The sequence below is a fragment of the Defluviimonas aquaemixtae genome (assembly GCF_900302475.1).
GTDB classification, from domain to species: Bacteria; Pseudomonadota; Alphaproteobacteria; order Rhodobacterales; family Rhodobacteraceae; genus Albidovulum; species Albidovulum aquaemixtae.
Map to the genome: position 1 here is coordinate 54991 of NZ_OMOQ01000005.1, position 52849 is coordinate 107839.

General features: G+C 64.9%; 52 protein-coding genes and 1 pseudogene (1 of these 53 cut by a window edge). 21 read left to right on the forward strand and 32 right to left on the reverse strand.

Going from position 1 to position 52849, the window contains the following annotated elements; translation table 11 throughout:
- The 3 genes in view from DEA8626_RS19215 to clpS are tightly spaced (at most 56 nt apart) and all read right to left on the reverse strand, a layout consistent with a single transcriptional unit that may run on beyond the window.
- Window positions 1–394, reverse strand: partial view of an SDR family NAD(P)-dependent oxidoreductase gene (locus tag DEA8626_RS19215; protein ID WP_108854866.1) — the beginning only. It extends 416 nt beyond the left edge of the window; only the first 394 of its 810 coding nucleotides appear in the window; the start codon lies at window positions 392–394; the stop codon falls past the left edge of the window.
- Between the two features lie 56 nt (window positions 395–450).
- A complete protein-coding gene (locus DEA8626_RS19220; protein ID WP_108854867.1) occupies window positions 451–1470 on the reverse strand; it encodes a class I SAM-dependent methyltransferase in 1020 nt (339 codons plus the stop codon).
- Between the two features lie 20 nt (window positions 1471–1490).
- Window positions 1491–1811, reverse strand: coding sequence for an ATP-dependent Clp protease adapter ClpS (clpS, locus tag DEA8626_RS19225; RefSeq protein WP_181366536.1), 321 nt, complete (start codon window positions 1809–1811; stop codon window positions 1491–1493).
- A gap of 171 nt (window positions 1812–1982) precedes the next feature.
- On the opposite strand from clpS, the gene DEA8626_RS19230 reads away from it, so the two are divergent.
- Both DEA8626_RS19230 and DEA8626_RS19235 read left to right on the forward strand, forming a co-directional pair.
- Complete coding sequence (locus DEA8626_RS19230; protein WP_108854868.1) at window positions 1983–2681, forward strand: HAD family hydrolase; 699 nt, start codon at window positions 1983–1985, stop codon at window positions 2679–2681.
- 198 nt (window positions 2682–2879) lie between these two features.
- Window positions 2880–4712: a D-alanyl-D-alanine carboxypeptidase family protein gene (locus tag DEA8626_RS19235; RefSeq protein ID WP_108854869.1), complete on the forward strand. Its 1833-nt coding sequence runs from the start codon at window positions 2880–2882 to the stop codon at window positions 4710–4712.
- Window positions 4713–4715: 3 nt separating this feature from the next.
- Here DEA8626_RS19235 and ccoS read toward each other — a convergent pair whose 3' ends face one another.
- The 4 genes from ccoS to ccoG are packed head-to-tail and all read right to left on the reverse strand — an operon-like array spanning window position 4716 to window position 8954.
- Entirely contained in the window at window positions 4716–4874 is a 159-nt protein-coding gene (ccoS, locus tag DEA8626_RS19240; protein WP_108854870.1) for a cbb3-type cytochrome oxidase assembly protein CcoS, read from the reverse strand.
- A gap of 9 nt (window positions 4875–4883) precedes the next feature.
- Window positions 4884–7070 (reverse strand): heavy metal translocating P-type ATPase, encoded by a 2187-nt coding sequence (locus DEA8626_RS19245; RefSeq protein ID WP_108854871.1) that lies wholly within the window; start codon window positions 7068–7070, stop codon window positions 4884–4886.
- Complete coding sequence (locus DEA8626_RS19250) at window positions 7070–7525, reverse strand: FixH family protein (RefSeq protein ID WP_108854872.1); 456 nt, start codon at window positions 7523–7525, stop codon at window positions 7070–7072. The genes DEA8626_RS19245 and DEA8626_RS19250 overlap by 1 nt, the downstream gene beginning before the upstream one ends.
- A 1-nt stretch (window position 7526) precedes the next feature.
- Window positions 7527–8954: a cytochrome c oxidase accessory protein CcoG gene (gene ccoG / locus DEA8626_RS19255; protein ID WP_108854873.1), complete on the reverse strand. Its 1428-nt coding sequence runs from the start codon at window positions 8952–8954 to the stop codon at window positions 7527–7529.
- Window positions 8955–9207: 253 nt separating this feature from the next.
- On the opposite strand from ccoG, the gene DEA8626_RS19260 reads away from it, so the two are divergent.
- Together DEA8626_RS19260 and DEA8626_RS19265 are read left to right on the forward strand one after the other, a co-directional pair.
- Window positions 9208–10500 carry an arylsulfotransferase family protein gene (locus DEA8626_RS19260; RefSeq protein ID WP_108854874.1) on the forward strand — a complete coding sequence of 431 codons (1293 nt, stop codon included), beginning with the start codon at window positions 9208–9210 and terminating at the stop codon, window positions 10498–10500.
- A 122-nt stretch (window positions 10501–10622) separates the two neighbouring features.
- Complete coding sequence (locus tag DEA8626_RS19265) at window positions 10623–11306, forward strand: DUF2270 domain-containing protein (RefSeq protein WP_108854875.1); 684 nt, start codon at window positions 10623–10625, stop codon at window positions 11304–11306.
- 93 nt (window positions 11307–11399) lie between these two features.
- Here the strand turns inward: DEA8626_RS19265 and ccoP are convergent, their stop codons facing one another.
- The 4 genes from ccoP to ccoN are packed head-to-tail and all read right to left on the reverse strand — an operon-like array spanning window position 11400 to window position 14821.
- Complete coding sequence (gene ccoP, locus DEA8626_RS19270; RefSeq protein WP_108854876.1) at window positions 11400–12272, reverse strand: cytochrome-c oxidase, cbb3-type subunit III; 873 nt, start codon at window positions 12270–12272, stop codon at window positions 11400–11402.
- Window positions 12269–12466, reverse strand: a complete 198-nt coding sequence (locus tag DEA8626_RS19275; protein ID WP_108854877.1) for a cbb3-type cytochrome oxidase subunit 3 — start codon at window positions 12464–12466, stop codon at window positions 12269–12271. Before DEA8626_RS19275 ends, ccoP begins: the two co-directional genes overlap by 4 nt.
- A gap of 12 nt (window positions 12467–12478) precedes the next feature.
- Window positions 12479–13204, reverse strand: a complete 726-nt coding sequence (gene ccoO / locus DEA8626_RS19280) for a cytochrome-c oxidase, cbb3-type subunit II (RefSeq protein WP_108854878.1) — start codon at window positions 13202–13204, stop codon at window positions 12479–12481.
- Between the two features lie 15 nt (window positions 13205–13219).
- Window positions 13220–14821: a cytochrome-c oxidase, cbb3-type subunit I gene (gene ccoN, locus DEA8626_RS19285; RefSeq protein WP_108854879.1), complete on the reverse strand. Its 1602-nt coding sequence runs from the start codon at window positions 14819–14821 to the stop codon at window positions 13220–13222.
- A 235-nt stretch (window positions 14822–15056) separates the two neighbouring features.
- Here ccoN and DEA8626_RS19290 point away from each other — a divergent pair, with 235 nt between their 5' ends.
- The 3 genes from DEA8626_RS19290 (at window position 15057) to DEA8626_RS19300 (ending at window position 18196) form a co-directional block, all read left to right on the forward strand.
- Window positions 15057–15896, forward strand: coding sequence for a universal stress protein (locus DEA8626_RS19290; RefSeq protein WP_108854880.1), 840 nt, complete (start codon window positions 15057–15059; stop codon window positions 15894–15896).
- A 79-nt stretch (window positions 15897–15975) separates the two neighbouring features.
- A complete protein-coding gene (locus tag DEA8626_RS19295; RefSeq protein ID WP_108854881.1) occupies window positions 15976–17400 on the forward strand; it encodes an FAD-binding oxidoreductase in 1425 nt (474 codons plus the stop codon).
- 70 nt (window positions 17401–17470) lie between these two features.
- The gene (locus tag DEA8626_RS19300) at window positions 17471–18196 is read left to right on the forward strand and encodes a sterol desaturase family protein (protein ID WP_108854882.1); all 726 of its coding nucleotides are present in this window, start codon (window positions 17471–17473) and stop codon (window positions 18194–18196) included.
- 71 nt (window positions 18197–18267) lie between these two features.
- Here DEA8626_RS19300 and hemC read toward each other — a convergent pair whose 3' ends face one another.
- A complete protein-coding gene (hemC, locus tag DEA8626_RS19305) occupies window positions 18268–19200 on the reverse strand; it encodes a hydroxymethylbilane synthase (protein WP_108854917.1) in 933 nt (310 codons plus the stop codon).
- 111 nt (window positions 19201–19311) lie between these two features.
- Between hemC and hemE the strand changes: the two genes are divergently transcribed.
- The 11 genes from hemE (at window position 19312) to DEA8626_RS19360 (ending at window position 32130) form a co-directional block, all read left to right on the forward strand.
- The gene (gene hemE / locus DEA8626_RS19310; RefSeq protein ID WP_108854883.1) at window positions 19312–20337 is read left to right on the forward strand and encodes a uroporphyrinogen decarboxylase; all 1026 of its coding nucleotides are present in this window, start codon (window positions 19312–19314) and stop codon (window positions 20335–20337) included.
- A gap of 110 nt (window positions 20338–20447) precedes the next feature.
- Window positions 20448–22487, forward strand: coding sequence for an NADH:flavin oxidoreductase (locus DEA8626_RS19315; protein ID WP_108854884.1), 2040 nt, complete (start codon window positions 20448–20450; stop codon window positions 22485–22487).
- A gap of 114 nt (window positions 22488–22601) precedes the next feature.
- A complete protein-coding gene (locus DEA8626_RS19320; RefSeq protein ID WP_108854885.1) occupies window positions 22602–23465 on the forward strand; it encodes an FAD binding domain-containing protein in 864 nt (287 codons plus the stop codon).
- A complete protein-coding gene (locus tag DEA8626_RS19325; RefSeq protein ID WP_108854886.1) occupies window positions 23462–23938 on the forward strand; it encodes a (2Fe-2S)-binding protein in 477 nt (158 codons plus the stop codon). The genes DEA8626_RS19320 and DEA8626_RS19325 overlap by 4 nt, the downstream gene beginning before the upstream one ends.
- A gap of 1 nt (window position 23939) precedes the next feature.
- The gene (locus tag DEA8626_RS19330; protein ID WP_108854887.1) at window positions 23940–26183 is read left to right on the forward strand and encodes a xanthine dehydrogenase family protein molybdopterin-binding subunit; all 2244 of its coding nucleotides are present in this window, start codon (window positions 23940–23942) and stop codon (window positions 26181–26183) included.
- Between the two features lies 1 nt (window position 26184).
- Window positions 26185–26430 (forward strand): MoaD/ThiS family protein, encoded by a 246-nt coding sequence (locus tag DEA8626_RS19335; RefSeq protein ID WP_108854888.1) that lies wholly within the window; start codon window positions 26185–26187, stop codon window positions 26428–26430.
- Window positions 26431–26623: 193 nt separating this feature from the next.
- Window positions 26624–27745, forward strand: coding sequence for an ABC transporter ATP-binding protein (locus DEA8626_RS19340; RefSeq protein ID WP_108854889.1), 1122 nt, complete (start codon window positions 26624–26626; stop codon window positions 27743–27745).
- Between the two features lie 82 nt (window positions 27746–27827).
- Window positions 27828–28922, forward strand: coding sequence for an extracellular solute-binding protein (locus tag DEA8626_RS19345; protein WP_108854890.1), 1095 nt, complete (start codon window positions 27828–27830; stop codon window positions 28920–28922).
- A gap of 60 nt (window positions 28923–28982) precedes the next feature.
- Entirely contained in the window at window positions 28983–29273 is a 291-nt protein-coding gene (locus DEA8626_RS19350; RefSeq protein ID WP_108854891.1) for a DUF1330 domain-containing protein, read from the forward strand.
- Entirely contained in the window at window positions 29270–30940 is a 1671-nt protein-coding gene (locus DEA8626_RS19355; RefSeq protein ID WP_108854892.1) for an ABC transporter permease, read from the forward strand. Before DEA8626_RS19350 ends, DEA8626_RS19355 begins: the two co-directional genes overlap by 4 nt.
- Before the next feature lie 5 nt (window positions 30941–30945).
- Window positions 30946–32130 (forward strand): ABC transporter permease, encoded by a 1185-nt coding sequence (locus tag DEA8626_RS19360; protein ID WP_108854893.1) that lies wholly within the window; start codon window positions 30946–30948, stop codon window positions 32128–32130.
- 13 nt (window positions 32131–32143) lie between these two features.
- Here the strand turns inward: DEA8626_RS19360 and ade are convergent, their stop codons facing one another.
- From ade to DEA8626_RS19425, 13 genes are all read right to left on the reverse strand, one after another.
- Window positions 32144–33841, reverse strand: coding sequence for an adenine deaminase (gene ade / locus DEA8626_RS19365; protein WP_108854894.1), 1698 nt, complete (start codon window positions 33839–33841; stop codon window positions 32144–32146).
- A 91-nt stretch (window positions 33842–33932) separates the two neighbouring features.
- Window positions 33933–35669, reverse strand: coding sequence for a SulP family inorganic anion transporter (locus DEA8626_RS19370; RefSeq protein WP_108854895.1), 1737 nt, complete (start codon window positions 35667–35669; stop codon window positions 33933–33935).
- A 49-nt stretch (window positions 35670–35718) separates the two neighbouring features.
- A complete protein-coding gene (locus DEA8626_RS19375; RefSeq protein ID WP_108854896.1) occupies window positions 35719–37398 on the reverse strand; it encodes a bifunctional protein tyrosine phosphatase family protein/NAD(P)/FAD-dependent oxidoreductase in 1680 nt (559 codons plus the stop codon).
- A gap of 38 nt (window positions 37399–37436) precedes the next feature.
- Entirely contained in the window at window positions 37437–38324 is an 888-nt protein-coding gene (locus DEA8626_RS19380; RefSeq protein WP_108854918.1) for an MBL fold metallo-hydrolase, read from the reverse strand.
- A 23-nt stretch (window positions 38325–38347) separates the two neighbouring features.
- Window positions 38348–38788, reverse strand: coding sequence for a DUF6691 family protein (locus DEA8626_RS19385; protein WP_108854897.1), 441 nt, complete (start codon window positions 38786–38788; stop codon window positions 38348–38350).
- Between the two features lie 4 nt (window positions 38789–38792).
- Complete coding sequence (locus tag DEA8626_RS19390) at window positions 38793–39233, reverse strand: YeeE/YedE family protein (RefSeq protein ID WP_108854898.1); 441 nt, start codon at window positions 39231–39233, stop codon at window positions 38793–38795.
- Window positions 39234–39402: 169 nt separating this feature from the next.
- Window positions 39403–40083, reverse strand: coding sequence for a Crp/Fnr family transcriptional regulator (locus tag DEA8626_RS19395; protein ID WP_108854899.1), 681 nt, complete (start codon window positions 40081–40083; stop codon window positions 39403–39405).
- A gap of 92 nt (window positions 40084–40175) precedes the next feature.
- Window positions 40176–40784 carry an ABC transporter ATP-binding protein gene (locus DEA8626_RS19400; RefSeq protein ID WP_108854900.1) on the reverse strand — a complete coding sequence of 203 codons (609 nt, stop codon included), beginning with the start codon at window positions 40782–40784 and terminating at the stop codon, window positions 40176–40178.
- Window positions 40781–41542 (reverse strand): ABC transporter permease, encoded by a 762-nt coding sequence (locus tag DEA8626_RS19405; RefSeq protein WP_108854901.1) that lies wholly within the window; start codon window positions 41540–41542, stop codon window positions 40781–40783. The genes DEA8626_RS19400 and DEA8626_RS19405 overlap by 4 nt, the downstream gene beginning before the upstream one ends.
- Window positions 41535–42506, reverse strand: coding sequence for an ABC transporter substrate-binding protein (locus tag DEA8626_RS19410; RefSeq protein WP_108854902.1), 972 nt, complete (start codon window positions 42504–42506; stop codon window positions 41535–41537). Before DEA8626_RS19410 ends, DEA8626_RS19405 begins: the two co-directional genes overlap by 8 nt.
- 28 nt (window positions 42507–42534) lie before the next feature.
- Window positions 42535–42972: a cupredoxin domain-containing protein gene (locus DEA8626_RS19415; protein WP_108854903.1), complete on the reverse strand. Its 438-nt coding sequence runs from the start codon at window positions 42970–42972 to the stop codon at window positions 42535–42537.
- 12 nt (window positions 42973–42984) lie between these two features.
- Window positions 42985–43959 carry a YVTN family beta-propeller repeat protein gene (locus DEA8626_RS19420; protein WP_108854904.1) on the reverse strand — a complete coding sequence of 325 codons (975 nt, stop codon included), beginning with the start codon at window positions 43957–43959 and terminating at the stop codon, window positions 42985–42987.
- A complete protein-coding gene (locus DEA8626_RS19425; protein ID WP_438502452.1) occupies window positions 43956–45131 on the reverse strand; it encodes an ABC transporter substrate-binding protein in 1176 nt (391 codons plus the stop codon). The genes DEA8626_RS19420 and DEA8626_RS19425 overlap by 4 nt, the downstream gene beginning before the upstream one ends.
- A 140-nt stretch (window positions 45132–45271) precedes the next feature.
- Between DEA8626_RS19425 and DEA8626_RS19430 the strand changes: the two genes are divergently transcribed.
- The 3 genes from DEA8626_RS19430 to DEA8626_RS19440 are packed head-to-tail and all read left to right on the forward strand — an operon-like array spanning window position 45272 to window position 47147.
- Complete coding sequence (locus DEA8626_RS19430; protein ID WP_108854906.1) at window positions 45272–45784, forward strand: DUF3280 domain-containing protein; 513 nt, start codon at window positions 45272–45274, stop codon at window positions 45782–45784.
- Between the two features lie 8 nt (window positions 45785–45792).
- Entirely contained in the window at window positions 45793–46326 is a 534-nt protein-coding gene (locus DEA8626_RS19435; protein WP_108854907.1) for an SRPBCC family protein, read from the forward strand.
- Window positions 46323–47147 (forward strand): quinoprotein dehydrogenase-associated SoxYZ-like carrier, encoded by an 825-nt coding sequence (locus DEA8626_RS19440; protein WP_245890933.1) that lies wholly within the window; start codon window positions 46323–46325, stop codon window positions 47145–47147. The genes DEA8626_RS19435 and DEA8626_RS19440 overlap by 4 nt, the downstream gene beginning before the upstream one ends.
- 111 nt (window positions 47148–47258) lie before the next feature.
- Here the strand turns inward: DEA8626_RS19440 and DEA8626_RS19445 are convergent, their stop codons facing one another.
- The 7 genes and pseudogenes from DEA8626_RS19445 to DEA8626_RS19475 form a co-directional block, all read right to left on the reverse strand.
- Window positions 47259–47804 carry a PQQ-dependent catabolism-associated CXXCW motif protein gene (locus DEA8626_RS19445; RefSeq protein ID WP_108854908.1) on the reverse strand — a complete coding sequence of 182 codons (546 nt, stop codon included), beginning with the start codon at window positions 47802–47804 and terminating at the stop codon, window positions 47259–47261.
- The gene (locus tag DEA8626_RS19450) at window positions 47801–48598 is read right to left on the reverse strand and encodes a substrate-binding domain-containing protein (RefSeq protein WP_245890934.1); all 798 of its coding nucleotides are present in this window, start codon (window positions 48596–48598) and stop codon (window positions 47801–47803) included. The genes DEA8626_RS19445 and DEA8626_RS19450 overlap by 4 nt, the downstream gene beginning before the upstream one ends.
- 49 nt (window positions 48599–48647) lie before the next feature.
- Window positions 48648–49181, reverse strand: coding sequence for a c-type cytochrome, methanol metabolism-related (locus DEA8626_RS19455; protein WP_108854910.1), 534 nt, complete (start codon window positions 49179–49181; stop codon window positions 48648–48650).
- Window positions 49182–49257: 76 nt separating this feature from the next.
- Entirely contained in the window at window positions 49258–51060 is a 1803-nt protein-coding gene (locus DEA8626_RS19460; protein WP_108854911.1) for a methanol/ethanol family PQQ-dependent dehydrogenase, read from the reverse strand.
- A gap of 182 nt (window positions 51061–51242) precedes the next feature.
- Window positions 51243–51647 (reverse strand): c-type cytochrome, encoded by a 405-nt coding sequence (locus DEA8626_RS19465; protein WP_181366528.1) that lies wholly within the window; start codon window positions 51645–51647, stop codon window positions 51243–51245.
- 25 nt (window positions 51648–51672) lie between these two features.
- Window positions 51673–52527 carry an S-formylglutathione hydrolase gene (fghA, locus tag DEA8626_RS19470; RefSeq protein ID WP_108854912.1) on the reverse strand — a complete coding sequence of 285 codons (855 nt, stop codon included), beginning with the start codon at window positions 52525–52527 and terminating at the stop codon, window positions 51673–51675.
- A 161-nt stretch (window positions 52528–52688) separates the two neighbouring features.
- Window positions 52689–52849: pseudogene (locus tag DEA8626_RS19475) on the reverse strand (S-(hydroxymethyl)glutathione dehydrogenase); the annotation flags it as partial.

Sequence of the window (52849 nt, forward strand, 5' to 3'; positions counted from 1 at the left end):
CGATCATGCGCTTCGCCGCCATCTGCGACAGTCTGAGAGAGGCCAGCAGGTTCAAGTTCAGCATCGCCTCGAGCGCCGGATCATCTGCATTCAGCGGGTCCGACGACATGATGCCCCGGCTTGCATTGACGACGATGTCGATGCGTTCGAAGGCGTCCACCGTCGCCGAAAGCAGGTTGGCGAGCGTCAGCCTCTGGCTCAGATCGCCGCCGAAATAGCGGACTTCACCCTCTTCCGCCGCGTCCTGGCGCAATTCGTCGGCCAGGCGCGACTCGTCGTTGTCCGCGAACATCACGCGGGCGCCCCGGTCCACGAAATGCCGCCCGATAGCGAGGCCGACCCCGGCCGCGGCCCCGGTGACGATGGCGGTCTTTCCGGCGATGGAGAGGGACATCTTTGATTTCCTGCCTTGAGGTCGGGTCGCGTGATTCTGGCGCAGACTAGTGGATATCAACGCCGTGGGCGAGCGGTGGCGGGAGCTACCGCCACGGGCCGCGCAGCGGCGAATATCTTAAAGCCGGAGTCGCCCCCAATCTCGGCGACCTCGCGGAAATTGGCCCTCAGCACAGCCTCGTAGGGAAGGTGACGGTTCGCGACCAGGTAGAGCCGCCCTTGCGGCGCGAGCATTTCTGCGGCAGCCGCGATGAAGGCAGCCCCGAGCGCCGGATCGGCCGCGCGGCCAACGTGAAAGGGCGGATTCGTGACGACCGTCGCCGGGCGTCCGTCTGACTTAAACAATGTCGCGTCCGCCCAATGAAAATGCGCCCTCGGGTCGGTCACGTTCGCCCGCGCGCATTCGAGCGCAGCGTGATCAGCCTCGATCAGATCGAGGCTCATCACGTCCGGCCGGGCGAGGATCGCGGTGGCGAGAAAACCCCAACCCGCCCCCAGCTCGACCACATGTCCAGACAGATCGCCGGGCAGCGCTGCGGCAAGAAGTTCGGACCCGCGGTCAGGCCGGTCGGCCGCGAAGACGCCAGGCATGGTAGTGAAGCCTGGCGCCGGGCAGAGGGGGGTTGCCATCCAGTCGTCGAATTCGGGACCCGCCGCGAAGCGGAAGATCTTGCCATGCGCCTTGGCGAGCGGGGCGGAGATCGCCACCCGCGACCGGATATCCCGGATCATCGAATCCACGCCGTCGGTTTTCTGCCCGTCGATCCAGACTGGCCCGCCGGCGACGACCTTCGCGGTCGCCCCCGCGATGCGGGCACGCGCTTCGCCCCGGGCGCGCGGCAGCACCACGACGGCCGCCGCGAAGCCGTCGCCAGCCTCGGCGATCGAGGGGACGACATGCCATCCGTGCCGGGCAAGCGCTGCGTGGTCGGGGTAGAACCCCTGGACGACGACGGTCCGGTCCTTCGGAAAGATGGACAGATCGGCCGCGGCGCGTGGCCCGGTGAGGAGCACACGGCCGGATGCGGGCAGCGCATCTGCGCCCTGAAGCGCAAGGGAAAATCTCGGATGAGCCATCCAGGGCTGGGGGCCGGCCCCTATTCCTTTTCCATCGTGCATTGCAGCGGGTGCTGATGGCGGCGCGAGAAGTCCATCACCTGCGCCACTTTCGTCTCTGCGACCTCGAACGAGAAGACGCCCACGACGGCGAGGCCCTTCTTATGCACGGTCAGCATCACCTCAAAGGCCTGACTGTGTGTCATCCCGAAGAACCGCTCAAGCACATGGACGACAAATTCCATGGGCGTGTAGTCGTCATTCAGAAGCAGCACCTTGTATAGCGGCGGACGCTGCGTCTTCGGACGCGTTTTGGTGATCACCGAAGTATCGGGTGAACCACCTCGCTTGTCGTCCGACAAAATGATGGGGTGCAGCGGCACCAATCGACACTCCTTCGGGGGCCGCGACCGGAATCGGCGCGACGCTTGGGTCTTCCAATATAGTCCCATCACCAAATGTGAAAAGGGTCGCGATGCCGCGGATTGCGTCCGGAAGCGCAAAGGGTCAAGAATCACGGCGCGGGGGATTACATGTCCGGACTGACCACGATCGCCTTCGATGCCGACGACACACTGTGGCATAATGAGCGGTTTTTCCAACTCACGCAGGCGCGGTTTGCCGAGCTCCTGGCCGACTACGCACCGCCCGTCCACCTGGCCGAGCGGCTTGAGGCGGCGGAGCGGCGCAACCTTGGCCGTTACGGATTCGGCATCAAGGGCTTCGTACTGTCGATGATCGAAACCGCGCTTGACGTTACCGGCGACAAGGCCCCCGCACCGGTAATCCGGGAGCTCGTATCGGCCGGGCACGAGATGCTCGCCCACCCAATCGAGCTTCTGCCCCACGCCCGCGAGATTGTCGCGGCGCTCGCGCCAGACTACCGCATCCTCCTGATAACAAAGGGCGATCTTCTCGACCAAGAGCGCAAGCTGGCCCATTCCGGGCTCGGCGATCTGTTCGACGGGGTCGAGATCGTGTCGGACAAGACGCCCCCCGTCTATGCCCGCGTGTTCGAGCGGCACGGGGCCGAACCCTCGGCTGCGATGATGGTCGGCAATTCTATGAAGTCGGATGTCCGGCCAGTCCTCGATCTCGGCGCTTGGGGCGTGCACGTGCCGCACGAGCTCACATGGGGCTACGAACTGGTGCCGCCGCCCGTAGGTCACGCGCGATTCCGCAGCCTGCCCAATCTTGGCGCGCTCCCTGCGCTGGTGTCGGAGATCGGGTGATCCCGGCGCCACGGCACGATTGCCGAGGCGTGGACATCCTCGGACCTGCATCGACGACGCGGCTATTCTGCGACTGTTGATGCTCCGAGAACAAATTCGTTGAAAATCCGGTGTTTTCGCAACTTCTCTCATGTGCTATCGTGAGATCAAATCACCAAGCCCCGGCGCAAAGATCGGGGCGCGAGGCAGGAAAAGAACGTGAGACAGGTGCTTGCTTGTCCGGGGCAGTGCGTCCATCGCACCGGCGTATTTATCGCGGTTGTGCTGGTATTGATACTGGCACCGGTAGTCGTCTACGCCGCGCCCTATGCGGCTTATGTCATCGACGCCCGCACGGGCCGCGTGCTGCATGAGGAGAATGCCCATACGCGGCTGCATCCGGCATCCCTGACCAAGATGATGACACTCTATATTGCTTTCGAGGCGATCGAACGCGGTGAGATCTCGCTCGACAGCAGGGTCAGGATTTCCAAGCACGCGGCGTCGCAGCCACCCTCCAAGCTCGGGCTCCGGGCGGGCCAGACGATCGCGCTGCGATACCTGATCCGCGCAGCAGCCATCAAGTCGGCCAATGACGCGGCGACGGCCATTGGCGAGGCGATCGAAGGCTCCGAAAGCGCCTTCGCGCGGCGCATGACGCGCACCTCCAAGGCGCTCGGGATGACGAAGACAACCTTCGCGAACGCGAACGGGCTGACCGCCAAGGGCCACCTGTCGACAGCCCGCGACATGACGCTGCTCGGCAGGCATCTTTTCTACGACTACCCGCAATACTACAACCTCTTCTCGCGCACTTCTGCCGATGCGGGAATCGCCAAGGTCGCCTCGACCAATCGCCGGTTCCTCGGCGCTTACAAGGGCGCGGACGGGATCAAGACGGGCTATACCTCGGCCGCCGGCTTCAACCTGACCGCCTCGGCGCAGCGCGGCAGCAAACGGATCATCGCGACAGTGTTCGGCGGCAAGTCGACCGCGTCGCGCAACCAGCGCGTGGCCGAGCTTCTGGATCTCGGCTTCGGCAAGGCACCGAACCGGGTGGCGGTGCAGAAGCCCGCGCGCCCGGCCTATTCCGGCGAAGAGGAAACCGAACCGCTCATCCTGGCCGACGCGCCGAGCGGCAGCCGCAACCTGGCGCCCGGCAAAACCATCCGCCTGAACGTGGCCGTCAAGACGAGCCCGCGGCCCAAGGCGCGTCCGGTGCCGGGCGGCGCGGAACCGTCGGAAACGCTGCTCGTCGCCATGCAGGATTCGATCGACGCGGTCCTGGCGGAAGCGCAAGAAGAACCAGCAAAGGCAGCCAAAACCGAAGTGATCGCGGAAGCAGTGGTCGAAGCCGCCACCGCGCCTATCGAAGTGGCGCCGACCGACACCGAGGGGGCGGATGTGGCCGAGGCGGCACCCGTCGTTCCTGAGGTGCCGCAGTTTGTTCAGGATACTGCTCCGCAGCCGGAAACGCTGGCCGCCATTGCCGCTACGGAGGCAGTGGACGAGGACGCGCCTGCGGAAGCGGCACTCTCGCTCGCCAACGCCTCGTCGATCGCGCCCACAGCTTCACCCAAGCCTGCACCCTCGCCACTGCGCCTCGCCGATACGGAGATAGCAGAGCCCGTCGAACTGGCCGCGGCCACCGAACCTGATGCCCTGCCCGAGACTGAACGGGTCTCGGCGCCAGCCGACGAACCGGCGGCTGCGCCGAAGTCCCGGCCCGAACAACTGGTTCTCGCATCGCTTGCGGTGGAAGAACCCGAAACGGCCGAAGAGCCGCTCGAGGTCGTGACGCGCGTCTCAACCTCTGGCGGGCGGCAATGGGCGATCAATGTCGGCCACTACGGGTCGCGCTACAACGCCGAACGCCAACTTCTTCAAACCGCGCTAGTCGAGATGAACACGCTCGACGAGGCGCTGCGCAAGGTGGTTGCCAAACGCGGCGGTTATGACGCGAACTTTGTCGGGATGACGCAGGAGATTGCTGAACTTGCCTGCCGCCGACTGCAGGCCCGTCAGACCGAATGCACGGTGATCGGCCCCTGACGCTCACGGTTTTGGCCGGTCGTCCCAGTCTTTCTGAAGAATGCGACGGGCGTCGCCCTCGGGGTCGTCGTACTGTCGCGTCCTGAGCGACCAGAGAAAGGCCACAAGCCCAATCCCGCCGAGGAAAAGCGACACCGGAATAAGATAGGCGAGGATCTCCATGCCGACCTCCTATTTCAGCCTGAGCGCGTTCAGCGAAACCGTCAGCGAGGACGCCGACATGGCGAGCGCCGCGATCAGTGGCGTGGCGAAACCCGCAAGCGCGATGGGCACGGCGATCGCGTTGTAGCCGAGCGACAGGCCGAAGTTCTCCTTGATGCGCCTGCGCGCCTTTGCGGCGACCCGCAGCGCCTCGGGCAGCGGTGCGAGATCCTGCCCCAGAAGCACGATATCCGAGGCCACCCGCGCCGCGTCGAGCGCGGAAGCGGGCGAGATCGACACATGGGCCGAGGCTAGCGCGGCGGTGTCGTTCAGGCCGTCACCCACCATAAGGACGCGTGCGCCCTCGTCCCGCAACTCGGCGATCCGGGCAGACTTCTCTTCGGGACGCTGGGCCGACCGCCAGTCCGCGATGCCGAGCCGGGCCGCGAGCGCGGAGACCGGCGCTTCGCCGTCGCCCGAAAGCAGTAGCACACGCTTGCCGGCGGCCTTCAGCGCCGCCACCGCCTCCGCAGCGCCGGGACGCGGGCGGTCGGAGAAGACGAAGCCATGGGCCAGGTCGTCGCCGATCCCGAGATAGGTCGCGGTCTCGCCCACCGCCTCCGCGCCAACCCATTCGGCGCGTCCGAGACGCACGCGCTGCCCTTCCCAGCGCCCTTCGACGCCAAAGCCCGGGACTTCCTTCACGTTGCTCACGCGGGCCGCGGCAATCCCCATCACCGCAATCCCCGACGCAAGCGCGCGTGAGAGGGGGTGCGCCGATCCGGCGGCGAGCGCGACGGCAATTTCCAACTCGGCTCTCGGATGCGCTTCCAGATCCATCGGTTGCGGCGCGCCAAGCGTCAGCGTGCCGGTCTTGTCGAAGACGACGGTATCGACCTCGGCCAGCCGCTCGAGCGCCGTGCCATCCTTGATGAGGAAGCCCCGCCGAAACAGCCGACCGGAGGCGGAGGTCACTACGGCAGGCACGGCAAGCGCGAGCGCGCATGGGCACGTGATGATCAGGACCGCCGCCGCGATGTTGAGCGACAAACGAAGGTCGCCGGTCGCGGTCATCCATCCGGTGAGGGCCGCAAGCGCCAGAAAATGCACGGCCGGGGCGTAGGCCCGCGCCATGCGGTCGGCGAGCGAGGTGTAGCGCGTCCTGGCGCTTTCGGCGACCGCGACAAGATCGGCCATACGGTGAAGCGAACTGTCGCGACCGGCGGCAGTGACCGTCAGCGTCAAGGGGCCGGTCAAGTTCACCTCTCCCGCACTGACGGTCATGCCTTCGGCGGCCCGGACCGGCAGGGTCTCGCCGGTCAGCAACGACCGGTCGATCTCGGAAGCGCCCTCGGCGACGATACCGTCCGCCGGCATCCGCGCGCCGGGCCGCACGAACACGAGATCCCCGGGCGCGAGATCGGCGACCGGAACGACCTGTTCGCTTCCATCGATCAGCCGCGTCGCCCGCGGCACTTCGAGCGCTGCAAGTTCTTCCGCTGCGGATCGCGCCGCAGCGCGCGAGCGGTAGTCGAGGTAGCGGCCGGCCAAAAGGAAGAAGCAAAGCGATACGGCCGCGTCGAAATAGGCGTAGTGCCCACCCTCGAAGGTCTCGTAGAGCGACATCGACGCCGCGAGGACAAGCGCGAGCGAGATGGGCACGTCCATGCCGAGCCGGCGTGCCTTGAGCGCGGTGAAAGCGGCCGAGAAGAACGGCTGGCCCGCAAAGGCGAGCGTCGGCAGGGCGATGGCGGCGGAGATCCAGTGGAAGAGTTCGCGCGTTGCAGCCTCGGCGCCCGACCAGACAGCAACTGACAAAAGCATGATATTCATCATTGCGAAGCCCGCGACGCCGAGCCGCATGAGAAGGTCGCGCCCGCGCCGGTCGGTCTCGGTGGTCGACAGCAGCCCCGGATCGAGCTCGTACGCGGGATAGCCGATCGCGTCCAACACCTCGATCAGCCCCGCCGCCGACACGTTTGGCCCGGCCTCGACCGAGACGCGCTTCAGCGTCAAGTTCACGCGCGCCGAACGAACGCCGGGAAGGGCCGCAAGCGCGCGTTCGACGTCGGAGATGCAGACCGCACAGTGGACGGTGGGCAGCGACAGAACGAGACCGGCGCGGTCCTGATCCGCGCCCCGCTCGGCCAATGTTTCGGCCGCGGGTGCCGCGACGCAGGCGGGGCAAGCCGAAACCGCTGTCGCAGCCGTCGCCATCAGTCCCTCACGAACAGATTGAGCCGCTGGTGAAAGAGCGTTCCGTCACCAGCGTAAGCTTCGAGTAGAATCATCCACTTGCCCGGGCCCAGTTCTGCCGGCGCGCTGTAGCTCGATCCGTCCCATACGAAAGCAGGCGAGATATCGTTGGCCGCCTCGGTCGTCCGACCGACGAGCGCCGTCAGCCGATCGACCTGCACCGGACGCCCGCCGATGCCTCGGAACTTCAGCCGCAGAGTTCCGGCCTCGTAGCTGTGCGACAGCGACCAGCCCAGCGCTTCCTGCGCCGCGCGTGCCGCTTCAAACCGCTGCGAAGCGACGTAGGAATTCTTCACCTCGAGCCCGGGAAAGGTCCGGACAGCCTGCACCGCCATGACTACGTTCACACCGATGATCACCGCGAAGGCCGAAGCGGCAATGAAGAATACCTTGCGGCCGGTCAGTTCGCCCTTCATCTCAGTTTCCCGATCCGTTGAAGACAGTGTCGGCGTGAACGCGGTCGCCCGCGACGGTATCGCCGATCCAGAGCCGGATATCAGTGCGCTCGGAGCTGGCCGCCGACGTTCCGGCCGGCGCGGTCACGTAAAGGCGCTGCGTGAGCGTCGAGTCCGCGGGCACCACGACTTCGAGTGCGTCGAAGCCTTCGAGTTCGAGCATGAAGCGCGCGTCTGCGCTGATCGAAATGCGGAAGGGCCGGTCTTCACCATGCTTGTTGCGCAGGCGCAGCGCGTAGGCATTGCGGATCGCCCCGTCCGAAAGCGTGACGTAAAGCGGATTTCGCTCGGGCGTCACACTCACGTCGATGGGCGACCGGATGAACAGAGCCACGATCATCGCGACGCCAATCAGCGACCAGAGCATCGTGTAAAGGATCGTGCGCGGCCGAAAGATGTGCTTCCAGACATTCTTCGGCGGTTGGCCTTCACGCTCGGCCGTCTCGTCCTTCAGCGCCATGTAGTCGATCAGACCGTGCGGCTTGCCGATCCGATCCATGACCTCGTTGCAGGCGTCGATGCAGAGCGCGCAGGTGATGCATTCGAGCTGCTGGCCCTCGCGGATGTCAATCCCCATCGGGCAGACATTAACGCAGGCCATGCAGTCGATGCAGTCGCCCTGGTCGGGGTCAAGTTCGCCCTTCTTCAACTTGCCGCGCGGTTCGCCCCGCCATTCGCGGTAGGCGACGACCAGCGTGTCCTCGTCCATCATCGCCGCCTGGATGCGCGGCCAGGGGCAGGCATAGATGCAGATCTGCTCGCGTGCGAAACCGCCAAAGAAGAACGTGGTGAAAGTCAGGATCGCCATCGTCGTGTAGGCGACGGGATGCGCCTGCCCGGTGACGAGGTCGCGCGCCAGCGTCGGCGCGTCGGTGAAGTAGAAGACCCAGGCGCCGCCGGTCGCGAGCCCGATGAGCAGCCACAGCACCCACTTCGTCACGCGCAGGCGTGCCTTACGGACATTCCACTTGGCGTTCCAAAGCCTGACGCGCGCGTTGCGGTCGCCTTCAACCCAGCGTTCGACCAAAATGAATAGGTCGGTCCACACGGTCTGCGGACAGGCATATCCGCACCAGACGCGGCCCAGCGCCGACGTGAAAAGAAAGAGCCCCAAGCCCGCCATGATGAGAAGTCCGGCGACGAAGTAGAACTCGTCGGGCCAGATCTCGATCATGAAGAAGAAGAAGCGTCGGTTGGCGAGATCGACGAGCACCGCCTGATCCGGCAGGTTGGGTCCCCGGTCCCATCGAACCCACGGGGTGATGTAGTAGATCCCCAGCGTCACGGCCATGATGATCCACTTGAGATTGCGGAACGCCCCGCTGACGCGGCGCGGAAAGACCGGCTCGCGCGCGGCATAAAGTGCCGGAGGAGTTTCGGTGGAACTCATGACTTCGCCTTGGATCCTCTGTTCGCAGTTTGCTCATAGGCCAGCGTACCGTCAGTGGGCTTTGATGTAGGTCAATCCGGCCGGAATGCGTGATCCATCCTGCGTCGTATCGGAATTTGGGCGAGTGTCGGGGCGGGTTGAGTAGCCTGCGCCCCCAGCCGCATTGTTTTTCAAGTGAATTTCGCTATGCTGCGCGAGATTTAGAAGCGGGCATGGTCCCAGAGATTTCCTGCGCGACGATATTGTGGTGGGCATGAACTGGATTAAGAGGCACGGCTTTTCCGTCGTCAGGCGCGTCGCGGTCCTGTTTCTCGCCTTCGTCACCGGCCTGTTGCTTGGCGTCCTGTTGCTGCCGCCGGCACCGCAGCTGCAGTACGTCCTCGACACGATCCGCGAGATCCGGATTTATGCCACATCGTTCCTGAGGAACACGCCAAAGCAGCACATCCGTCCGAGGACGCACGAGGGGGACGGCGTCGTCACGGCTGTTCCCGAGCGGATGGCGCCCGGGGTGACCTTCATGTCGGGGCTCTTCGGCAATACGCTGGGCTTCCGGCTTTACGCCGCCGATGGTGAGCTATTGTACGAATGGCCAATCAATTTTTTCACGATTGCGCCCGAGGAGATGAAGCACAAGTTCCACGCCCTTATCCACGGAGCCCATCTATACGAGAACGGCGATATCGTCGCCAACCTCGACGGCCGGAGCCTCGTTCGTTTCGATGTTTGTGGCCGAATCCTGTGGCGCAGCGACAGGAAGAGCCATCACTCGATCGACATCGACGACGACGGCCGTATCTGGACGCCCACCGCCGGGCAGGAATATGTCGGCGTTTCTTCCGCCGACACGCGGTTTCGATTTGACGGCGTCGCCGCCTTCGACCCGGACACTGGCGCGAAGCTGGTCGATATTGACCTCGTCGACTCCCTGCTGCAGTCGGATATGGTCGGCCTCGTCCAGACCAACTACAATCGGCGCGAGGATATCATGCATCTCAACGATGCCGATGTCCTTGACTCAGAGCTAGCGCCGGCCTTCCCGATGTTCGAGGCGGGCGACATCATGCTCTCCTCGCGCAATCTATTCCAGCTTTGGGTGATCGACGGCGATAGCCACGACCTGAAGTGGCATTTCGCCGGCCCGCTAATCGGCCAACACGACGCAGATTTCCGCCCTGATGGGACGATCTCGGTGCTGGACAATCGGCCGAAAGGCGACACGCTGGCCTTCCAGGGCGAGAATGGGGCGCATGAAGGTAGCCGCATCCTGTCCATCGACCCGGCCGACGACTCAACCCACGTCCTTTACCAATCCGACGAACACAACTGGTTCTATACCCCATTCCGCGGCAAGCATCAGATCCTTCGTAACGGCAACATTCTGATCGTAGAAACGGATGTCGGCCGCGTCTTCGAGGTGACACCGGATGGCGAGGTGGTCTGGTCCTTTATCAATGGCTGGGACGACACGCGTGTCGGTTGGGTGATGGGGGCCACGCGGCATCCCGAAAGCTACGCTCGCATCGGCGAGACGGAGTGCGACTGACACTTTGTCCCAAACCGCAATTCGGCACTCTGACATTCACCGTTGCCCTGACGCCCCATTCTGTTGCTGAATGGTTTCGGTCGCCGGGTGCCCAGAAGCGGCGCCGGCAAGGAAGGCGCGCGATGTCGGAAAAACGCCACGCAGCGGAACTCGAGGAATTCTCCCCCGCCGAGATTGGCGCGCTTGCCCATCTTTACCGGGCGGAGGTGTACCGCTCCACGATCTGGCGCACGCGTCTTGACACGACGAGCAACTGGGCGGTTGTCACGCTCGGCGTGGCGCTGTCGATCACCTTCTCGGCGCCCGATGCGTCGCCGATACCCCTGCTGCTGGTCGGCATCCTCATCTTTCTCTTCTTGGCGCTGGAAGCGCGGCGCTACCGCTACTTCAACGTCTGGCGCGCACGCGCGCGCTGGCTGGAACGGTTCTTCTACGTGCCCATGCTGCGCGACGGAGATCTGCATACCGAAACCGATTGGCAGAAGATCCTGGCCGACGACTACTTCTATCCGCGCTATCACGTCTCCTATCTTGTCGCCGTCGCCCGCCGGGTGCGCAACAACTACCTCTGGATTCTCCTGATCCAGACTGCCGCCTATATCGGCAAGCTCCTCGTGCATCCGTTTCCGGTCACCTCCGTCGAGAGCTTCATCAATCGCGCGAAGATCGGCCCGCTCGTTCCCGGAGAAACCGTCCTGGTGGTCGGCGTACTGTATATCGCGTGCTGGATCGGGCTCGCGGTCTGGGTTGGCCGGCGCGACGCGAAACGTGCCCGCGAACGCGGCGGCCTGCCGACGATGGGCTGAAGTTTCAAGCATCGGCACCCCAGGAAACGCGCGAACAGGACGGGGCGCCGATGCTCTCTATCCGGGGGGCGGGTAGCCGTCCCCCGAATTCCGTTATTCGCCGCCGCCGCGGCTATGAACCCAGAACGCGACAGCCCGGATTTCGGCTTCGCTCAGCCGGCCGGTCCAGGCGGGCATGACGCCGAAGCGGGCGTTTGCTACCGACTCGGTCAACGCTGCAGCATCGCCACCATAGAGCCATATCGCATCGGTCAGATTTGGCGCGCCCTGCGCTCGATCACCTGTGCCGTCTTCTGCGTGGCAGGCCGCGCAATTGTCCGCAAAGACCGTGGCGCCTTCCTCGGCAAGGGCGGCGTCGTGGTCCTGCCCCGATACCTGCAGCACGTATTGAACGACCTGATCGATCTGCTCTGGCTCCAGCAATTCATCGACGCCGAATCGAGGCATCTCGGAATAGAGCGCATCGGGATCTTCGGTGTTGCGTATGCCGTGGCTGATTGTCGCGTGGAGATCCTCGATCGCCCCGCCCCAGAGCCAGTCGTTATCGAGAAGGTTCGGATAGCCCATCGCCCCGGCCGCACCCGAACCATGGCACTGCGCGCACCAGGTGCGGAAGATTGCTCCCCCGGCATTTTGGGTGAAGTTCACAAGTTCAGGGTCGTCCGAGATTGCGGCCAGGTCGGTCGACACCAGCCTAGCCTCGATCGGCGCGTTCGCGTCCTCGAAGCGCCGAATCTCGGCGGTCACGTCCTCCCGGGTATTCTGGTTGAGAAGGCCCTGGGTGGCTGAGTTCACAAGCGGCCATGCCGGATAGGCTATCGTGTAGAGCACGCCCCAGATGATCGTCGCATAGAAGGTCCATAGCCACCAGCGCGGCAGGGGATTGTTGTATTCCTCAATCCCGTCCCACACGTGACCCGTCGTGTCCGGCTCGGTCGGTTCCGTCTTGATCGGTTTCCTGCTCATTTCGAAGTCTCCTGCGCCTCGGCGCCGGCGGGCGCGGGTCTGTCCTCGTGACGGAAGGGGATGTTCGCGATGTCACGGTGCACGGCTTTCGATCCGGGCCGAAAGGCCCAGACGACGATGGCGATAAAGAACGCAAACAGCGCCAGAAGCGCCCAGCTGTCGGCGAATTCCCTCAGGATCGAGTAGAGGTCCATTGTCGTCTCTCCTCAGCGGTCCGGGTCGGGCTGGAAGGTCGAGAAATCGACCATCGTGCCGAGGACCTGGAGATACGCGATCAACGCATCCATCTCGGTGATCCCCGCCTGACCGTCGAAATTCGACACGACCGCCCCGGGATAACGCTCGATCAGGCCGTCGGTATCGGCGTCCGGGTCGGCCTGCGCGGCGAAGTCGGCCTTTGCGAGTTCGATCATCTCGGACGTGTAAGGAACGCCGACCAGCGCGTCAGTCGACAACCTCTCCTCGATATATGTCGGCTCGATCAGCCGGTTGGCGAGGAAACCGTACTTCGGCATCACCGATTCCGGCACAACCGATTGCGGATCGATCAGGTGGTCGACATGCCATTCGTCCGAGTATCGTCCGCCGACGCGGGCCAGATCCGGCCCCGTCCGCTTCGAACCCCACTGGAACGGGTGGTCGTACATCGACTCTGCCGCCAGCGAGTAATGGCCATAACGCTCCACCTCGTCGCGCATCGGACGGATCATCTGGCTATGGCAGACATAGCAGCCCTCGCGGACGTAAATGTCGCGCCCGGTCAGTTCCAGCGGCGTGTAGGGCCGCACCCCCTCGACCTTCTCGATCGTGTTCTCGAGGTAGAAGAGAGGTGCGATTTCCACGATGCCGCCAACGGTGACGACCAGAAAGGACCCGATTAGAAGTGCGGTTGCATTGGTTTCGAGGAACTTGTGCTTGTCGAGGATACCCATCTGCACGACCCTCCCTTATTCGGCCGGGACCGGCGTCGAAACGGCGGCCGTGGCCGGCTGTTTCGAAACGGTTGCCCAGAGGTTGTAGACCATGATGATCGCGCCGATCAGATAGAGGACCCCGCCCAGGCCGCGCACCACATACATCGGGAACTTGGCAGAAACGGTGTCGGCGAAGGCATTCACAAGGAAGCCCTGCGCGTCGACTTCGCGCCACATCAGGCCCTCCATGATCCCGGTGACCCACATCGACGCCGCGTAGAGTACGATACCGATGGTGGCGAGCCAGAAGTGCCACGAGACGAGCGCCAGCGAGTAGAGCCGTTCACGCTTCCACAGCCGCGGCACCAGGAAATAGAGCGCTCCGAAGGTGATCATGCCGTTCCAGCCCAGGGCACCGGAATGAACGTGACCGATGGTCCAGTCCGTGTAGTGCGACAGCGAGTTCACGGCCTTGATCGACATCATCGGACCTTCGAAGGTCGACATGCCGTAAAAGCCGATCGAGACCACCATCATCCGGATGATCGGGTCGGTGCGCAGCTTGTCCCACGCGCCGGAGAGCGTCATCAGGCCGTTGATCATGCCGCCCCACGACGGCATCCACAGGATGATGGAGAACACCATGCCCAAGGTCGAAGCCCAGTCGGGCAGCGCGGTGTAGTGCAGGTGGTGCGGACCGGCCCAGATGTAAAGGAAGATCAGCGCCCAGAAGTGGATGATCGAGAGCTTGTAGGAATAGACCGGCCGTTCGGCCTGTTTCGGCACGAAGTAGTACATCATGCCGAGAAAGCCCGCGGTCAAAAAGAAGCCCACGGCGTTGTGGCCGTACCACCATTGCGTCATCGCGTCCTGCACGCCCGCGAACACCTGGACCGACTTGGAACCGAATATCGAGACCGGGATCGACAGGTTATTCACGATGTGCAGCATCGCGACGGTCACGATGAAGGACAGAAGGAACCAGTTCGCCACGTAGATGTGGGGTTCCCTCCGCCTCATGATCGTGCCGAGGAACACCGCGAGATAGGCGACCCAGACCACGGTCAGCCACCAGTCCACGTACCATTCCGGCTCGGCATATTCCTTCGACTGTGTCGCCCCGAGGATGTAGCCGGTTGCCGCCAGAACGATGACGAGCTGGAAGCCCCAGAACACGAACCAGGCGAGGTTGCCGCCCCAGAGCCGGGCGGCCGAGGTGCGCTGGACTATGTAGAAGGTCGACATGATCAGCGCGTTGCCGCCGAATGCGAAGATCACCGCCGAGGTATGCAGCGGCCGGAGCTTGCCGAAGTTAAGGTAGCCATGCGTGAGATCCGAGAAGTTCAGCGCCGGGAACGCAAGCTGGAATGCGATCGTGACACCGACGAGGAAGCCCACGACCCCCCAGAGCGCGGTCGCGATCACTCCCGCGCGCACGACGCCGTCATTGTATTCGTGAACCGGCTCCAGCCTCGTCTCGCCGACCCGGCGCAACACCCAAAGAAAGGTGATCGCGGCGGCGAACATCACCGTCATCGCATTCACCATGTAAGCCAGGTCGCGCGCGTAGTTGGCCGCGATCGCGGCCAGAACCGCGACAAGGCCAAGCACGGCGAGCTTTACGTAATCCCACATGTCTGCGTTCCCTCGTCATGCCTCGCCGTCCGATTCGGGCAGGGCCCGCGGACGGTCTTCGACTGATCGGGTAATGGACGGGGCCCCATCACACCGCCTTGATCTGGGTCAAATGGGCGCCGCGACGCGGCAACGCGCGTCACGGCGTCCGTAAATGTTGATCCGTGTCAAAGCGGGCGGCAGGCGTATACTTAGAGTGCCTTGGACACAGCCCGGTACAGCGAGGAGACGGAGCATGGCCTACAAGTCGATTCTCACGATCGTCACCGACGCCGAAGCGGCACTGCCCCAGATTGATGCGGCCGTGGCGCTGACGCGACGCGAAGACGCGCATCTGGATGTGCTATGCATCGGAATCGACCGGACCCAAACGGGATATTACTATGCGGGCGCGACGGCGATCCTGACGCAGGAAGCCTACAACCAGGCCAAGGAGGAAGCGGCCGAGGCTAAAGAGAAGGTCCGCGCGCGCCTGAATTCGGAGGACATACGCTGGGGAGTCGACACCGCCGTGGCCCAGATCGGCGCGCTCGGCGGACCGGTGTCGATGCTCGCGCGCTACAGCGATCTTGTCGTGCTCGCGAAGCCTTACGGCGAAAAAGGCGGCCCCGCCGCCGAAGCCATCGTCGAGGCCTGCCTATTCGAGGGCCGGGCGCCGGTGCTCATCCTGCCGGACAAGTTCGACGCATCGCGGTTCGGAACCCGCATTGCGCTTGCCTGGAACCAAAGTGACGAGGCGCTCATGGCGACGCGCGCGGCGATGCCGCTTCTGAAGGCAGCGAAGGCCGTGAACATAACGATCATCGACCCGCCGACCCATGGGGCGGAGCGGTCAGACCCCGGCGGGCTTCTGTCGCAGCTCCTGTCGCGGCACGGCGTTCATGCCGAAGTGTCGGTGCTGGCGCGGACGCTGCCTCGCACCTCCGACGTACTAGCGCGACATGCGCGCGACATCGACGCAGATCTCGTGGTGATGGGGGCCTATGGCCATTCCCGCTTCCGCGAGGCGATCCTTGGCGGCACGACGCGCAATACGCTTGAACAAGCGGAACTGCCGGTGCTGATGGCCCATTGAACGGCGGCGCGCGGCGCGATCCCTCTGGTCAACCCGACCGGCCTCGCGGAGAGTGGGCGAAATCCGACCGGAGCGCCCGATGCAGATTCTCGACCGCCTCGCCAAGACCCTCGGGCCCACCCATGTCCTGACCGGCGCCGATATCGCCTCCTATAGGCGCGACTGGACCGGCGCCTATGAGGCCGAGCCGTTGGCTGTGCTCCGGCCCGGCGGCCGCGACGAGGTCGCCGCGATCTTGCGGCTCGCATCCGAGGCGCGCGTCGCCGTGGTACCCGCCGGCGGGCGCACCGGCCTCACGGGCGCCACGCTTGCCGATGGCGCGCTGATGCTCTCGCTCGAACGGATGAACTGCATCCGGACGATCCGGCCTGAGGCGCGGATTGCCATCGTCGAGGCAGGGGTTGTATTGTCCTCGCTCCACGACGCCGCCGCCGAGCGCGGGCTCTACTTCCCACTCTGGTTCGGCGCCCGCGGATCGGCGATGATCGGCGGGGTGCTCTCGACCAATGCCGGCGGCTCGAACGTGTTGCGCTACGGATCGACCCGCGACTTGTGCCTCGGGCTCGAGGTAGTTCTGGCCGACGGGCGGCTGATGAATCTCATGTCTGAGCTTCGCAAGGACAATTCCGGTTACGACCTGAAGAACCTCTTCATCGGAGCCGAGGGGACCTTGGGCGTGATCACCGCCGCCGTGATGCGCCTCGTTCCCCTGCCCGGTGCGCACGCAACCGCGATGCTGGCCGCCCGTTCGCTCGACGCCGCCCTCGCGGTCCTGAACCGGCTGCAGGAGGCGACCGGCGGCCTAGTTGAAGCGTTCGAATTCATGCCGCGCACCTATCTTGAGCATCTCCGCGCCCGGCGCCCCGATCTCGGCCTGCCGTTCGAAGACGTCCATGACGTGACGATCCTCGTCGAGCTCGGCGCGACCGCGCCCCGCGACTTGATGCCCGGGCCGGACGGCGCCGTGCCGCTGACCGCCCTGCTCGAGGAAACGCTCGGCGCCACGATGGAGGAGGGTCTCATCCTCGACGCCACGCTCGCCCGGTCAGAAGCACAGCGCCGTGCCATCTGGGCCCGGCGCGAAGCGGCGGCGGAGATCACGCTTGGGCACGGGCACACGGTCGAGAGCGACATCGCGCTGCCGCTCGACCGCGTCGGCGCCTTTCTCGGCCGCGCGCTTGCGGCTGTCGCGCGGCTCGATCGCGGGGCAGAGACGAACACAGTCGGCCATCTCGGCGACGGTAACCTGCACTTCACGATCTTTCCCAGCCGGACGGATTCCACGCTCGACGAGGCATTGACCGAAGCGGTCGAGGATATCGTTGCCGATCTCGGCGGATCGTTCTCTGCCGAGCATGGGATCGGCCTGGCGAAACTGTCGTCGATGCGGCGGCGCAAGGACCCGGTCGCGCTTGACATGATGCGGGCGGTGAAGGCGGCCTTCGATCCGCTGAACATCCTCAATCCCGGCAAGACCGTTCCCGACGCTACGTTCCGGCGGTGAAACACCGCGCCTGGCTTGACCCGCGGCGGGATTCGCCCAACGCTCGGGTCGCTTCGAGGGAAAGGACCGTATGGAACGTCTGCGCCTCATGTTTTCCCATCACACGATTCTGGGCACAGCCGCCGGGATCGTCCTCGGCGTCGTCATCGTCACCACGGCCGGCCTGCCCTGGCTGTGGGCGCTCGTTCTGCTCGGCATCCCGGCGCAGATGTTAAACGAATACAACCTGCACCGGTTCATATTCCACCTGCCGCCGCCAGAACGGCAATGGCAATTCGACCTGCTCTACCGGGCGCATTACGGGCATCACGATTTCCCGGCCAACCCCGCGCTGTTCTTCGCACCCGACTTCGTGGTCTTCCCGGTACTCGCGACCAATTTCACCGCCGTCTGGGCAATTTTCGCGCTTTTCGGTGCGGATTGGGCTCTGGCCGGCGCATCGGCGATCGTCCTGATCGGGGGCGGGGCGACGTTCTTGGCCTACGAGTGGTTCCACACGACCGCCCATCTCGCGGTGAATAAGACCGCCGTCGAGCGCCATGTCACGATACTGCACAACCAGCACCACTTCCGCGACTTCTCCAGGTGGTTCCACGTCACCGCGGGAGGCGAAATCATTGACCGCGCGATGGGCACCGCCATCGACCGCGAGGCGTTGAAGTCGCAAGGCCGGACCGAGTTCATCCGGACGCTCGGCATGCGCCCCGGCGATCCTCGCCTCGTGGCCGCGCGCCGCCGCTTCGCCAACCGCTACGGGCTGACCGAAGACGAAATCGTCCGCGCCGCGCGCGCCTGATATCCCATCTTCTGTCCGAAAACACTCCAAGGGAGGCGCCGCGAACGCGGCGGCGGGTCAGAGCCTCCTTCTCAGCGCCAGTCGAAGAAGCCCGCCGGTGCCCGTGACAGGAGCTCATCCGCAAGATCGCGGCCAGCCTCTGCGCCGTCGGCAACGCCCACGCGCCGTGCGCCGCGGATCACCTCGGACCCGTCGGGGCGCAGGATCTCGCCCCTCAGCCACAGCAGGCCGCCGTCGTGCATGGCGAGACCTGCGATCGGCGTCTCGCACGACCCGTCGAGCGCGCGGAGAAACGCGCGCTCGGCCGCCAGGCGCTCGCCCGTCGCGTTGTCGTGAATTGCCGTCAGCAACGCCTCTGCCCGTGCGTCGGCTGCGCGACGCTCGATCCCGATGGCGCCCTGCGCGACGGCGGGCAGCATCTCTTCTGGCTCGATCGCGCCACGCGCCACGCTCGCCATGCCGAGCCGGTTGAGACCCGCCATGGCGAGAAAAGTCGCCGCCGCGATACCGTCCTCAAGTTTTCTTAGCCGCGTCTGCACGTTGCCCCGGAACTCGACAAGCTTCAGATCTGGCCTCCGGTTGGCAAGCTGCGCCCGCCGCCGAAGCGACGAGGACCCGACGACCGCGCCTTCCGGCAGATCGGCCAGGCGTTCGATCCCGGGCGAAACGAAGGCGTCACGCACATCCTCGCGCGGCAGGTAGCAGTCGAGAAGCAGCCCCTCCGGCTGCGCGACCGGCATGTCCTTCATCGAGTGGACCGCGATGTCGATGGCGCCCGCCAGAAGCGCCTCCTCGATTTCTTTCGTGAAGAGCCCCTTGCCGCCGATCTCCTTCAAGGGGCGGTCCTGCACCTGATCACCCGTCGTCTTGATGATGACGATCTCGCAGGCATCCTCGGTGATCCCATGCGCCGCCATGAGCCGCGTGCGCGTCTCGAACGCTTGCGCAAGCGCGAGCGGCGAGCCGCGCGTGCCGATTTTCAGGGGCGATTTGGCCGTTGGCATGTTCATGGCTCCGGCATATCCGCGACATGACGTCCGCGCAATGGCCCGACCCGCTCCTCCAGCTTGACATCGCGTCGCGGCAAAGGATCAAAGGGGGCGAAGGAGAGCCCGATGACCAAGACGATCCTCAGTGCCCTCGCCGGCGAGACGTTGCCCGTGCCGCCGATCTGGATGATGCGTCAGGCGGGCCGCTACCTGCCGGAATACCGCGAAACAAGGGCCAAGGCGGGGGATTTCCTGTCGCTCTGCTACACGCCCGAGCTTGCGGCCGAGGTGACATTGCAGCCGATCCGCCGCTACGGGTTCGATGCGGCGATCCTGTTTGCCGATATTCTTCTTATACCACAGGCGCTTGGAACCGATTTGTGGTTCGAAACCGGTGAGGGGCCGCGATTGTCCACGATCACGGGACCGGACGACCTCAGCCGCCTGAAGCCGCGCGAGGCGATTCACGACACGCTTTCCCCAGTCTACGAGACGGTGCGTATCCTCGCACGGGAACTGCCGAAGGACGTGACTCTGATCGGTTTTGCGGGGGCGCCGTGGACGGTCGCGACCTACATGATTGCCGGGCGCGGCACGCCCGATCAGGCACCCGCCCACGCGCTAAAGGACGGCGACCGGGCGACCTTCATGGTGCTCATCGACCTGCTGACAGAGGCGACGATCGACTACCTGTCGGCTCAGGTCGAGGCCGGAGCCGAGGTCGTGAAACTGTTCGACAGCTGGGCCGGGTCGCTGAACGGGCGTGATTTCGACGACTTCGCCGTCACCCCCGCCGCCCGGATCGTCGCGGCGCTGAAGGCGCGCCATCCCGGCCTGCCCGTCATCGCCTTCCCGCGCGAAGCGGGGGAGCGCTATGTCGGTTTCGCAAAGTCGACAGGGGCAGATTGCGTGGCCATCGACAACTCGGTGGCGGCGGAATGGGCGGCCGAACACGTGCAGACCGATGTCTGCGTGCAAGGCAACCTCGACCCCGCGCTCCTCGTCACCGGAGGCGACCGGCTGGTCTCGGAAACCCGTCGCATCGTGCAGGCCTTCTCGAAAGGACCGCACATCTTCAATCTTGGCCACGGGATCACGCCCGACGCCGATCCTGACAACGTGCACCGGATGATCGAGGCGGTGCGCGGCTGAGGCGCGCCCTGCGCCCGTGTCGGTACGGCGGTGCGAGAATGTCGTAAATGGTCCAGCCCGCGGGGCGCGCCGCGTCCTAGAACGGGGCGACACGCATCTTCGGAGGAACCATGACCTCGAACGATCCGCTCCTTCAGCCCTACCAGCTCAAGCACTTGACGCTGAAAAACCGGATCATGACAACGGCGCATGAACCGGCCTATCCGGAGGACGGGCTGCCCAAGGAGCGCTACCGCGCCTACCACGCCGAACGCGCGAAGGGCGGCGTCGCGATGACCATGACGGCGGGCTCGGCCATCGTCTCGCGCGACAGCCCGCCTGCCTTCAACAACATCCTAGCCTGGAAGGACGAGGTCGTGCCGTGGATGGCCAAGCTCGTGGACGAGTGCCACGGGCACGGCTGCGCAGTGATGATCCAGCTCACCCATCTCGGCTGGCGGACCACCTGGAACCGGGGCGACTGGCTGCCTTCGATCGCCCCCTCGGGAATGCGTGAGCCTGCCCACCGCGCCTTTCCGAAGGTTATGGAGGACTGGGACATCGCCCGCGTGATCCGCGACTATGCCGACGCAGCGGAAAGGATGAAGGCGGCGGGCCTCGACGGGATCGAGCTCGAATGCTACGGCCACCTGATCGACGCCTTCTGGTCGCCGCGCCAGAACGCGCTGGAGGCGCCTTGGAACGGCGACCTGCCCGCACGTATGAAATTCAGCTTCGACGTGCTTCAGGCGATCCGCGAGCGCGTGGGCGCGGATTTTCTCGTCGGCGTGCGCTACACGGCAGACGACCTCGCGCCCCACGGGATCACGGCAGAAGACGGGATCGAGATCGGCAAGCGGCTCCGTGACAGCGGGCTTGTCGACTTTCTCAACATCATCCGGGGTAGGGTCGAGACGGATGCGGCGCTGACCGATGTGATCCCCGTGCAGGGCATGAAATCGGCGCCGCATCTCGACTTCGCGGGCCGCATCCGCGGCGAGGTCGGCCTGCCCACCTTCCACGCCGCGCGCATCCCCGACGTGGCCACCGCGCGTCATGCGGTCGCCTCGGGCAAGCTCGACATGGTCGGCATGACGCGGGCGCATATCGCCGAGCCGCATATCGTCAGGAAGATCATGGAGGGACGCGAGGACGATATCCGGCCCTGCGTCGGCGCGACCTATTGCCTCGACCGGATCTATCAGGGCGGCGAGGCGCTCTGCATCCACAACGCCGCGACGGGGCGGGAGCTTTTAATGCCGCAGGTGATCACGCCCGCGACTGAACGAAAGCGCATCGTGATCGTCGGTGCCGGCCCCGGCGGGCTTGAAGCCGCCCGCGTCGCGGCCGAGCGCGGCCACCGCGTGACCGTCTTCGAGGCTGCACCGGAGGCGGGCGGCCAGGTCAGGTTGACCGCCCAAAGCCCACGACGGCGCGAAATGATCGGCATCATTGACTGGCGCATGGCGCAGTGCGCCGCCCGCGACGTCGAGTTCCGCTTCAACACTTGGGCCGAGGCCGAGGACGTGACCGCCGAGACCCCCGACGTGGTCATCGTCGCCACGGGCGGCCTACCCAATACCGAGGTGCTCGAAAAGGGCAACGAGCTCGTCGTCTCGGCCTGGGACATCATCTCGGGAGACGCCAAGCCGGGATCGAACGTCTTGATCTATGACGATGCGGGCGACCACCCCGGTCTGCAGGCGGCCGAGATCGCCGCGAATGCCGGCGCGAAGGTCGAGATCATGACCCGCGACCGTACCTTCGCGCCCGAGGTCATGGGCATGAACCTCGTCCCCTACATGCGCTCGCTGCAGGAAAAGGACGTCACATTCACCGTGACCTGGTGTCTCAAGGGGGTGGAGAAGGACGGCAACCAGATCAGGGCCACGATCGGGTCGGACTACCTGCCGATCGTGAGGACCCGGCACTACGATCAGGTCGTCGTCAACCACGGAACGCTGCCGCTTGATGAACTCTACTTCGCGCTGAGGCCCATGTCGGTGAACCTTGGCGAAGTCGACTACGACGCGCTCATCGAGGGCCGGCGGCAGACCGTGAAGGGCGGGCCGGAAGGCGCATTCCGGCTCTACCGCATCGGCGATGCCGTTTCCGCGCGCAATACCCATGCGGCAATTTACGACGCGCTGCGGCTTGTGAAGGATATCTGAGCGGTCGGCTCTTCACCTTTTCGGCTGGTCAGGTATTGTGACGCTCTGGCGCCGAACCGCTTTCGCCCGGCCGGTGCCGATTTCAGAATGACGGTCGGGAGGACGAAGCCGAATATGCGATACCTAGCCGCGAACACCGCCAAGGAGGCCGCCGAAGCGCTCGCCGCCGAAGCGGGCACCGCCCGCGTGCTGGCGGGAGGAACGGATGTGCTCGTCCAGCTCAAGTCCGGCATGGTCGAACCCGACCTCATCGTCGACATCAAGCGCATTCCGGGCATGCGGGACATCACCACTGAAGACGGCGGCTACCGCATCGGCGCGGCGGTGTCGGGCGCCGAGCTTGGCGAACATGAGGGGGTCTGCGAGATGTGGCCCGGCGTGGCCGAGGGATTCCAACTCATCGGCTCGACCCAGGTGCAGGGCCGCGCGACCATGACGGGCAATCTCTGCAACGGTTCGCCCGCCGCAGATGCCGTCCCACCGCTCGTCGCCGCCAGCGCCACCGCCCGGATCGTCGGACCGAAAGGCGAGCGCGACTGCCCGATCGCCGACATCCCGTCCGGCCCCGGCAAGACGACCCTGAAGAAGGGCGAGATCGTCACCTCGATCTTCCTACCCGCGCGGCCCGACCGCGCCTCCGACGCCTATCTCCGCTTCATTCCGCGCACCGAGATGGACATCGCCGTCGCTTCCGCCGGCGTCTCGCTGGAACTGAACCCGGACGGCACCGTCAAGACCGCCCGCATCGCCCTCGGCGCCGTCGCGCCGACCGTGATCCTCGCCGAAGACGCGGCCAAGCTTCTCGTCGGCACCAAGCTCGACGACGCGACGCTCGCGAAAATGGCCAAGGCCTGCGAATCCGTCTGCAGGCCCATCGACGACAAGCGCGGCACCGTCGAGTATCGCACCAAGACAGCGGGCACGCTGGCGAAGCGCGCCGCCCTGATCGCCTATGCCCGCGCCGGAGGTTCGAAATGAAGGCCATTCCCGTCTCCACCACGATCAACGGCGATCCGCACGAATTCCTCTGCACGGCGGACGAGACGCTGCTCGACGCGCTGAGGAACCGGCTTGGCCTCACCGGCGCCAAGGAAGGCTGCGGCACCGGCGATTGCGGCGCCTGCTCGGTCATGCTGAACGGCCGGCTCGTCTGTTCCTGCCTCGTCCTCGGCGCGGAAGCCGAGGGCGCCGAGATCGCCACGATCGAGGGCATGGCCGACGGCGACGACCTGCATCCCCTGCAGCGCCACTTCATCGACCATGCGGCACTGCAATGCGGGATCTGCACGCCCGGCATTCTCGTCGCCGCAAAGGCGCTTCTGGAAAAGAACCCCGAACCGTCGGACGAGGAACTGCGCTATTGGCTCGCCGGCAACCTCTGCCGCTGCACGGGCTACGACAAGATCATTCGCGCCGTTCAGTCGGCCGCGGCCGAGATGAGGGGGGCCTGACATGTCGCTCGACGAATATGTGAAGCGTGAGTTCAAACAGGTCGGAACGCGGGTCCGCCGCCCCGACGGCGTGGACAAGGTCACCGGCCGGGCGATGTACGGCGCGGACGCGACCGCGCCGGGCATGTTGATGGGCCGCATCCTCAGAAGCCCCCATGCCCATGCGCGGATCAAGAGCATCGACGCCTCGAAGGCGCTCGCGCTGAAGGGCGTCAAGGCGATCGTCACCGCCGAGGATTTCGGCGTGCCCGAGGACGACTTCACCCTCGACGTGCAGGACAACTGCATTGCGCGTGGCAAAGCGCTCTATGACGGTCATGCCGTGGCCGCCGTCGCCGCGACGGATGCGGCGACCGCCCGGGCCGCGCTGAAGCTGATTAAGGTCGAGTACGAGGTCCTGCCCCACGTCACCGACGTGGACGCGGCGATGAAGCCGGGCGCGCCGGTCGTGCAGGAAGGCCGCGTGCAGGAAAACGTGCCGAAGGGCTTCTCGGAAAACGTCACAGCGCATTTCGAGTTCGGCCACGGCGATCTCGAAGCCGGCTTCGCCAAGGCCGACAAGATCGTCGAGCGCAGCTTCAAGACCGCCGCGACGCATCAAGGCTATATCGAACCGCATGCCTGCCTCGCCTCCGTCACCTCCGACGGAAAGGCCGACCTCTGGTGCTGCACGCAGGGCCAGTACATGGTCCGCACGCTCTGCGCCGACATCATGGGCATGGAGGCGAGTCAGCTGCGCGTCACCGCCTCCGAGATCGGCGGCGGGTTCGGCGGCAAGACGACCGTGTTCATCGAACCGGTCGCGCTGATGCTGTCGAAGAAGGCCGGCCGCCCGGTCAAGCTCGTGATGACCCGCGACGAGGTCTTCCGCGCGACCGGACCGACGGTGTCGTCGTCCTCCGACGTCAAGATCGGCATGACCACGGACGGCCGGATCACCGCGGGCCAGGCGACGCTCCGCTACCAGGGCGGCGCCTTTCCCTGCGCGACGACCGAATTCGGCTGTTCCGCGGCCTTCGCGGCCTACGACCTCGAAGCGGTCCGCACCTATGGCTGGTCGGTCCTCACGAACCGCCCGAAAGAGGCCGCCTACCGCGCGCCCGGTGCACCGATGGCGGTTTACGCGGTGGAAAGCGTCGTGGACGAACTCTGCCAGGAGCTGGGCCTCGACCTGCTCGACGTCCGGCTGAAGAACGCCGCGCGGAAAGGGACGAAGTCTTCCTACGGCCCGACCTTCCCCGATATCGGGCTTGTGGCCACCCTCGAGGCCGCGAAGGCACATCCGCATTACCAGGCGCCGCTCGGCCCCAACCAAGGGCGCGGTCTGTCCTGCGGGTTCTGGTTCAACTTCGGTGGCAATACCTGCGTATCCTTGAACGTGAACACCGACGGCACGGTCGGAATCACCGAGGGCAATCCCGATATCGGCGGCAGCCGCGCCTCGATCAGCCTGATGGCGGCGGAAGAGCTCGGCATCCCCTACGACCGCATCCGCACCATCGTCGCCGACACCTCGTCGCTCGGCTACAACGACGTGACCGACGGCAGCCGGGTGACCTTCGCGGTCGGATTGGCCACGATCAAGGCCGCCCGTGACGCGATCCAGAAGATGTGTACCCGCGCGGCGAAGATCTGGGGCATCGACCCCGAGGCGGTCGAATGGAAGGACGGCGCGGCAGTGCCTGCCGGCCCGAACGCCGGGAAGTTCCCGCCGATGGCGCTGGCCGAGATCGCCGCCGTATCGGCCGAAACCGGCGGCCCTATTGCCGGCCACTACGAGGTCAATGCCGACGGCGCGGGCGTCTCGTTCGGCGTCCATCTCTGCGACGTCGAGGTGGACAAGGAAACCGGCGCGACGAAGGTCTTGCGCTACACCGTCTTCCAGGACGCAGGCAAGGCCGTCCATCCCGACTATGTCGAAGGCCAGATGCAGGGCGGATCCGCGCAGGGCATCGGCTGGGCGCTGAACGAGGAGTACATCTACGGCGAGGACGGGCGGCTTCAGAACCCCGGCTTCCTCGACTACCGCGTTCCCGTCGCTTCGGACCTGCCGCCGATCGAGACGGTGATCCTCGAGATTCCCAATCCGGGCCATCCCTACGGCGTGCGCGGCGTTGGAGAGACCTCCATCGTCCCGCCGCTCGCTGCACTCTCGAACGCGGTCTCGCACGCGACGGGCGTCCGGATGACCGAACTGCCGATGTCGCCTCCGCGTGTTCTGAAGGCGATCAGCGGGGCGGGTTGAGATGGTCAAGGTCCGGCTCTGGGGCTCGCTGCGACAGGCCGCGGATGGCAAGACCGAAGTCGAGGTCGACGCAACGACCTTCAAGCAGCTCCTCGACCGGCTGGCCGAGGACTATCCCGGCCTCACACCGCAGATCAAGCGAGGCGTCTCGCTGTCGCTCGACGGCGTGATCTACCGCGAGGCGTGGTTCACCGAGATCAAACCCGACAGCGAGGTCGTTCTCATGCCCTACATGACCGGAGGCTAGAATCGGACCTGTGCAGGGAGGCAACCGCCACCCGTGTCGCATTTGCACCCAATGTGGTCGCGCTCACGACATTTTCGACTCGCCGCGTGGGGAAATGTGCGATGCTGCGGGGAAATCGCATCCACGGTTGAAATCGTCGCGACGTTTCGATTAAGTCGCATAGCGCATAACGAAGACTCACAAAAACGCACCGATGGGGAGCCCGACATTGACACAGACTGACGCCGGCGGCGCTGACGCGTTCGTTCGTTTCGATCATGTGCAGAAAAGCTACGACGGCGAAACTCTGGTCGTGAAAGACCTGAACCTCGCCATTGCGAAGGGTGAATTTCTGACGATGCTGGGGCCGTCGGGGTCCGGCAAGACCACCTGCCTGATGATGCTCGCGGGGTTCGAGACCGCGACCCATGGCGACATCAAGCTCGACGGGCGTCCGATCAACAATATTCCGCCGCACAAGCGCGGGATCGGCATGGTTTTCCAGAACTACGCGCTATTCCCGCACATGACGGTGGCCGAGAACCTGTCCTTCCCGCTCGAGGTTCGCGGCTTGGGCAAGTCCGAGCGCGAGCAGAAGGTCAAGCGCGCGCTCGACATGGTGCAGATGGGCGCCTTCGGCGGCCGCCGCCCGGCACAGCTCTCGGGCGGTCAGCAGCAGCGCATCGCGCTCGCCCGCGCGCTGGTGTTCGAGCCGGAGCTCGTGCTGATGGACGAACCCCTGGGCGCGCTCGACAAGCAGCTCCGTGAACACATGCAATTCGAGATCACGCGGCTCGCGCACGAACTCGGGATCACCACAGTCTACGTGACCCACGACCAGACCGAGGCGCTCACGATGTCGGACAACATCGCGGTTTTCGACGACGGACGGATCCAGCAGCTCGCCCCCCCGGCGAAGCTCTATGAAGAGCCCGAAAACAGCTTCGTCGCCCAGTTCATCGGCGAGAACAACACGCTTCTCGGAACGGTCAAAGAGATCAAGGGCGAAATCGCCATCGTCCAACTCGATGATGGAGAGCTGATCGACGCCAAGCCTGTGAACGTCTCCAAGCCCGGCGAGCGTACCCGCGTCTCGATCCGGCCGGAGCGGGTGGAGTATAACAAGGCGCGGCTTCAGCAAGGCGTGCATACGCTCAAGGCGGAAGTTCTGGAGTTCATCTACATGGGCGACATCTTCCGCACCCGGCTCCGCGTCGCCGGCAATGACGATTTCGTCGTCAAGACACGCAACGCGCCGGACCAGATCCGGCTGGAACCAGGTAGCCAGATCGAGATCGGCTGGCTGCCGCAGGATTGCCGCGCGCTCGACGCATAGGCGCCGGCACGAGTGTTGGCCCACCGCCTATCCCGGGGCACGGGCCGAACCTGAAATGACGGGACTGACTAGGGAGTAACTAATGCATCTGAAGAAAATCCTCCTCGCCTCCAGCGCGCTTGCAATGTCCGCGAGTGCCGCATCGGCGATCGACCTTACTCTGGTGTCGTGGGGCGGTGCCTACCAGAACTCGCAGCTCAAAGCCTACGCCGAGCCCTACATTGCCGAGAACCCCGACGTGAACATCATCTGGGACGAAAGCTCGGCCGAAGCTGTGGCCAAGCTTCGCGCGATGAACGAAGCCGGCAACATCACTTGGGACCTCGTGGACGTGACGGTGTCGGATTCGATCCGTCTCTGCGACGAAGGCCTCGCGATGGAAATCGACTTCGACGAAGTGCTCGCCCCCGCTCCGGACGGCGCGCCGGCGTCCGAAGATTTCGGCGACACGCTTCAGAACGACTGCTTCATCCCGCAGATCGTCTATTCGACGACCTTCGGCTATCGCACCGATCTCGTGGGCGATACGCCTCCCTCCACGGTCTGTGACATCTTCGACCTCGAGAAGTACCCGGGCAAGCGGTCGCTGCAGAAGCGTCCGATCGACAACGTCGAATGGGCGCTTTACTGCGATGGCGTCGCCAAAGAGGACATTTACGACGTTCTCAGCACCGAGGAAGGCCAGCAGCAGGCTTTTGACAAGCTGGCCACGATCAAGGATCAGGTCGTCTGGTGGACCGCCGGCGCCGAGACGCCGCAGCTTCTGGCCGATGGCGAAGTCGTGATGGGCTCGACCTTCAACGGCCGCCTGTTCTCGGCGATCGCCGAGCAGAACCAGCCGATCGCGATGCTGTGGGACATGCAGTCGTTCGACCTCGACGGGTGGATCGTGCCGGCCGGGCTTTCGGAAGAGAAACAAGCGGCCGTCTTGGACTTCCTGAAGTTCGCGACCGATACCCAGCGTCTTGCTGATCAGGCGAAGTACATCTCCTACGGCCCGGCCCGCGCGTCGTCGGCACCGCTCGTCGGCCAGCACGAGGAACTCGGAATCGACATGGCGCCGCACATGCCGACCGACCCGGCCAATGCCGGCAATACCCACATCTACGACTACGGCTGGTGGGCCGACAACCGCGATGACCTGGACGCCAAGTTCCAGGCCTGGCTGGCGCAATAAGCGCAACCCGAACACATGGCAGGGCCCCGGCGAGGGCCCTGCCACCACAAGGGGGATGCGATGCCGAGGGCCTACTGGATGGTTCACGTGAACGTCGTCGACGCACAGAACTACGCGGAATACGTTCGACTGGACACACCTGTCATCGAATCCTACGGCGGACGTTTCATCGTGCGCGGTGGGCAGAGTTTGGCCCCCGAAGCGCCGCAAAAGGATCGCCACGTCATCGTCGAGTTTCCCGACTATGACGCAGCGGTCGCATGCTATCATTCCGAAGACTACCAGAAGGCCGCCGCGATCCGGCGCAACTACGCCGAGTCGGATTTTGTAATTGTCGAGGGCATGACATGACCGATGCAGCGATGACTCAGGATGCCGTCGTGCCGCAGGCCGGCCAGATGCGGGCCGCGGACGGCACACCGCTGAAAAAGAGCCTTGCCCGCGCGCTCAGGCGACAGAAGTTGCGCGCGCTTGCGCTGGTCGCGCCACTCCTCATCTTCGTGCTCGTCACCTTCATCGCGCCGATCGCGGACATGCTATTCCGTTCGGTCGAGAACCAGATCGTCGCCGACACGCTGCCGCGCACAGTCGTGGCGTTGAAGGGTTGGGACCCGTCCTCCGGCGAGGCCCCGGATGAACCCGTTTTCCAGGCGCTCGCCACCGACTTCCAGATCGCGGCCGAGCAGAAGAACCACACCAAGCTCGGCTCGCGCCTGAATTACGAGAACCCCGGCATCTCCTCGCTCTTCCGCAAGACCGGCCGTGGCGCCGACGATATCGGCGATACGTTTATGGATCGCTTCACCGATCTTGACGAAGCGTGGAAAGAGCCCGGGACCTGGGCCGCGCTGTTCGGATCCGACGAGTGGCTGGCCGATCAGGCCGCATGGACCGAGGCCGGTGACCGGAAGGCGTCGCAGCCCGGATTCAAGCTTCGCGACGGGGTCGCCGATGCGCTCCCGATCACGACGGGCGTCTATCGGACCTTCGCGCGCGACGTCCAGTCCGACGGCCGAAAAAGCCCGGCCGACACGAAGCCCTGGCCAGTCCTCTTCTCGGCACTCGCGCAGGATCTTTCCGCGACCCCGCCTGACGCGCTGACCGCGATCGAGGGCGCCGACACAGCACTTCTTCAAAACGCCGCCGGAGCAGTAGGCGGGTTCGAGCCCTACCTCTACAAGGAGGCGTTCCTCGACATCGACAAGGATTGGGGCGACGTCGACAAGTGGGAAACGATCAAGGCATACAGCCCGCCATACACGCCCGGCTACTTCCTGAACGCTGTTGATCTTGAACAGGCGCCCGAGGGCATCCAGGCGCGGCCTGCGCAGCAGCAGATCTACATCAAGCTCTTTGTCCGCACCCTGTGGATGTCGCTCATGATCACGTTCTGCTGCCTGCTGCTCGGCTATCCGGTCGCATGGCTTCTGGCGAACCTGCGCGCCTCGACGGCGAACGTCCTGATGATCCTCGTCCTCCTGCCGTTCTGGACCTCGCTTCTCGTCCGGACCTCGGCCTGGAAGGTGCTCCTGCAGCAGCAGGGCGTGATCAACGACATCCTTGTCTGGCTCGGAATTGTCGACAACGCGGGGCGGCTCGTGATGATCAATAACCAGTTCGGCACGATCGTCGCGATGACGCATATCCTCCTGCCGTTCATGATCCTGCCGCTCTACTCGGTGATGAAGACCATCCCGCCAACCTATCTGCGCGCTGCGAAGTCGCTCGGCGCGACGCCCTGGACGGCATTCTGGCGGGTCTATTTCCCGCAATCGGTGCCGGGCATCGGCGCGGGCTCGATCCTGTGCTTCATCCTCGCCATCGGATACTACATCACACCCGAACTCGTCGGCGGCACGAATGGCGTATTCATCTCGAACCGGATCGCCTACCACATCTCGACCTCGCTCAACTGGGGTCTTGCGGCGGCGCTCGGGTCGATCCTCCTGGGGGCGGTCCTGCTGCTCTACTATGTCTACGACAAGATCGTCGGCATCGATAACGTGAAGCTGGGGTAACGACGATGACCACTCTCGCACCCGAAATTCCGACGCCGAGCCTGACGGGCTTCACTCTACCCCTGAACGCCACCGCGGGCGCGCTTCTCGGCTATGTCGTGGGCACTGCCAAGGGCAGCCCCTTGATCGGCGTCCTCCTTGGCGCGGTTTTCGCGGCGGCGCTGGCCTACGCGCTGATCCAGTTTGTGCCCCAGCGCCGGACCGGTCGGATTGGCGCAGCGGCACTCGCCGGGATCGCCGGGCTCATCCTCGCCGGCGTTTCGGGTCTGATCGTGGGCGTCGTCCTCGGCCTTGTTCTAAGCTGGTTCGCCTACTGGCTCGATAGTGGCGAATACCGCATGGGTGTGCCGATCTACGCGACACCGCGCGAGGTGCTGTGGCACAACACGTTCCGCCTGATCTGCGGGGTGATCTTCTTCTTCCTGATCGCCCCGATCGTCGTCGTGATCCCGCTGAGCTTCAACGCTCAGGACTTCTTCACCTTCACGCCGGCGATGCTAGCGCTCGATCCGGACGGCTATTCGCTGAAGCACTATCGCGACTTTCTCACGAATTCCGACTGGCAGGGCGCCTTGTGGAATTCCGTCCGCATCGCGCCGGTGGCGACGATTCTGTCGGTCGGTTTCGGCACCCTCGCGGCGATCGGGCTTTCACAGTCGCACGTGCCGTTCCGGCGCGCGATCATGGCGATCCTGATTTCACCGATGATCGTGCCGCTGATCATCTCGGCGGCGGGGATGTATTTCTTCTACTCGCGCATCGGCCTTCAGGGCACCTACTGGGGCGTCGTTCTGGCTCATGCCGCGCTCGGCATTCCCTTCGTGATCATCACCGTGACCGCGACGCTTGTCGGCTTCGACCGCTCGCTGACACGGGCAGCGGCAAACATGGGCGCGGGACCGGTCCGGACCTTCTTCAAGGTCCAGATGCCCCTCATCCTGCCGGGCGTCATCTCGGGCGGGCTCTTCGCCTTCATCACGTCATTCGACGAAGTCGTCGTGGTGCTATTCGTCGGCTCAGCCGGTCAGAAGACGCTGCCCTGGCAGATGTTCACCGGCCTCCGCGAACAGATCTCGCCCACGATCCTCGCCGTCGCAACGATCCTGGTGACCTTCTCGATTATCCTCCTCACGACGGTCGAGATCCTGCGCCGGCGCTCGGAGCGGCTGCGCGGCATGTCGCCAACCTGACAGCGGAACCGGTTCAGCCCGGGATGATCTCGAACTTCGTCACGTCGACCATGCCCCGGTCGGTGATCTTCAGCGCCGGGATCACCGGCAGCGCCAGGAAGGCGAGCTGAAGGAACGGCTCCTCGAGCGTCACACCGAGACCGCGCGCCGCACTCCGCAACTCGACCAGCCGGTCGCGCACGGTCTCGAACGGCTCGAGGCTCATGAGCCCGGCGACCGGCAGCGCCAGTTCTCCCTGAACCTCCCCTTCCCGGACCACGACGATCCCGCCCCCGATCTCCGACAGCCGGTTCGCGGCCAGAGCCATGTCGGCGTAGTCCGCGCCCACCACCGCGATATTGTGATGGTCGTGGCAGACGGTTGACGCAATCGCACCCGCCTTCAGCCCGAACCCCTTCACGAAACCGGTCGCGATATTGCCGTTCCGTCCGTGCCGTTCCACCACGGCGATGCGGATGAGGTCTCGGGCCGTATCCGGCCGCTTGTCGGCATCGGCGATGGGTATGTCCTCGACAAGATGCTCGGTGATGATCTTGCCTTCGATGATCCCGATCACATCGGTTTTGGAGCGGTTCGCACGAGCGCGGAAGTTCTCCGCCGTCACCTTTGGCGCCTTAACGGAATTCCGCCCCACGGGTGGCACCTTCGCGCGCCGCGCGAAGGCCGCGTCATCGACGCGGCAGCCCGCGCACAGGACCAGCCGCGCGTGGCAGCCCTCAAGGCTGTCCACCGCGACGATGTCGGCCCGCTTCCCCGGCGCGATCTGGCCGCGGTCCTTCAGGCCGAACGCCTCGGCGGCCGACAGGCTCGCTGCCCGGTAGACGGCGAGCGGCGGCGAGCCGAGTGCGATCAGCCGCCGGATCATGTAATCGAGATGGCCATGCTCGCCGATGTCCAAGGGGTTCCGGTCATCGGTGCAGAGGCACAGATAGGGTGACGTTGCTTCGGTCAGCACCGGCTGTAGCGCGTCGAGGTCCTTCGACACGCTGCCCTCGCGGATCAAGACGCGCATTCCCTTCCGCAGCTTTTCCAGCGCCTCCTCCGCCGTCGTCGCCTCGTGCTCCGTCCGGATCCCCGCGGCGATATAGGCATTGAGGTCGCGCCCCGTGAGCTGCGGGCAATGCCCGTCGACATGGCCGCCCTCGAAGAGCCGCAGCTTCGCCATCGCGCCCGGATCGCGGTGGATCACGCCGGGATAGTTCATGAACTCGGCGAGCCCGATCCCGCTTTCATGCCCCATCACCTGCGCGAGGTCCTTCGCATCGATCTCGGCCCCCGCCGTCTCCATGTGGCACGACGGCACGCAGGACGACAGCTGCACGCGGATATCCATCAGCGTGTGGCGGCTCGCCTCCTGGAAATAGCGGATGCCGTCCAGCCCGATCACGTTCGCGATCTCGTGCGGGTCGCAGATCGCGGTGGTGACGCCGCGCGGGGTCACGCAGCGGTCGAACTCGAACGGCGTGACGAGAGAGCTCTCGATATGCAGATGCGTGTCGATGAAACCGGGCACGAGTGTCAGGCCCGATACGTCAAGCATCTCCCGCCCCTCGTACTCCGCCCCGATCCCGACGATCGTGTCCCTGCAGACCGCCACGTCGCCGTCGATGAAGGCGCCCGTCACGACGTCGAAGACCTGACCGCCCCTCAGGACCAGATCGGCCGGCTCGTCACCCCGCCCCTGGGCGATCCGCTTCTCCAAGGCCGCCATGTCGCCCTCCGTCCGTGTCCGCCCCTCGCCGGGAAGGCGCTCAGAAGACCGCAAAGGTGCCGATCTGTCCAGTGCAGCACAGGGCGCAGAATCACTCCGCCGCGTTACGGACAGCCGGATTCGTGGCGAGGCACCGCCATGCGTCGTACTGCGACAGGAAGACCTGCCCGTTCAGCTCGTCGAGAAAATGCGTGGTCTTCAGCCGGTCCATGACCGGCCCCTTAACTTCGGACAGATGGAAGCCGATGCCAAGCTCGCCCAACCGCCGGTTGATCCCCTCGAGCCGTTCCAGCGCCGAATAGTCGATCTCGTTCACGGCCGAGCACATCAGGACGATGTGACGCAGCGCTTCATTCCCCGCCACCCGATTCAGGATCATCTCCTCAAGAAAACGCGCATTAACGAAGTAGAGGCTTTCGTCGACGCGCAGCGTCAGAAGCCTCTCGTCCGTTTCGACCCTGTGGCGGTGGATGTTCCGGAAGTGCTGGGTGCCGGGGACAAGCCCCACCTCGGCCACGTGCGGGCGGGAGGTCTTGTAAAGGTGCAGCGCAATCGACAGGAGAACACCCGCCGACACGCCGACTTCGACACCCAGACCCAGCGTCAGGAGAATTGTCGCACTGACCGCAAAGAAATCGGCTTTGGAATAGGCCCAGGTTTTCTTGAGGATCGAGAAATCGACGAGGCTCAGGACCGCGACAATGATGGTCGCGGCGAGCGTCGCCCTTGGCAAATAATAGACGAGCGGCGTCAGCGCGACGGCGGCGATGGCGAGCCCGATTGCGGTGTAGGCGCCGGCGGCGGGCGTCTCCGCGCCCGCGTCGAAGTTCACAACTGATCGCGCGAAGCCGCCGGTGACCGGATAGCCGCCGGTAAAGGCCGCGCCGAGATTGGCGGCGCCAAGCCCGATCAACTCTTGGTTCGGATCGATGCGCTGGCGCTTCTTCGCCGCCAGCGTCTGCGCGACCGAGATCGACTCGACGAAGCCGATGATCGAAATGAGCAGCGCCGGTACGAAGAGCGCGCCCAAGAGGTCGGTCGTGAGCGCGGGCATCGTCAGGGGCGGCAGGCTTTGCGGCACCTCGCCCACGATCGCTAGGCCCCGGTCGGCGAGGCCAAGGCCCCAGACCGCCAAAGTCGTAACCGCCACCGCCGCGACCGGGCCGGCCTTCGTCGCGACATCGGCGAGCCTCGGCGACAGTCCGAGCTTCCGCAGCAGCGGCTTCAGCCCCTTGCGGACCCAGAAGAGGAACGCCGTCGCCGCGACGCCGATCGCAAGCGTCGCCGGGTCAATGTCTCCGAGATGGCGCCCGAGCGACAGGACGATCTCGACAAGCGTATGGCCCTCGGCGTCAACGCCGAGAATGTGCTTCAGCTGGCTCGCCGCGATCAGCACGCCGCTCGCGGTGATGAAGCCCGCGATGACCGGGTGGCTGAGGAAGTTGGCAAGAAACCCCAGCCGGAAGACCCCCATGAGCGCGAGGATCGCCCCCGACAAGAGCGCGAGCGTCAGCGCGGCGGCGGCATAGCCCATCGTCCCCTGTTCCGCGACCTGGCCCACCGCGACCGCCGTCATCAACGACACGACCGCGACCGGCCCTACGGCCAGCGCCCGGCTGGTGCCGAAGATCGCGTAAAGGATGATCGGCACGATCGAGGCATAGATCCCCGCTTCGGGCGGCAGACCGGCAAGCAGCGCATAGGCCAGCGATTGCGGGATCAGCATGATCGTGACGATCACCGCCGCGATCAGGTCGTTCGACAACGCCTCGCGCGAATAGGTGCGACCCCAGTCGAGAACGGGCAGGTATCGGGCGAAGCGTTGCATCATCTCTCAGGGTCCTGAAGGCGGCGGGACCTTGCGCCCGCCGAGGGTCTCACTCCGCGGCAACGCGGATCTTTTCGGGTTTCGCCAGCCATTCCTTGCCGCGAAGCATGGCCTTCCAGTAGATCGGCGGCAGCAGCTTTTCCTTCAGAAGCCAGGCCACGTGGCTCGGCTTCGTGCCGTCGACCAGCCAGTTCGGGAACGATGGCTTCAGCGCGCCGCCATAGCCGAACTCGGCCAGCACGATCTTGCCGCGCTCGACCGTCAGCGGGCAAGAACCATAGCCGTCGTATTGCGCGACGGGAGACCCGCCGTTGATATCCGCGACGATATTTTCGGCTACGACAGGCGCCTGCTTGCGCGCCGCCGCCGCCGTCTTGGCGTTCGGCGCGTTCATTACGTCACCGAGCGACCAGACGTTGTCGAAGGTCTTGTGACGCAGAGTGGCCTGATCGACATCGACCCAACCCGCTGCATCGGCGAGGGGAGACACGCGGATAAAGTCCGGCGCGGTCTGGGGCGGGCAGACATGCATCATGTCGAACTCAACTCTGACTTCGGTGGGCTCCATCTCGGGCTTGGCGATCCGGAAGGTAGCCTTCTTCGCGGGACCGTCCACCGAGGCCAGATTGTGAAAGAAGTTAAGGTCCGCGCCGTATTTGTCGACATAGCCCATCAGCGCCGGGACATAATCCTTCACGCCGAACAGCACGCCGCCCGCATTCATGAACTGGATGTCGATATCCTTCAGAACCCCGCGCCGGTGCCAGGCGTCGCCCGAAAGATAAAGCGCCTTCTGCGGCGCACCCGCGCATTTGATTGGCATCGGCGGCTGGGTGAAGATCGCCCTTCCCGCCGTCATTCCCTGCACCAGCTGCCACGTATAAGGCGCCAGGTCGTAGCGGTAGTTCGAGGTCACGCCATTCCGGCCAAGCGTCTCTTCCAGCCCCTCGACCGCGGCCCAATCGAGCTTCAGCCCCGGACAGACGATCAGCCGGTCGTATTTTACCACCCGGCAGCCATCCAGCACGACGGCGTTGTCCTTAGGCTCGAATGCCGCGACGGCGGCTTTGATCCAGTGGACGCCTTTCGGAATGAGGCTCCCCATCGTCTTGGCGGTGTCGCGCGGCTCAAAGATGCCGCCACCCACCATCGTCCAGCCCGGCTGGTAGTAGTGTATGTCGGCCGGGTCGATCACCGCGATATCCAGATCGCACTTGCGCGACCTGAGGCTTGCGGCGACCGAAATGCCGCCCGCGCCCGCGCCGACGATCACGACGTCGAACTTCGCATCGCCCGTATCGGTCGGCGTCCTGCCCCCGTTTGCAATGCGCCGCGCCACACCGTTCATGTCGTAGCCCGCAGCCTTCGCCGCGCCGAGAATGTCCGGCAGCGGGCGGCGATTAGCCTCGCTCAACGACCAGAGCGTCGCGGACCGCGTCCCGGTCCGGCAATAGGCAAGCACCGGGCCCGGCAGGTCGCGCAGCGCTTGTCCGAAGGCGCGGGCGGTTTCGTCGGTGACGATGCCGGGGGTCACCGGCAGGTAAATGAATTCCAGACCCTCGGCGGTCGCCGCGGCCGACATCTCTTCATGGCCGGGCTGATCGGCGGCCTCGGCGTCGGGGCGATTGCAGATAATCGCCCGGAAGCCTTCGGCCTTCAGCGCCGGAACGTCGGACGGCATGACTTGAGGGCTGACGGACAGCCCGTCAGCGATCTTACGAAGGTCCATCGCGGAGTTCCTTGTGATATGGCGATGTAAGTCCCGGCTCAGAGACCGTTGACGGGCACCTTGAGATAGCGTTTGCCGCTTTCGTCGGCCGGGGGCAGTTCTCCGCCGCGCATGTTGACCTGCAGCGACGGGATAATGAGCTTCGGCATGTCGAGTTGCGCGTCACGCTCGGTCCGGAACTTCACGAACTCTTCCTTGGTCTTGCCGCCGCCCACATGGATATTGTACGCCTTTTCGTCGGCCACCGTGGTCTCCCACTGGATGTCGCGGCCGTTCGGCCCGTAATCGTGGCACATGAACAGCCGCATCTCGTCGGGCAGACTCAGAACCTTCTGAATGCTGTCGTAAAGCTCACCCGCATCGCCGCCGGGGAAGTCGGCCCGCGCCGATCCACCGTCGGGCATGAACAGCGTATCGCCCACGAAGGCCGCGTTGCCCATCACATGGGTCATGCAGGCGGGGGTATGACCCGGCGTGTGCATGGCGAAGCACTTCATCTCACCGACCATGTAGACGTCGCCGTCGTCAAAGAGTTTGTCGAACTGGCTGCCATCGCGCTGGAACTCGGTGCCTTCATTGAAGACCTTGCCGAAGGTTTCCTGCACGACGGTGATATTGCGCCCGATGCCGAGCTTGCCGCCGAGCTTGTCCTGGATATACGGCGCGGCCGACAGGTGGTCCGCATGCACATGCGTCTCGATCAGCCAGTCAAGCTTCAGACCGTTGTCCTTCACGTAGGCGATGATCTCATCGGCATGTGTGTAGCTGATGCGCCCGGCGGCGTAGTCGATGTCCATGACGGAGTCGACGACCGCGCAGGCGTCCGAGGCCGGGTCCTTCACGACATATGAAATCGTGTTGGTGGCCGGGTCGAAGAATGCCTTGACGTCCGGCTTGATGTCGAGATTCACGGGATAGTCGGTCATGTCGATTACCTCCATTCCAGAGTTCAGTTTCGCACTGCCGCAGCGCGGCGGCCCGTAAGCGTCTGCAGTCCACGCGCCGCGAGGATGCCCGCGATCATGGCGGCGATGAAGATGAAGACCTCGACACGACCGGTGCCAAGCGCCGGAAGCGCCCCACCCGGGCAGAAGCCCGAAATGCCCCAGCCCAGGCCGAAGAGCGCCGAGCCGCCGATAAGCGGCAGGTCAATGTCGCGGCGCGTCGGGACCTGGAATGTCTGTGCGAAAACCGGGCGATTCCAGCCGAAAACCACCCGGTAGCCGATGAAGGTCACGACGAGCGCGCCGCCCATCACCAGAATCAGCGACGGGTCCCAAGTGCCCGCGAAATCGAAGAAGTTCAGAACCTTGGCCGGGCTCGCCATGCCGGAGATGGAAATCCCGACGCCAAAGACAAGGCCGATGAGATAGATCACGATCACCTGCATGGGATCACCCTCCGATAACGTGGCGCAGCACGAAAACCGTCACGCTCGTCGCGGCCATAAAGGTCGCCGTGGCAACGATCGAGCGCGGCGACAGCCGCGCCATGCCGCAGACGCCGTGACCCGAGGTGCAGCCCGACCCGTAGGTCACGCCGAGACCAACGAGTAGCCCGCCGACCACCAGCATCCCGGTGGATAGCGGCACTTGCACCACCGGCATCGCGCCCGTGGCGAGGCTGACCGCCAGCGGTCCCGTCACCATCCCCAGAAGCAGGGCGATCCGCCACACTGCATCGCCCGGAGCAGGGCGCTGCAACAGCCCCGAGAGGATCCCGGTCGCCCCCATGACGCGGCCCAGCGCCGCCATCAGCAGGATAGAGGACAGCCCGATCAAAATGCCCCCAATGAGCGATGCCCAAGGCGTGAATACGGTCTCGATCACGGTCATCTCCTGTCTTCCTCCATTCTATTCTTGGAACGGCCGCGGCGCACGTCCGCACCAGGCCGAGCGCGGAACCTTTGAAATGCTTTGCTCGTACCGTTCGTCATCACGTCCGTCCAGAGAATCACCGAGGGCTGCGTCATCGCATACCCATCGCGAAGTCACGGTGACATGGTCACCGTTCTCCGACAGCGCGCGCGAGCCGCTGCAGCCCCTGACGTCCGGTCAGCCTGACCTCGCCACGCGCCTGTTCGATCCAGCGCCGACGCTGGAACTCGGACAGCGTCCGCGACACGACCTCGCGTGCGGTGCCCAGCTCGTTGCCCAGAACCTGATGCGTCGCCCGCACAACGCCATCCTGATCGGCGAGTTCCAATAGCCGCGCGGCAAGGCGCACATCCACGCGCTGGAAGACGATATCATCGATGAGCGTGAAGAGATCAGTGATGCGCCGTGAATAGGCTTTGAAGACGAACTGGCGGAAGACGGGCGACCGCGCGACGAGGTCGTCGAACGTCGCCCGGGGAATTGCGGCTGCGCGCACGTCTGTCTCGGCGATGCCGTCGGCCGAATAATCCTCGAATGCCAGCATGCAGGCGGTGGTCAATACGCAGCTTTCGCCCGCATTTACGCGGTAGAGAAAGACCTCTCGCCCCGTTTCCGACTTCTGCTGCACCCGAACCGTGCCGTCGAGCAGCAATAGCAGGTTGTCGGCTGACTGGCCTGGTGCGAACACCTGCGTGCCGGCCGGCAAGTCGATCACCTGGCTTCCCTTGACCAGATCGTCGCGAATGTCCTGTGGAAGACGCCTCAGTCCCTCGAACCGGTCGATCCAGTCATCCGTGCGATCGTCCATGTTCACCCTATCCCAACTCGCCCTTTCTACAGTCTACACAACGTAGCGTGCGGCGATAAGCATCCATGTAGGAACCAATGAGGAGCGGCGCATCACCCGCCAGTCTTGGGCACAGAGATTGTCGCGGGCCGCCCCGTCAGACGCAGGATGCGGGTCGCGAGCCGCCGCGCCTCCGCCTCGGAATGCGTGACGAAGAGGGTGGCGGGCCGCACCTCCGCGATCAGCCGTTCGGTCAGCGCCAGCATTTCCTCGGCCGTGTCGGGGTCGAGCGACACGAACGGCTCGTCCATGAACAGCACCTCAGGCGCCTCGGCCATCGCCCGGGCGAGCGCCACGCGCCGCTGCTGGCCGAGCGACAGCTGGCGCGGGAACTGGTCGGCCTTGTCCGCGATCCCCACCCGGTCGAGCGCGGCGAGCGTGCCGTCGCGCCCCAGTCCCGGATGGACGAGCGACAGGTTCTCCGCCACCGTGCGCCACGGCATCAGAACCGGCTCCTGAAACACCATCGCCGCCCGTTCGGGACGCTTGACCTTGCCCCGAAAATCGCGGTCGATCCCTGCCGCAATCCTCAGAAGCGTCGACTTGCCGATCCCGGAAGGGCCGAGGATCGCCAGCACCTCGCCCGGCGCCACCGAGAAGCGGACATCGCGCAGCACCTCCTCCGCCCCGAACGCCTTCGACGCGATGTCGACCTCGATCACGCGGTCCTCCAGTGCCGCACCCGCCGCTCGAACGGCTGCAGCACAAGCCACTCCACGAGCAGCATCACCACGATGAAGGAGAGAGAGTAGATCAGCACCATGCCGACGGCGAACTGCTGGAAATGCAGGTGGATCTGGAACCCGATTCCGTTAGAGCGGCCGAGGAACTCGACGACCAGCACGATCTTCCAGATCACCGCGATCCCCGACCGCGCCGCCCCCGCGATGAACGGCGCGAGTTGCGGCAGCACAACGTGACGCAGCCGCCGGCCCGCCGGCATTCGGAAGACCTGCGCCATCTCTGAAAGGCCGGGATCGAGCGCCCGCGCGCCCTCGCGGATGATCGTGGTGACGTTCGGCACCTTGTTCAGCGTCACCGCTGCAATCGCCGCCGTCTCGTTCAGTCCGATCCAGAGATAGCAGAGCACGATCAAGACCAGCGCGGGCAGGTTCAGGAACACCACGAGCCACGGGTCGAGCCAGCGATCCACTGCCGGCAGCCGCCCCATGAGCAGACCCAGCACGACGCCCAGCGACATCGCCAGCACGAAGGCCCAGATCACGCGGGTGAGCGTCTTCCATAGATGCCACGGTAAGCGACCCGTCTCAACCTCCTGCGCGAAGGGCGCGAGCAATGACCAGGGTTGCGGCAGGATCAGCGGATCCGCCGTCACCGCAGCCGCAGCGATCCAGAGCACAACGAGTGCCAGGACAGACAGGACGCGGATCGCCGCGGGATGGGTCAGTGCGTCATTCAAGCGTCAGGAACACCCCCTCGGGCAATGTCGTCGCCTTGCCGACCAGTTCCGCACCACCAAGCTCGGCCATGAGCTGCAAAAACCGGTCGGCCGCCGCCTCGTCCACCGGCGCGCCGCTCGGGATACCGTCGCGGTAGCCCTCCCGGAGCGCCTCGAACTCCGCCTCGTCGGCCGCGCCCATCCGCTCGCGCAGACCCTCCCAAGCGGCATCGTCGCTCTTCAGAAGCTCCTTCGCCGCCCGCGATGCACGGGCGAGACCCTCTGCAACCTCCGGATTGGAGGCCACATAGTCGCCCTTCAGCACATAGCCCAGAAGCGGCGTGTCGGGATCGAGGCCAAGCGCCTCGGCCGCCTCGGAGACCGAGATCAGGTCGTGCATCCCCTTGGCCTTCATCTTGGCGAGGAAGTGCCAGAAGTTGATCGCGCCCGCCGTCTCGCCCTCAAGACCGGCCTTGAAGATCAGGGGCGGCGCGCCGAAGACCTGCTCGGTCTCGGCGGCTAGGTCGAAACCGTATTCCTGCTCGGCATAGGCGCGCAGGATCAGCCAGCTTTTGTCCAAGGGGCCGCCCGCGATACCGATCTTCTTGCCCTTCAGGTCGGGCAGCGCTTTGATGCCGCTGTCGTCCTTGACCACCAGCCCGCCCACGGCGCGGGAATAGGGGATGAAGACGTAGTTCCGCCCCTCGGCCCGCATCCGCGCAACCCAGATCCAGTCAGCGACGATCACGTCCGCCTCGCCGCCCTCGAAGGCGATGCGCGTCGCCGGATTGTCGGCATAGTCCTGGATGTCGAGGACGAAGCCGTTCGCCTCATCCAGCTTGTTGCCCTTGATCACCGCCGCCTCCCAGCCGACGGTGCCCGTCGCCAGCATCCCCGCACGCAGATGCGGCAGGTCCTGCGCCTGGGCGAACCCGGCAAAGAGCGCCGCCGCGAGGCTCAGCGCCAGTCGCTTCAACGTGTTCATCTCATCCTCCCAAGTCGCAAGATCGCTGTCACTGGATGGTGATTGAAACCCTTTGGCTCTCCCCGGTCGTGCCGGGGATCGAAAGCGTGTAGCTGCCGGGCTTGATCGCGATGAAGGACAGCGTTGCCTCGCCCGCGTCGTCGAATTCGAGACTGTCGATCGCCATCGGCCGGACCTCGATATCGTCGATGACGATCTCGTTCATCCAGATCGCGCGGAAGAAGTCGGGGCCGGACAGCGCAAGCTCCGCCGAGCCGTCGGCAGTGATCTGAACTTCGTAATACGCGCCGGACTGAAGCGCCACAGGACCCGCCGCCAGCGGCTGGCCCGACGCGAGCGTCAGTACGATCGGATCGCCCCGGTTGCAGTTGGCGAGTAGGCCCGCGAACCCGAAGTCGTCACAAAGCGGGGCCGCGCTTGCGGGCATTGCCGCAAGCGCAACGATGGCAGCCATGATTTTCTTCATCTTCTCCCTCTCTCAATCCGGTGCCACGACGACGCCCCAGGGCTGTTCACCCACCTGGACGGACTTGATGACCTCCTCGGCCTCGACCTCGATGATGCTCACGTCGTTGGAGTTCCCGTTCGTCGTGATCAGGTATTTCTCGTCCGGCGTGAATGCCATCTGCCAGACCCGCTGACCGACGAGCAGGTACTCGATCACGTCGTCCGTCTCACCATCGATCACCGCCACGCGGTTGGCCGGGCCGAGCGCCACGAAGATACGGGAATCGTCCGCCGTCACGCGAACACCCACGGGTTGCAGCCATTCCGGCAGCACGCCCGGCACCTCGAACGTGATCTTTTTCATGATCGCGGGCTCTGGCAGCGTCATGTCGATTACCGAGACCGTCCCCCCGATCTCTGAACTGACGTATAGCTTCGTGCCGTCCTTTGTGAATTCGGCGAAGCGCGGTCGCTGGTCGACCAGCACGTTGTGCGTGATCTCGTAGGTCTCCGCGTCGATGAAATGCGCCATGTTCGTCGTCTCGGAGGTATTGATGATCACCGTCGCCTCGGGATTGATCGCCATCCCTTCGGGCTCCACCCCCACCGGCACCTCGGCCAGGACCTCGCGCGTCTTGACGTCGACCACGGTCACGAGGTTGTCGTCCTCGTTGGCGATGTAAAGTGGATTGCCCGACGGGTGCAGCACGAACAACTCCGGGTCCGGGCCCGACGGCAATGTCCGTATCTCTTCGTAGGTCTCAGGGTCGAATACACGCACTGTGTCGTCGTCCGAAGCGCAGATGTAAAGCTCGCTGCCATCCGGGCTCATGGTGATACCGCGCGGACGGTTGCCGGCGGGATATTCGCCGATGACCTCCCAGGTCTCGCTGTCCAGCACCGTGAACGTGTTTCCGCGTTCGTTGGTAACGAACACCTTGTTCGCATCGGCGGGTATCGCGAGCGATAGCGTTGCGACCAGGGTCAGGGGCGCAATAAGTCTCATCCTCCTCCTCCGAACGCGGTGCAGTCCGTCTCAGGACGGTCACGGCCCAGTGTGTCCAAGGGCGAGACCTGGTGCAGAAAACCGTCCTGCGGCGAGACCGAGACCATGATATGCCGGTCCGTCAGCAGGACCGGCTGGCGCATCTGCCCGTTCCAGTCGCGAAAGGTCAGCTTCTGCCCCTTGAACGCGGCAAGTTCGAACGCGTCCGACAGCACGTAATCCCGGATCGCCGCCGGGTCGGCCGAGCCGGTCCGCGTCACCGCTTCGCCGATGACGCGCAGCGCGAGCCAGACCTGGTAGTCCTCCTCGCGCATGCCCCGGCCCGTCAGCCTCTCGAACCGCCGCTGGAACTGCGTCGCGCCCCAGGCCTCGAGCGCCGGGTGCCACGTGACCGGCATCAGCCCTGCAGATCCCGCAACCGGGCGCGGCTCCCAGACATGAAATGGCAGATAGGCGGCGAAAACGTCCGCCTCGTCGGCGGCGACGATGACATCGTGGTCCTCCGCCTCTTGGGTGAAGGTCGGGATCTGGCGCTGGACGAGCACGTGCCCGGTATCCGTCCTGCGCGCGCCGCCAGTATCGACAAAGACCCGCTCGTCGACGATCTCCGACCCGAACTTGCGCATCGCGTGCCGATACGCCTCGGCCAATAGTGCATCAACTGCATGCGACCCCTGGATCAGAAACACGCGTTTCCACTGCTTCCAGACGAGGAACTGCACCAGAGCGTCCGCAAGCATCTGCCGGCTCGGCGCGACATGCAGCAGGTTCGCCCGGCACTCCGCCTCGCGAAGCGCCTCGTCCCGAGCGCCCGCGTTCAGGATGAGCGCCCCCTCGCCCGCGCTGTCGGCGGCGGCGAGCGTCTCGTCGGCACTGGCCAGAACCACGAGCAGAACTGTGCCCGCGGCAACGAGATTGCCGACAGCCTCCTCAACGCCGTCCGGCGGAACGACAACGGTCTGAAGCGTGAACTCCATCCCGAGAAAAGTGCCCGTCGTCTGGTTGTCCTCCGTCGCCAGTTCGGCCCCCGCGAAGCCCAGATTATCGGGCTGGATATCGAGCCTGGAAATCGGCAGGGGAAGCTCGCGGTCCACGCGCAATACGGCTGTCCTGACCTCCACGGCCTGCACCGCGAGGGTGCACACCAGAAGCGCCAGACAGCCGCCAAGCAGGCTGCGCCAGATCGATATTCGCAGGCTAACCTCCCATTTTCCCACGAATCCCTTCTCAAGGATGCGCCCTCCTCGCGCCACGTGAAACCGAGACTTATGGCGCATTGCCCCCGTTTCGCACTTCCCTACACTTTTCGCCCATGACACGCGGTCCGGTTCTTCTGTGGCTGATCGCCATGCCGGCCTGCGGCATGGCTGCGGAATACGGCGGGCCGCTCAAGGATGACGCCACCGTCGCGTTTTTCGGCATCACCTTTACCGACACCTCAACCGAGGGCGCCTACGACGGCGAGCGCGCCGACCAGACGGCCCGTGTCACGCTGCTCGAAGACGAGGTCCGCGCTCGGTTCGCCCACGAAGGCTTCATGCTGCTGCCGACGGCGCCCGTCGCGGACAAACTCGACACGATCGCGAACCCTGCCGACTGCAACGGATGCGAGGTCCGCTTCGCCTCCGAACTCGGCGCCGACTACGCGCTAGTCGGCGAAGTCCAGAAGGTGTCCAACCTGATCCTGTCGATGAACCTTGTCATGCGCGATGCCGGAGACGGGGAGATGGTGCGCGGCCTCTCAGTCGACATCCGCTCCAACACCGACGAAAGCTGGCTGCGCGGCATGCGCTACATTTTCAAGAACCACTTCTTCAAGAATTGAGGTCTGCCATGCTCACACTCCGCCCCCTCGCGATGCTTCCAATCCTCGTTCTGCCCACGCTCGCACCCGCCCAGGAAACGGCCGAGTATCAGGTGACCCTCAGCGAAGACATCGCGGCCGCGCCCGCCGACGTCTGGGCCGTGATCGGCGATTTCCAGGACATGAGCTGGCATCCGGCGGTCGTCGCGACTGAAGGTGAAGGCGGAAGCGAACCCGGCGCGACCCGTGTGCTGACAGTCGGGCAAGTGGGCGGACCGACGATTTCCGAAACACTCGAAGACTACGATGCGGGCGCAATGACATATGCCTACACGATCACCGAGACGCCACCCGAGGTGCTGCCGGTCAGTGATTATTCCAGCCGGATCACGGTCATGGCCGCCGACGGCGGCGGATCGACCGTCGAGTGGAGCGGCACGTTCAAGCGCTACGACACCAGCGCCGAACCGGCCGAGGGCCAGACCGACGACGCGGCCACGGCTGCTGCAACGGCCGTCTACCAGGCCGGGCTCGAAGCCCTAGCGGCGAAGTTCGGCGGATGAACGGCGGGAAAATGAACTACATGCGCGCCCTGGCTACCATCCTACTTCTGGCGCTCGCCCCGCCTGCATTCGCGGATGAGAGCAGTTGGCCTGACATCCGCGCGGCTCTCTACGGCGAACGCGTGCTCCAATCTGGCGACAACGTGGTCGCGCTCGACGCGCCCTATCGCAGCGCCAACGACAGCCGCACGATCATCGGCGTTTCGCTTGCCGCGCCTCCGGGGCTAAGAATCGCGGCCGTCACCGTCGTCCTCGACGAAAACCCGATGCCTGTTTCAGCCGTCATCCGGTTGGCCGAGCCCATGCCGCGTTTTCGCTTCGAAGCGACCTTGCGCTTCAACGGCCCCACGCCGGTCCATGTCGTGGCCGAAACCGCCGACGGTAAGCTTTTCATGACCGAAGGCTTCGTCAAGACCATGGGTCAGGGGGCGTGCGCTGCGCCGCCCGGAACCAACCCCGAAGACGCGCTCGCCGGCCTGGGCGAGATGACGATCGGCATCGGGAATTCAAGTCGTGCCGCCGGCACCCTTGCCGATCTCTCCGCCGGGCAGATGGAGATGAGCCTGTCGATCGACCACCCGAGCCATTCTGGCATGCAGATGGACCAGATTACGCTTCTCTTCATCCCGATGCGCTACGTGGAAAACGTCACAGTCGAGCTCGACGGCGAACCCTATGCCGAGGTCACGGGCTCCATCTCACTGTCGGAAAACCCCGAACTCACGCTGTCGATCCCGGCCCGGACGCGTGGCATCGACGTCACGATGACCGACACAGACGGCACCGTGGCCCATGCAAGCCGGAAGCTGGCAGATTACTGATGCCTGCATCACTGCATCAACCCCCTGAAAGAAGTGCGGGCCGCGCCACCCCGTGGGGGCAGGCCGGCGCAGCCCGCTGTGCCGCCGGGCGGTGGGGGTCGATCAAGGCCATTAGGGCCTCGGCGGTTCCGGCTCCGGCGACAATTCCTCAAGCGGATAGTCCATGAACTCCCACCCGTCGGTGCCTTCGGGGTACCAGTAGACTGTCGAATAGCCGTACTGCAGCGCCCGCTTTGCGGCATTCCAGCTCATCCAGCACTCGTCGAGGCAAAATATCAGGATCGGGTTGGACCTGTCTCCGTCGGTGGCTTTGGATAGACCGGCGCGAAAGTACGCGTCCGTCAGTTCGGCGATCTGGCCGTAGCCCACGTTTGGCAGCCACAGTGCGCCGGGGATCGAAAGGCGCGGCTTCTCGTGCCAGATCGTGCCTTCGGGCAGCTTGTCGGGCTTGGGCGCACGCGGTAGCACGTCGATGAATGCAGCCCCGCGCGCGCTCCAAAGCGCGTGCGCCTCTTCTGAGGAGACCACGGTGCCGCCTGCGAGCGTCGAGGGAACAGGCGCGCGGTAAGCGTCCTCGCGAAACCCCTCGGGTTCTGGCGCGTCCGCCACGACCGAAACGGGCATCAGCGCCAGCGCGAAGGCGACGGTCCGGATCATTCGGCGACATCCTTCAGCTCCGTCCCCATATCGGTCAGAAGCGGAACGCCCGCATCCGCGAGGATCGCATCGATCCTGTCCTGATTGCGGCGGATCAGCGAATTCAGCCGCCGCGTCCACGCCTTCTCGCCCTGCCGGACTCCCATTGTGATGCGGTAGAACAAGCGCGGCTGGCCCGGCTCTTTCATCAGCGGCGTGACCTTCAGGTCGGGATGACTGGCCTTCACCAATGGCCCGCCGATCGGTCCCCAAAGGATCGCGGCGTCGATCGTGCCGGCTTCCAGGTCGGCCAGCATATCGCCCGACGGGTCCTGATAACGCCGGTCGACGAACAGCTCATAGCCCTTCGCCCCCGCTATCAATCCGTTGCGAACTAGATGCGTGGCCGGCGCGCTGCCGGCGATGACGCCGAGGCGTTTGCCTTTGAGCGCAGGATCGGACAGCGCCGTGACCCCAGCGAGCGGCCCGTCCGCCTCGGCAATCAGGACATAGGCCGAGGTGTAGTAGTGATTGGTGTTGAGCACGAGCTCGTCACCCTGGGCGTAGCCGATCACCACGTCGCATTCATTCGCCGCGAGCGTGCGGCGGATGAAGCCCGTGGCCATCGGAAACCAGGTGTATTTCACCGGCAAGCCAAGCTCTCCGGCAAACAGCTCTGCGATCCGATTTTCGAATCCGCTCCCGTCTTCAACCGACAGCGGCCGGTTGGCCGGATCCGCGCAGACCCGAAATGCGGCGTCGGAGACGAGGTCAGAGGTCTCTTGCGCGTCGGCCGGGACGGCCGTGCTCGACATGACTGCCGTTACGACAAACGCGGTGACATGCGCGCGCCTGTGCGGGATCTCACGTCCCCAAGCAGGCGTTCTCGGCTTCGCGGATCGCATCTGACTTGTCTTCCTTCTTGGGCGGGCGTCCGCGCGGCAACGCGCCGGTTCCGCGCGCCTTGAGATAGGTGTAGATGTCGTCGAGGTAGCACATCACGTTCGGATTGGTGCCGAAGGCCGGCATGACCGATTGCTGCGATGCGCTGACCCTTTCGCGCCCGTTTGTCACGACATCGACGAAGTCGTAGTAGTCCATCGTCACCGCCGGGCCCTTCAACGCCGGCGCATAGCTGCCCCCCTCGCCCTCCGGGCCGTGACAGACATGGCATTCGGAGTGGTAGCGGCGGAAGCCCGAATAGGTCAGCCAGTCGACCGTCCCGTCCTCAGCGATGTTGTAGGTGGGCACGCCGTCCTCGGTATAGTAGCGCCCGTCCTCCTCGTAGCCGACGGCGACGTTGTCGGGCGCCGTGTCCGTCTGGGCGACCGCCGTTGCGGCCGGAATGCCCGACACCGCCAGGATAGCGAGCGGCAGGGCCCTGATCATCCGTGTCATATGCTCTTCGGTTCCCTTGACCCATGGATGGGCCGGCGCGCCCCAGAGCGCCGGCCCGTTTCGCGAGTGTGGCCGCTCAGTCAGGCAGCGTGAACACGGTCATGACACCGCCAAGCGCGGTGTAGTCGCTCAGCGCCGCATAGCCGCCGACCGCCCCGAGCCCGTCGGTCGGGTTCGTCAGACCCGCCGCGAGACCGATACCGGCCCAGCCGCCGACGCCCGACAGGATCGCGACATGCTGCTTGCCGCCATGCGTGTAGGTCATCACGTTGCCGATGATGCCGGACGGCGTCTTGAACTTGTAAAGCTCCTCCCCGGTCTCGGCGCTCACCGCCTTCAGATAGCCCTCCAGCGTACCATAGAAGACGACATCCCCCGCCGTCGCCAGCGCCCCCGACCAGACCGAGAACTTCTCCGGCAGGGACCACTTGATCTCGCCCGCGATATTGTCCCAAGCGATGAAGTTGCCCATGCCGCCATGGCTGTCGGCCGGCGGATACATCGACAGCGTCGCGCCCACATAGGGCTGACCGGCCGTGTAGCTGACGCGGAACGGCTCATAGTCCATGCAGACGTGGTTCGTCGGCACATAGAACAGCTCGGTCTTCGGGCTGTAGGCCGCCGGCTGCTGGTCCTTGGTGCCAAGCGCCGCCGGGCAGATGCCGACCGAGTTCGTGTCCTCGCCGTTCTGCTCGGTCGAGTACTCGGCCACGACCGCCGGACGTCCGTAGGTCTCCGAGGCCGGGTCCATGTCGACGCCGGTCGTCCAGTTGACCGTCGGATCGTACTTTTCGGCCACGAGCAGTTCACCCGACACCCGGTCGAGCGTATAGGCCAGCCCGTTCCGGTCGAAATGGGTCAGGAGCTTGCGCGCCTCGCCATTCACCTCCTGCTCGGTCAGGATCATCTCGTTGATCCCGTCATAGTCCCACTCGTCATGCGGCGTCATCTGGTAGACCCACTTCGCCATGCCGGTATCGACATCGCGGGCGAAGATCGCCATCGACCAGGCGTTGTCGCCCGGGCGCTGCGCCGGGTTCCAGGTCGAAGGGTTGCCGGTCCCATAGTAGAACAGGTTCTCGTCGGCATCGTAGCTGTACCAGCCCCAGGTGGTGCCGCCGCCGATCTCCCACTGATCGCCTTCCCAGCTGGCGGTGCCGGAATCCACGCCAACCGGCTTGCCGAGATGGGTGGTGTTCTCCGGATCCATCAGCGTGTCCGCATCCGGGCCCATCGAATAGGCGCGCCAGGCGAGCGAACCGTCGGCCAGGTTGTACGCCGTGACCGAGCCGCGCACACCGAACTCGCCGCCCGAGATGCCGACGATCACCTTGTCCTTCACCGGAAGCACGGTGGCGGTGTTGGTCTCGCCTTTCGCCGGATCGCCGTTCTTCACCGACCAGGCGACCTCGCCGGTCTCGGCATTCAGCGCCACGACCGTCGTGTCGGCCTGATGCAGGATGATCTTGCCGTCGGCATAGGCGACGCCGCGGTTCACCGTGTCGCAGCACATCACCGGAATGACCGATGGGTCCTGCTTGGGTTCGTATTTCCAGATCACCTTGCCGTCCTCGTTGAGGTCGAGCGCATAGACCGTATTCGGGAACGGCGTGTGCACATACATCACGTCGCCGATCACCAGCGGCGAGCCTTCATGACCGCGCAGAACCCCGGTCGAAAAGGTCCATGCGACCTGCAGATCACCGACGTTGTCCTTGTTGATCTGGTCGAGCTCGGAGTAACGCGTGTTCGCGTAGTCGCCAGTCTGGATAACCCATTGGTTCGGATCATCGATCAAGGCCTGAAGATCGGCATTGGCCTGTGCGGCCACGGTGCCGCCCAGCGTCATCGCCGTCGTCAGGATCAGAAGTCTCTTCATGTCGTCCTCCCATCTGAAATGCCGATCCAGGGACCTGCTCCCGCACGGATCATTGAAGAATGCCGCTTTGCTCATTCCGCGGCCCGATCCTGTGCTCTCCCAGTCCTTGCCACGCGCCCATCGGCCCGGTACGCGTGGGCTCTAGTTGATTCCTGTTGCCCGCAGTCCTCCTTCTGTCGCTCCTATTCGTCCGCGAACGTCGCCAGATAGGCGATCACGTCGGCGCGCTCTTCTTCCTTGCGAAGCCCGGCGAACGTCATCTTCGTGCCGGGTACGAAATCCTTTGGCTTCTCCAACAGCTCAGCGATGGTCTCGGGGCTCCAGACCAGGCCATCCGCAGCCGCGGTCTTCATGGCGTCGGAATAGGCGAAATCCTCGTACGCGGCCGCCGGCCGCCCGATGACTCCGTTCAGAGGCGGGCCGACCTTCGCTTTCGCGTCTTCGCCCACGTCATGGCAGGCCTTGCACTTGCGAAACACCTTCTCGCCATTGGCCGCATCGCCCGCCTCCTGCGCCTGCGCCGCGACTGTCCCTGCTGCGATCAGCAGAACACCGGCCAGCCGCCTCATCGCCGTCTCCAGAGTCATTCGTTTCTTCACCCTCCCTTCGGGTTCACGCCGCCAATAGCCGCTCGGCGTGCCATTTCACGTGGTCCTCGCCGAAACTCGTGACGAAGAAATAGCTGTGGTCGTATCCGGCCTGCATGCGCAGGACGCCAGGCTGCCGGCGCTCGGCCATTAGCTGGGCCAAGGCGCCGGGTCTGAGTAGATCGAGGAACTGGTCCTCGGTGCCCTGATCGATAAGGATGTCCCGCTCCCAGCCGCATTCGGTCAGCAGCAGGCAGGCGTCGTAGGCCGCCCAGTGCGCCTCGTCGTCGCCGAGATAGGCCGACAGCTGCTTGCGGCCCCATTCCGATCGTGTCGGATTGACGATCGGCGCGAAGGCCGAAACCGAGCGGTAAAGTTCAGGATTGCGAAACGCGATCACGAGCGCGCCGTGGCCGCCCATTGAGTGGCCGGTGATGCCCTGCGACTCGCTGATCGGCAGCGCCCCCTGCAGGATGCCGCGAAGCTCGCGCGTAACGTAGTCGTACATCTGATAGTGATCCCGCCACGGCGCGCGCGTCGCATTGACGTAGAAGCCCGCCCCCTGGCCGAGATCGTAAGCGCTGTCGTCCGCCACGTCCTCTCCGCGCGGCGACGTGTCTGGGAAGACCAGCGCGAGGCCCGCCCGCGCCGCATGGGCCTGAAGCCCGGCCTTTGTCATCGCGTTCTCATGCGTGCAGGTAAGCCCCGAGAGGTACCAAAGAACGGGCACCGACCGGTTGGCCGCCTGCGGGGGCAGGAAGACACCGAAGGTCATGTCGCCGCCGCAGACCTGAGACCTGTGACGGAACACCGATTGCGTCCCGCCGCAGCAGCGGTTCTGCGAAACCAGTTCCAGCGCATCCGTCGTGGTTCTCAGCATTCCGACCTCGGGTCGTGCGATACGGTTTCAGACACCCGCGGCGCGCGCGTGTAGCGGCGTGCGCAAGTCCTTTCGATTGGGTTAACGGGCATTCGAAAGCGCGTGTCCGTCAGCATCTTGGCGTTTCCTTCGCGCGTGAAACGGTCCCGTTTCACGGCCTCTCAATAGATCACGACCGAGCGGATCGACTCGCCCGCATGCATCAGGTCGAAGCCCTTGTTGATCTCGTCGAGCTTCAATGTATGGGTGATCATCGGGTCGATCTCGATCTTGCCGTCCATGTACCAGTCGACGATCTTCGGAACGTCGGTCCGCCCCCTGG

What these genes read in the sequence shown, in the direction of transcription:
- DEA8626_RS19220 (WP_108854867.1), bottom strand. Translation starts at nt 1,470, where the DNA reads ATGGCTCATCCGAGATTTTCCCTTGCGCTTCAGGGCGCAGATGCGCTG.
- DEA8626_RS19230 (WP_108854868.1), top strand. Translation starts at nt 1,983, where the DNA reads ATGTCCGGACTGACCACGATCGCCTTCGATGCCGACGACACACTGTGG.
- ccoS (WP_108854870.1), bottom strand. Translation starts at nt 4,874, where the DNA reads ATGGAGATCCTCGCCTATCTTATTCCGGTGTCGCTTTTCCTCGGCGGG.
- DEA8626_RS19245 (WP_108854871.1), bottom strand. Translation starts at nt 7,070, where the DNA reads ATGGCGACGGCTGCGACAGCGGTTTCGGCTTGCCCCGCCTGCGTCGCG.
- DEA8626_RS19250 (WP_108854872.1), bottom strand. Translation starts at nt 7,525, where the DNA reads ATGAAGGGCGAACTGACCGGCCGCAAGGTATTCTTCATTGCCGCTTCG.
- ccoG (WP_108854873.1), bottom strand. Translation starts at nt 8,954, where the DNA reads ATGAGTTCCACCGAAACTCCTCCGGCACTTTATGCCGCGCGCGAGCCG.
- DEA8626_RS19260 (WP_108854874.1), top strand. Translation starts at nt 9,208, where the DNA reads ATGAACTGGATTAAGAGGCACGGCTTTTCCGTCGTCAGGCGCGTCGCG.
- DEA8626_RS19265 (WP_108854875.1), top strand. Translation starts at nt 10,623, where the DNA reads ATGTCGGAAAAACGCCACGCAGCGGAACTCGAGGAATTCTCCCCCGCC.
- ccoP (WP_108854876.1), bottom strand. Translation starts at nt 12,272, where the DNA reads ATGAGCAGGAAACCGATCAAGACGGAACCGACCGAGCCGGACACGACG.
- DEA8626_RS19275 (WP_108854877.1), bottom strand. Translation starts at nt 12,466, where the DNA reads ATGGACCTCTACTCGATCCTGAGGGAATTCGCCGACAGCTGGGCGCTT.
- ccoO (WP_108854878.1), bottom strand. Translation starts at nt 13,204, where the DNA reads ATGGGTATCCTCGACAAGCACAAGTTCCTCGAAACCAATGCAACCGCA.
- ccoN (WP_108854879.1), bottom strand. Translation starts at nt 14,821, where the DNA reads ATGTGGGATTACGTAAAGCTCGCCGTGCTTGGCCTTGTCGCGGTTCTG.
- DEA8626_RS19290 (WP_108854880.1), top strand. Translation starts at nt 15,057, where the DNA reads ATGGCCTACAAGTCGATTCTCACGATCGTCACCGACGCCGAAGCGGCA.
- DEA8626_RS19295 (WP_108854881.1), top strand. Translation starts at nt 15,976, where the DNA reads ATGCAGATTCTCGACCGCCTCGCCAAGACCCTCGGGCCCACCCATGTC.
- DEA8626_RS19300 (WP_108854882.1), top strand. Translation starts at nt 17,471, where the DNA reads ATGGAACGTCTGCGCCTCATGTTTTCCCATCACACGATTCTGGGCACA.
- hemC (WP_108854917.1), bottom strand. Translation starts at nt 19,200, where the DNA reads ATGCCAACGGCCAAATCGCCCCTGAAAATCGGCACGCGCGGCTCGCCG.
- hemE (WP_108854883.1), top strand. Translation starts at nt 19,312, where the DNA reads ATGACCAAGACGATCCTCAGTGCCCTCGCCGGCGAGACGTTGCCCGTG.
- DEA8626_RS19315 (WP_108854884.1), top strand. Translation starts at nt 20,448, where the DNA reads ATGACCTCGAACGATCCGCTCCTTCAGCCCTACCAGCTCAAGCACTTG.
- DEA8626_RS19320 (WP_108854885.1), top strand. Translation starts at nt 22,602, where the DNA reads ATGCGATACCTAGCCGCGAACACCGCCAAGGAGGCCGCCGAAGCGCTC.
- DEA8626_RS19325 (WP_108854886.1), top strand. Translation starts at nt 23,462, where the DNA reads ATGAAGGCCATTCCCGTCTCCACCACGATCAACGGCGATCCGCACGAA.
- DEA8626_RS19330 (WP_108854887.1), top strand. Translation starts at nt 23,940, where the DNA reads ATGTCGCTCGACGAATATGTGAAGCGTGAGTTCAAACAGGTCGGAACG.
- DEA8626_RS19335 (WP_108854888.1), top strand. Translation starts at nt 26,185, where the DNA reads ATGGTCAAGGTCCGGCTCTGGGGCTCGCTGCGACAGGCCGCGGATGGC.
- DEA8626_RS19340 (WP_108854889.1), top strand. Translation starts at nt 26,624, where the DNA reads ATGGGGAGCCCGACATTGACACAGACTGACGCCGGCGGCGCTGACGCG.
- DEA8626_RS19345 (WP_108854890.1), top strand. Translation starts at nt 27,828, where the DNA reads ATGCATCTGAAGAAAATCCTCCTCGCCTCCAGCGCGCTTGCAATGTCC.
- DEA8626_RS19350 (WP_108854891.1), top strand. Translation starts at nt 28,983, where the DNA reads ATGCCGAGGGCCTACTGGATGGTTCACGTGAACGTCGTCGACGCACAG.
- DEA8626_RS19355 (WP_108854892.1), top strand. Translation starts at nt 29,270, where the DNA reads ATGACCGATGCAGCGATGACTCAGGATGCCGTCGTGCCGCAGGCCGGC.
- DEA8626_RS19360 (WP_108854893.1), top strand. Translation starts at nt 30,946, where the DNA reads ATGACCACTCTCGCACCCGAAATTCCGACGCCGAGCCTGACGGGCTTC.
- ade (WP_108854894.1), bottom strand. Translation starts at nt 33,841, where the DNA reads ATGGCGGCCTTGGAGAAGCGGATCGCCCAGGGGCGGGGTGACGAGCCG.
- DEA8626_RS19370 (WP_108854895.1), bottom strand. Translation starts at nt 35,669, where the DNA reads ATGCAACGCTTCGCCCGATACCTGCCCGTTCTCGACTGGGGTCGCACC.
- DEA8626_RS19375 (WP_108854896.1), bottom strand. Translation starts at nt 37,398, where the DNA reads ATGGACCTTCGTAAGATCGCTGACGGGCTGTCCGTCAGCCCTCAAGTC.
- DEA8626_RS19380 (WP_108854918.1), bottom strand. Translation starts at nt 38,324, where the DNA reads ATGACCGACTATCCCGTGAATCTCGACATCAAGCCGGACGTCAAGGCA.
- DEA8626_RS19385 (WP_108854897.1), bottom strand. Translation starts at nt 38,788, where the DNA reads ATGCAGGTGATCGTGATCTATCTCATCGGCCTTGTCTTTGGCGTCGGG.
- DEA8626_RS19390 (WP_108854898.1), bottom strand. Translation starts at nt 39,233, where the DNA reads ATGACCGTGATCGAGACCGTATTCACGCCTTGGGCATCGCTCATTGGG.
- DEA8626_RS19395 (WP_108854899.1), bottom strand. Translation starts at nt 40,083, where the DNA reads ATGGACGATCGCACGGATGACTGGATCGACCGGTTCGAGGGACTGAGG.
- DEA8626_RS19410 (WP_108854902.1), bottom strand. Translation starts at nt 42,506, where the DNA reads ATGAACACGTTGAAGCGACTGGCGCTGAGCCTCGCGGCGGCGCTCTTT.
- DEA8626_RS19415 (WP_108854903.1), bottom strand. Translation starts at nt 42,972, where the DNA reads ATGAAGAAAATCATGGCTGCCATCGTTGCGCTTGCGGCAATGCCCGCA.
- DEA8626_RS19420 (WP_108854904.1), bottom strand. Translation starts at nt 43,959, where the DNA reads ATGAGACTTATTGCGCCCCTGACCCTGGTCGCAACGCTATCGCTCGCG.
- DEA8626_RS19430 (WP_108854906.1), top strand. Translation starts at nt 45,272, where the DNA reads ATGACACGCGGTCCGGTTCTTCTGTGGCTGATCGCCATGCCGGCCTGC.
- DEA8626_RS19435 (WP_108854907.1), top strand. Translation starts at nt 45,793, where the DNA reads ATGCTCACACTCCGCCCCCTCGCGATGCTTCCAATCCTCGTTCTGCCC.
- DEA8626_RS19440 (WP_245890933.1), top strand. Translation starts at nt 46,323, where the DNA reads ATGAACGGCGGGAAAATGAACTACATGCGCGCCCTGGCTACCATCCTA.
- DEA8626_RS19445 (WP_108854908.1), bottom strand. Translation starts at nt 47,804, where the DNA reads ATGATCCGGACCGTCGCCTTCGCGCTGGCGCTGATGCCCGTTTCGGTC.
- DEA8626_RS19450 (WP_245890934.1), bottom strand. Translation starts at nt 48,598, where the DNA reads ATGTCGAGCACGGCCGTCCCGGCCGACGCGCAAGAGACCTCTGACCTC.
- DEA8626_RS19455 (WP_108854910.1), bottom strand. Translation starts at nt 49,181, where the DNA reads ATGACACGGATGATCAGGGCCCTGCCGCTCGCTATCCTGGCGGTGTCG.
- DEA8626_RS19460 (WP_108854911.1), bottom strand. Translation starts at nt 51,060, where the DNA reads ATGAAGAGACTTCTGATCCTGACGACGGCGATGACGCTGGGCGGCACC.
- DEA8626_RS19465 (WP_181366528.1), bottom strand. Translation starts at nt 51,647, where the DNA reads ATGACTCTGGAGACGGCGATGAGGCGGCTGGCCGGTGTTCTGCTGATC.
- fghA (WP_108854912.1), bottom strand. Translation starts at nt 52,527, where the DNA reads ATGCTGAGAACCACGACGGATGCGCTGGAACTGGTTTCGCAGAACCGC.